43 protein-coding genes are annotated in these 43,884 nt (G+C 63.1%); 13 read left to right on the top strand and 30 right to left on the bottom strand.

Going from position 1 to position 43,884, the window contains the following annotated elements; genetic code table 11:
- On the bottom strand, positions 1-286 hold a 286-nt coding region (locus ABSG20_RS00710), incomplete at its 3' end, for a TauD/TfdA dioxygenase family protein (RefSeq protein WP_423862547.1).
- A 200-nt stretch (positions 287-486) separates the two neighbouring features.
- Here ABSG20_RS00710 and ABSG20_RS00705 point away from each other — a divergent pair.
- Positions 487-1,206 (top strand): DNA-3-methyladenine glycosylase I, encoded by a 720-nt coding sequence (locus ABSG20_RS00705; RefSeq protein ID WP_423862546.1) that lies wholly within the window; start codon positions 487-489, stop codon positions 1,204-1,206.
- A gap of 67 nt (positions 1,207-1,273) precedes the next feature.
- Here the strand turns inward: ABSG20_RS00705 and ABSG20_RS00700 are convergent, their stop codons facing one another.
- The 4 genes from ABSG20_RS00700 to ABSG20_RS00685 all read right to left on the bottom strand — a co-directional run bounded on the left by ABSG20_RS00700 (position 1,274) and on the right by ABSG20_RS00685 (position 9,066).
- Complete coding sequence (locus tag ABSG20_RS00700) at positions 1,274-4,951, bottom strand: ATP-binding protein (RefSeq protein WP_423862545.1); 3,678 nt, start codon at positions 4,949-4,951, stop codon at positions 1,274-1,276.
- 8 nt (positions 4,952-4,959) lie between these two features.
- Entirely contained in the window at positions 4,960-6,555 is a 1,596-nt protein-coding gene (locus ABSG20_RS00695; RefSeq protein ID WP_423862544.1) for a toll/interleukin-1 receptor domain-containing protein, read from the bottom strand.
- Positions 6,556-6,812: 257 nt separating this feature from the next.
- Entirely contained in the window at positions 6,813-7,637 is an 825-nt protein-coding gene (gene map / locus ABSG20_RS00690; RefSeq protein WP_423862543.1) for a type I methionyl aminopeptidase, read from the bottom strand.
- Positions 7,638-7,752: 115 nt separating this feature from the next.
- Positions 7,753-9,066 carry a mechanosensitive ion channel family protein gene (locus tag ABSG20_RS00685; protein ID WP_423862542.1) on the bottom strand — a complete coding sequence of 438 codons (1,314 nt, stop codon included), beginning with the start codon at positions 9,064-9,066 and terminating at the stop codon, positions 7,753-7,755.
- A gap of 206 nt (positions 9,067-9,272) precedes the next feature.
- Between ABSG20_RS00685 and ABSG20_RS00680 the strand changes: the two genes are divergently transcribed.
- Together ABSG20_RS00680 and ABSG20_RS00675 are read left to right on the top strand one after the other, a co-directional pair.
- Complete coding sequence (locus tag ABSG20_RS00680) at positions 9,273-11,066, top strand: potassium/proton antiporter (RefSeq protein ID WP_423862541.1); 1,794 nt, start codon at positions 9,273-9,275, stop codon at positions 11,064-11,066.
- Between the two features lie 107 nt (positions 11,067-11,173).
- Positions 11,174-12,103: a glycine reductase gene (locus tag ABSG20_RS00675; RefSeq protein WP_423862540.1), complete on the top strand. Its 930-nt coding sequence runs from the start codon at positions 11,174-11,176 to the stop codon at positions 12,101-12,103.
- 141 nt (positions 12,104-12,244) lie between these two features.
- Here ABSG20_RS00675 and modC read toward each other — a convergent pair whose 3' ends face one another.
- The 5 genes from modC to mepA form a co-directional block, all read right to left on the bottom strand.
- Entirely contained in the window at positions 12,245-12,913 is a 669-nt protein-coding gene (modC, locus tag ABSG20_RS00670) for a molybdenum ABC transporter ATP-binding protein (RefSeq protein ID WP_423862539.1), read from the bottom strand.
- A 2-nt stretch (positions 12,914-12,915) separates the two neighbouring features.
- On the bottom strand, positions 12,916-13,611 hold the full coding sequence (gene modB, locus ABSG20_RS00665) for a molybdate ABC transporter permease subunit (RefSeq protein ID WP_423862538.1): 696 nt from the start codon (positions 13,609-13,611) through the stop codon (positions 12,916-12,918).
- Positions 13,612-13,614: 3 nt separating this feature from the next.
- Positions 13,615-14,400, bottom strand: coding sequence for a molybdate ABC transporter substrate-binding protein (gene modA, locus ABSG20_RS00660; RefSeq protein ID WP_423862537.1), 786 nt, complete (start codon positions 14,398-14,400; stop codon positions 13,615-13,617).
- A gap of 219 nt (positions 14,401-14,619) precedes the next feature.
- Positions 14,620-14,829 (bottom strand): TOBE domain-containing protein, encoded by a 210-nt coding sequence (locus tag ABSG20_RS00655; RefSeq protein ID WP_423862536.1) that lies wholly within the window; start codon positions 14,827-14,829, stop codon positions 14,620-14,622.
- A 167-nt stretch (positions 14,830-14,996) separates the two neighbouring features.
- Positions 14,997-15,941, bottom strand: a complete 945-nt coding sequence (gene mepA, locus ABSG20_RS00650; protein WP_423862535.1) for a penicillin-insensitive murein endopeptidase — start codon at positions 15,939-15,941, stop codon at positions 14,997-14,999.
- Between the two features lie 163 nt (positions 15,942-16,104).
- Between mepA and ABSG20_RS00645 the strand changes: the two genes are divergently transcribed.
- Positions 16,105-16,296 (top strand): hypothetical protein, encoded by a 192-nt coding sequence (locus ABSG20_RS00645; protein ID WP_423862534.1) that lies wholly within the window; start codon positions 16,105-16,107, stop codon positions 16,294-16,296.
- Between the two features lie 73 nt (positions 16,297-16,369).
- On the opposite strand, the gene ABSG20_RS00640 is transcribed toward ABSG20_RS00645, so the two are convergent.
- From ABSG20_RS00640 to ABSG20_RS00620, 5 genes are all read right to left on the bottom strand, one after another.
- Positions 16,370-16,720, bottom strand: a complete 351-nt coding sequence (locus ABSG20_RS00640; protein ID WP_423862533.1) for a plasmid stabilization protein — start codon at positions 16,718-16,720, stop codon at positions 16,370-16,372.
- 93 nt (positions 16,721-16,813) lie between these two features.
- On the bottom strand, positions 16,814-18,781 hold the full coding sequence (locus ABSG20_RS00635) for a methyl-accepting chemotaxis protein (RefSeq protein WP_423862532.1): 1,968 nt from the start codon (positions 18,779-18,781) through the stop codon (positions 16,814-16,816).
- 81 nt (positions 18,782-18,862) lie between these two features.
- Complete coding sequence (locus ABSG20_RS00630) at positions 18,863-20,050, bottom strand: acyl-CoA dehydrogenase family protein (RefSeq protein ID WP_423862531.1); 1,188 nt, start codon at positions 20,048-20,050, stop codon at positions 18,863-18,865.
- Between the two features lie 119 nt (positions 20,051-20,169).
- A complete protein-coding gene (locus ABSG20_RS00625; protein WP_423862530.1) occupies positions 20,170-20,505 on the bottom strand; it encodes a type II toxin-antitoxin system PemK/MazF family toxin in 336 nt (111 codons plus the stop codon).
- The gene (locus ABSG20_RS00620; protein WP_423862529.1) at positions 20,496-20,684 is read right to left on the bottom strand and encodes an antitoxin MazE family protein; all 189 of its coding nucleotides are present in this window, start codon (positions 20,682-20,684) and stop codon (positions 20,496-20,498) included. The genes ABSG20_RS00625 and ABSG20_RS00620 overlap by 10 nt, the downstream gene beginning before the upstream one ends.
- Positions 20,685-20,949: 265 nt before the next feature.
- Between ABSG20_RS00620 and ABSG20_RS00615 the strand changes: the two genes are divergently transcribed.
- Positions 20,950-21,567: a hypothetical protein gene (locus ABSG20_RS00615; protein WP_423862528.1), complete on the top strand. Its 618-nt coding sequence runs from the start codon at positions 20,950-20,952 to the stop codon at positions 21,565-21,567.
- A 70-nt stretch (positions 21,568-21,637) separates the two neighbouring features.
- On the opposite strand, the gene lepA is transcribed toward ABSG20_RS00615, so the two are convergent.
- Positions 21,638-23,443: a translation elongation factor 4 gene (lepA, locus tag ABSG20_RS00610; protein WP_423862527.1), complete on the bottom strand. Its 1,806-nt coding sequence runs from the start codon at positions 23,441-23,443 to the stop codon at positions 21,638-21,640.
- 113 nt (positions 23,444-23,556) lie between these two features.
- Here lepA and ABSG20_RS00605 point away from each other — a divergent pair, with 113 nt between their 5' ends.
- Entirely contained in the window at positions 23,557-25,212 is a 1,656-nt protein-coding gene (locus ABSG20_RS00605) for a glycosyltransferase family 39 protein (protein WP_423862526.1), read from the top strand.
- Between the two features lie 121 nt (positions 25,213-25,333).
- Here the strand turns inward: ABSG20_RS00605 and ABSG20_RS00600 are convergent, their stop codons facing one another.
- The 5 genes from ABSG20_RS00600 to ABSG20_RS00580 form a co-directional block, all read right to left on the bottom strand.
- Positions 25,334-25,663 carry an HPr family phosphocarrier protein gene (locus ABSG20_RS00600; protein WP_423862525.1) on the bottom strand — a complete coding sequence of 110 codons (330 nt, stop codon included), beginning with the start codon at positions 25,661-25,663 and terminating at the stop codon, positions 25,334-25,336.
- Positions 25,660-26,061: a PTS sugar transporter subunit IIA gene (locus ABSG20_RS00595; RefSeq protein WP_024509305.1), complete on the bottom strand. Its 402-nt coding sequence runs from the start codon at positions 26,059-26,061 to the stop codon at positions 25,660-25,662. Before ABSG20_RS00595 ends, ABSG20_RS00600 begins: the two co-directional genes overlap by 4 nt.
- 131 nt (positions 26,062-26,192) lie before the next feature.
- Positions 26,193-26,720 carry an HPr kinase/phosphorylase gene (locus tag ABSG20_RS00590; protein ID WP_423862524.1) on the bottom strand — a complete coding sequence of 176 codons (528 nt, stop codon included), beginning with the start codon at positions 26,718-26,720 and terminating at the stop codon, positions 26,193-26,195.
- Complete coding sequence (locus ABSG20_RS00585) at positions 26,717-28,534, bottom strand: stimulus-sensing domain-containing protein (protein WP_423862523.1); 1,818 nt, start codon at positions 28,532-28,534, stop codon at positions 26,717-26,719. The genes ABSG20_RS00590 and ABSG20_RS00585 overlap by 4 nt, the downstream gene beginning before the upstream one ends.
- A 114-nt stretch (positions 28,535-28,648) precedes the next feature.
- Positions 28,649-29,350: a response regulator transcription factor gene (locus tag ABSG20_RS00580; RefSeq protein WP_029587720.1), complete on the bottom strand. Its 702-nt coding sequence runs from the start codon at positions 29,348-29,350 to the stop codon at positions 28,649-28,651.
- A 214-nt stretch (positions 29,351-29,564) separates the two neighbouring features.
- On the opposite strand from ABSG20_RS00580, the gene ABSG20_RS00575 reads away from it, so the two are divergent.
- Entirely contained in the window at positions 29,565-30,317 is a 753-nt protein-coding gene (locus ABSG20_RS00575) for a HugZ family pyridoxamine 5'-phosphate oxidase (protein WP_423862522.1), read from the top strand.
- A 207-nt stretch (positions 30,318-30,524) separates the two neighbouring features.
- The gene (locus ABSG20_RS00570; protein WP_423862550.1) at positions 30,525-32,141 is read left to right on the top strand and encodes a phosphoenolpyruvate carboxykinase; all 1,617 of its coding nucleotides are present in this window, start codon (positions 30,525-30,527) and stop codon (positions 32,139-32,141) included.
- A gap of 72 nt (positions 32,142-32,213) precedes the next feature.
- Here the strand turns inward: ABSG20_RS00570 and ABSG20_RS00565 are convergent, their stop codons facing one another.
- Positions 32,214-34,751, bottom strand: a complete 2,538-nt coding sequence (locus ABSG20_RS00565) for a glycogen/starch/alpha-glucan phosphorylase (RefSeq protein WP_423862521.1) — start codon at positions 34,749-34,751, stop codon at positions 32,214-32,216.
- A gap of 198 nt (positions 34,752-34,949) precedes the next feature.
- On the opposite strand from ABSG20_RS00565, the gene ABSG20_RS00560 reads away from it, so the two are divergent.
- Both ABSG20_RS00560 and ABSG20_RS00555 read left to right on the top strand, forming a co-directional pair.
- A complete protein-coding gene (locus ABSG20_RS00560) occupies positions 34,950-35,177 on the top strand; it encodes a hypothetical protein (protein ID WP_423862520.1) in 228 nt (75 codons plus the stop codon).
- 238 nt (positions 35,178-35,415) lie between these two features.
- A complete protein-coding gene (locus tag ABSG20_RS00555; RefSeq protein WP_423862519.1) occupies positions 35,416-35,847 on the top strand; it encodes a hypothetical protein in 432 nt (143 codons plus the stop codon).
- Between the two features lie 105 nt (positions 35,848-35,952).
- Here the strand turns inward: ABSG20_RS00555 and ABSG20_RS00550 are convergent, their stop codons facing one another.
- Positions 35,953-36,780, bottom strand: coding sequence for a DUF2865 domain-containing protein (locus tag ABSG20_RS00550; protein ID WP_423862518.1), 828 nt, complete (start codon positions 36,778-36,780; stop codon positions 35,953-35,955).
- Positions 36,781-37,056: 276 nt separating this feature from the next.
- Here ABSG20_RS00550 and ABSG20_RS00545 point away from each other — a divergent pair, with 276 nt between their 5' ends.
- The gene (locus ABSG20_RS00545) at positions 37,057-37,956 is read left to right on the top strand and encodes an EamA family transporter (protein ID WP_423862517.1); all 900 of its coding nucleotides are present in this window, start codon (positions 37,057-37,059) and stop codon (positions 37,954-37,956) included.
- A gap of 47 nt (positions 37,957-38,003) precedes the next feature.
- On the opposite strand, the gene ABSG20_RS00540 is transcribed toward ABSG20_RS00545, so the two are convergent.
- From ABSG20_RS00540 to ABSG20_RS00515, 6 genes are all read right to left on the bottom strand, one after another.
- Positions 38,004-38,474, bottom strand: a complete 471-nt coding sequence (locus ABSG20_RS00540) for a DUF1178 family protein (RefSeq protein ID WP_423862516.1) — start codon at positions 38,472-38,474, stop codon at positions 38,004-38,006.
- Positions 38,471-39,349, bottom strand: coding sequence for a carbon-nitrogen hydrolase family protein (locus ABSG20_RS00535; RefSeq protein ID WP_423862515.1), 879 nt, complete (start codon positions 39,347-39,349; stop codon positions 38,471-38,473). The genes ABSG20_RS00540 and ABSG20_RS00535 overlap by 4 nt, the downstream gene beginning before the upstream one ends.
- Positions 39,346-39,621, bottom strand: a complete 276-nt coding sequence (gene grxC, locus ABSG20_RS00530; protein WP_423862514.1) for a glutaredoxin 3 — start codon at positions 39,619-39,621, stop codon at positions 39,346-39,348. The genes ABSG20_RS00535 and grxC overlap by 4 nt, the downstream gene beginning before the upstream one ends.
- A gap of 36 nt (positions 39,622-39,657) precedes the next feature.
- Positions 39,658-40,467 (bottom strand): ComF family protein, encoded by an 810-nt coding sequence (locus tag ABSG20_RS00525; protein WP_423862549.1) that lies wholly within the window; start codon positions 40,465-40,467, stop codon positions 39,658-39,660.
- A gap of 53 nt (positions 40,468-40,520) precedes the next feature.
- Complete coding sequence (locus ABSG20_RS00520; protein ID WP_423862548.1) at positions 40,521-41,003, bottom strand: GcrA family cell cycle regulator; 483 nt, start codon at positions 41,001-41,003, stop codon at positions 40,521-40,523.
- A gap of 76 nt (positions 41,004-41,079) precedes the next feature.
- Positions 41,080-41,280, bottom strand: a complete 201-nt coding sequence (locus ABSG20_RS00515) for a hypothetical protein (protein ID WP_079539850.1) — start codon at positions 41,278-41,280, stop codon at positions 41,080-41,082.
- A gap of 154 nt (positions 41,281-41,434) precedes the next feature.
- On the opposite strand from ABSG20_RS00515, the gene ABSG20_RS00510 reads away from it, so the two are divergent.
- On the top strand, positions 41,435-42,289 hold the full coding sequence (locus ABSG20_RS00510) for a methyltransferase domain-containing protein (protein WP_423862513.1): 855 nt from the start codon (positions 41,435-41,437) through the stop codon (positions 42,287-42,289).
- Positions 42,290-42,427: 138 nt separating this feature from the next.
- Here the strand turns inward: ABSG20_RS00510 and ABSG20_RS00505 are convergent, their stop codons facing one another.
- Positions 42,428-42,853, bottom strand: coding sequence for a (deoxy)nucleoside triphosphate pyrophosphohydrolase (locus ABSG20_RS00505; RefSeq protein WP_423862512.1), 426 nt, complete (start codon positions 42,851-42,853; stop codon positions 42,428-42,430).
- Positions 42,854-43,015: 162 nt separating this feature from the next.
- Between ABSG20_RS00505 and ABSG20_RS00500 the strand changes: the two genes are divergently transcribed.
- Positions 43,016-43,884: TadE/TadG family type IV pilus assembly protein (locus ABSG20_RS00500; protein ID WP_423862511.1), on the top strand; the 869-nt coding region annotated here is incomplete at its 3' end.

Below are 43,884 nucleotides of genomic sequence, written 5' to 3'. Positions count from 1 at the left end.
GGTGAATGTGCAACTCGCCGAACTTGCGGCCGAAGGCGAGGTGCTGCTGCGGGGTGAGCGGCTGGCCGCGGAAGAAGATCACGAGGTTCTCGGCGAGCGCGCGGTGGATCTCGTCGATCTGGCGGTTCGAGCGCGCTCGCTCCGAGAGCAGACTGGATAGATAGACGCCCGTGATCTCGGCGCCGATGATCGGCGTCAGTTTCTCGACGCCGATGGTCTCATAGGGCCCGGTGGCGTCGGCGCTGTGCCGGTAACGCGGGCCTTGCTTGCTGGCGAGCGAGTTCATGGTTGCTCCGGCGACGGTTTTGATTGGCTGCCATGGTAGCCGTGCCGGAGCGAAGCGCAATACGGGATCGATTTCGGCCGGCCGGCTGGCACGCCGACGCCAACCTTCGAACTCGGCCCAGATTGTCATCGCAGCCACCTCGGCGCTAAGATCAAGGCAGGCGGCCGGTTTCTGCCAAAGCAAAGAAAGGTCTTCGCCGCGTGACTTCGTTCAAGGACATCCGTGCCCGCGCCGAGAAACGCAAGGGAGGGGCGAGCGCGCTGAAAAAGCTTCTGCCACCTGTTCCGGACGCGAATTCCCTGATCGGAATTGGTGATGACCGCGTCCTCGCCGAGATGGCGAGGCGCGTGTTCTGCGCGGGCTTTGCCTGGAGCGTGATCGAGGCGAAATGGCCCGGCTTTGAGCAGGCTTTCCTCGGCTTCGAGCCGGCCGCGCTGGCATTCAAGCCGGACGAATTCTGGGAAGCGCTGGCAAGCGATACGCGCATCGTGCGCAATGGCGCAAAAATCATGTCGGTGCGCGACAACGCCCGCTTCGTGCAGGAGATCGCTCGAGAACACGGCAGCTTCGGCCGGTTCCTGGCGAAATGGCCGTCCTCTGACGAGATCGGATTATTGGACCTGCTTGCCAAACGCGGCAGCCGGCTCGGTGGCAATACCGGCCAGATGCTGTTGCGCTTCCTTGGCTGGGATGGTTTTGTCACGTCGAAGGATGTCGTCGCCTGCTTGCGCGATTCCGGCCTCGACATCGCCGAGGAGGTCAAGTCGAGGACCGACCTCGCCAAGGTGCAGGCGCAATTCAATGCTTGGGCCAACCAGACCGATCTTCCCTACCAACACCTCTCGCGCATCTGTGCCATGTCGATCGGCGAGAACTACGACGCGCGCCAACTCGCCCGTCGTGCAACGGGCGCGGATTGATTCAGCGACGCCTGGTCCGCGGGAGCCGCGGTACTGGGTCCCCCGCTTTCGCGGGGGATGACGACCTTTAATGTCCCTCGCAGGGCTGGCGCCCGCTGCCATACGCACGCTCTTCGTCGCTGGTAAATTTCGCGTCGCCCGCTTCCCACCGGGCTACCCGACACGCTTGCTCGACCAATTCCTTCCGCGTCAAGGGCAGCAGCACTTGCAATCGATCGGGATCCAAATTCCAACTTCTGACATTGGCCAGAAAACCGCTTCCCCAACTTTGTTGCACGGCCATTAACGTCCTCCCACCATCGCTGAACTGCAATCTCACTGCGTTCTCAAGCCCGGTGAGCAGGGGCAGCTTCGAAGTCCAGGCATCCTGAACTGCCGAACCAGACCCAACCACTGCAATGCCGCCGGGGATAAGCCAGGCAAAGCGCGTTTGGTTCTGTTCCATGCGAGCGGCCGCCAGCAGCGGCCTGTTACGCGGGAAAAGCGGAAAAACGATGCCCTTGGCGAAATCGATGCCCTCGGAGGTCAAATTGGTCGAAGGTAGCATCTGTCCGAAATGCATGCCGCTATCGTCACGTTGGATCGGAATCGAGGCAACGACTCCGGGAGCGGTTCGAACGGCTATGCCTCCGCAATCGGAGGAGAAACCGATAGCTTGAATGAAATTGTTTCCCGGAACCTCGTCTCGAACCAGTGGCGTACCGAGATCAATTCTGGCGGGTTCGTCATTTGTCCCCAATGCACCGGCTACAAGCTTTTGGGTCGGCTGTACCGGGGAACTCTCCAGATAGGCGTACAGGCCACAACCCGCCGCAATTGTCGGAGCGAAACGAAGTCCAGAATGAACAAGCGAATTCTGCGTGATGGGTTTAAACTGAAGATCCTCCCCCTCGCTCGCGATACCGAGTTCGAATACGCGCGTCTCAAATCGAGGTGGGCCGCCATCAAAGCGTGGAGTATTGATCGTAAAACGCACTGAACCTGTCAGTTCAACGAGACGAAAAGTGGCAGATCCGAACTCCGGTGGGAGCAATTTCCGCAAATTGAACTCGCGCCCCTTTCCATCGATCGCAATCTGCACGATTCCGTCGTGGTAAACCGCCGGAATTTCCCCGAATTCGGGGTGTCGAATAAAGCCGGCAACGTCAGGTTCAAAGAATGATGAAACATATCCGCCACCTGAACTCGAGCTGTCGCGATTGGACCAGGCGATGCCTATCGTAATGTCGGCCTGCTTGCCCGACAGATCGTGTACGGTCAGCCTGTCTTTATCGAGCAACGCCAAAGTGCCGCCATCGGATTTCAGTCCGACAGCTTTGTACATCCCGCCGAAGCTGGGCGACCGGGCCAACGTCTCACGCAACGCGTCTTCTGCACGACTTGGTTGTATGAATATCCCCTCGATCCCTTCGGACTGTCGTAGCGCCTCAAGCAGGAGTAGAATGCGTAATCGAAAACCAGGGCTCGGATCGCGCTGGGCAAATGTGATCAGCTGGTTGACAGCGGCTCGTTTGGTAGCAGCATAATCCTGGATAAAGTAAATGCCGGTGGCGACAAGGATTCCAAATATGGCGACGCCTATCCCGCCAAGGGCCCATGCTTTCAATTTTCGCTGCTGCGATTGAATTCGATGCCGCTTCTCGTCGGCGCGGATCAGCACATTCGCGGACCGATCGACGAACTTGCGAATCTGCTGAAGAATAGCCTTGCCGAATTGCCTATCATCGTCGGAGCCAGCCCGGGAAAATGACGGCTTGACGTAGCTCCACCGCATGACAATCGTGGGGCGCTTGAGCAGAGGCACAATCTGATCCAGCGCCCATTCTTCCGGAAGGGTCGGAGATTTCAGGACCGCAGACAGCCTTTCGCGGACCGTAGCGGGAAAGTTGAATACCAATTGCTGCTCGACCTCCTCGGACTCACCCTCAAGCAGCGCGGGGTCCAAATCGGTCACGGTCCTGGCCAGGGTTTGAGACACCTCGTGGGGCTGGCGCAGCCAATCCTGGTATTGTTTCCAGTTACGGATCAGCGCTTCGTGGCTGATATCGTACTGACCTTCCTTTACGCAGAGATAGCCCCGGCTCACAAAGACGTTCAGGGCCGCACTGAGAGCCTCGTGCATAGCTGTCGGCGGGACCGCATTCGTCAGCGGATCTGCAAGCGTAAAGGCCGTGATTTGGTGAATGTCCGCAATACGGCGCGCCCAGTTGCCGCGATCGTCGTGTTGTGCAAGTGACCGAAAGGCCGCGCGGATCGCGGCAACGCCGCGAGAGCCGGTTATTTCTGAGCCAGCTTCCGCCTTCTTGCTGCTGCTGCTGCTGCTGCTGCTGCTGCTGCTGCTGCTGCTGCCGGATTGACCGGCCAGTGCACTTTCCAATCGCGCCGCGGCCTTGCTCGCCGTCAGATCTGCCTGGCGATCAAGAACCGCAGCCAGATCAGGTGCGTCCTCTGCAATGCCCAATTCCGCCGTCGGTCGGCCGGGAAGATTGCCGCGGCGGATCACGAAATTCTGGTTCTCCCCGCTCTGCATCCAATCATTGAGGGCGTTGTGCCAGATCGTTTGCAGCGCGTGCTGAAGCAGGGGCAGCTCGTCCGGCCGATGTTCCAGCTCCAGCGTCAGCCGCTGCGCTCCCTCGAGCAGCCAATCTGGAACTCCCTCGGCAAAAGGGGAGTCCGGGTTGTCCGGCTGCAACGGCAATCCCCAATCGGCGAAGATTTGGCGGGCTGGCCGAATGATTGCTTCGCGTAAATCCTGTCGATCCTGCTCAGGATCGAGCAGGTCAAGCAGGTATGCGCTGCTGTTCACCATATCCGCCAGGCTTCGGCGCGCCGTATCATCTCCGAAGGTGGTCCGCAGCGATGGATATTCGGTGCAGCGGTGAAGTTCTTCACTCCGCATCGTGATGACGATGAAGAGGCCGCTTCGGGCGTCGGCCTTCAACTCCCGCTCCTTCTCGAGGCGCCCGAAGGCTGAAAGCAAGAGGTCGAGGAACTCGCCACCACCGGAGGCGGGATCTCTCATGACCTCCGGCCGAAACACCTCTTCGAATTGATCGACCACCAGGAGTAAATTCGGGCGGCCGGCGCGGAGGCCTCGCGTGGCATTCCGATCCAACCGATCGAGCTCCGAATCCACAAAGCTGAAAAGAGCCTGGCAGAGAGCGCCGGCGCGGGTTTCACGCTGATGCTCCTGCGAAGCCGGCTGCAGCCCCGGGTCTGCTGCGTACGCCGCGTGCAGCGCCTGCAGGGCGGATGTCGGGTCGGGCGGGCCAGAGAGGGAGGGTTCCGAACCATACCGCGAGAATTCCACGGATACCAGATCGGCCAGTGCGCCAATCATTTGCCGCATCGGCTGCAGTCGAGGACGAAATTCTGCCGCGTACCAATTTCCGGGGCGACCTCGAATCCCCTTGGTGCTGTTTAGCCGCGGCATCAACCCCGCGCGAACCACCGATGATTTCCCGGAGCCGGAAGCGCCGAGCACGACGGCAACATGCATCTTGGCAAGACGATCGCGTATATCATTGACGCTTCGCTCGCGCCCGAAAAAAACTCCGCCCTCCTTGGGGCTGAAGCTGCGCAAACCAGGATATGGAATGGTGGGACCGCGGTAGGCATCCTCATCCTCCGGCGAGCCCGCCGTCCGCCCGCTCCGCGACGGCAATGATTGGCCCTGCTGGTAGGCTTCCAACATGGCTTGGAACCGCTGCCGCGGCGTCGGCCTCATCGCGGTCTCATAGTCCATGGTCTAGCTCATGCGTTTATCTCGTTGACCCAATCGCGCAAATAGGTCCGGAAAATCTTCAAGGGTCCCTGCTTGGGAGAAACAATGTCTGCGCCGCTTTCGGTCGCAGGCGAATTCGTATATGGCAATAGGCACCAATTTTCGAATTGGCTTGGAGCTGGATATTTGACCCAGGGGAGTTGTTCGGCTTTTTGCACCAACAGCGCGGTCCAGAATAGCTTCAGGTCCTTCCGCCCGGCGGCCCGCACGGCGCGGTCCACTTCGCTCGAAATCGTGCCGAGCTTTTGCTCCAGTTGATTTCGCGCCTCGCGCTGACCGCGCGCAACACCGGTATTGAGGTCGTGCACCGCAACGATAGCGTGGTCTGCTTCCATTTGTTCAATTTGTCGGACCAGCAAGTCGCAATCAAACGTCCAAAGTTCGGGTGCCGGCTGGACCAGCTCTCCTACGATCTTATGGAAGCTCGAATGTAGTGCCTCGCGCAACTTTCCTGCATCGTTAACATCGACCTCTTCCAGGGTGAGAACCGGCACGTTCTGTGGAGCATTGCCGATACGCTTTCCGCGAATCCAATTCGCAAGGGCCAGCGGACTATCGGACCGCAGGACGAGATTTGTGTCTTCAGGGGCAGCTTTCATGATCTTTTCGAAGGTTTCATCGCTCAGGCCTTCCGGAAGCCAAAGTACCTGCTGCTGTCCCAACAGGTTCAGGGCGCTTTCCGTGGACCTGGAGCGCAAGCAGCGCTGCAGCCACTGACTTAGTCGCGAGCGTTCTTCCGCCAAGTCGCCGGCGTCGCCCGGGCCGGCGGGCTGGATAAACAAGTACGGCTGCTGAGTGCGCGAAGGGCCGCTGCAGCGCCTGGCTCGCCACTGGTCACCCCACTGGACAAAGGGAACATCGTTCGCCGCCAGCGCGCTCGCCAGCTCCCTCGTCTTCGCCGTCAATTCCGCGCTTGGATTGGCGCTGGGATGCCCGAGAACAATCACGGGACATGACCCGGCAGACAACTGGCCGTCGGCTTCCGCCGCCGGCGCCTCTTTCGGTTCCGCCGGAGTGGAGGTCAAATCCGTGTGGGCCGTTGCAGCGGACCGGTCGGTCAATTCATCGATATGCTCGCGTATCAATCGCGCCAGTTCGCCTATTCGACGGGTGATCGCATCAACCGCAAGCCCGATTTCCGTTACGATCAGCGCAGGCCGTCCGTTCCCATCCGTGAAATCGCTGTAGGCGTAGTCGTCCCCAAGGTCACGCAGGGAGCCCCCTTCTTTCAATTGCCTCCACCAGGATTTGGCAGACCCGTCAAGCATCAAGGGAACGAAGATGAAGCGCTGCCGGCTCGTTTCCGACAATGCCGCCCACCATTCCTTGATGGGATAGTTCTTATCGATGTAGTCTTTCGAGACGAATGCTATGAACACCGTCGCCTCGCGGACCCGGTTGCTGAGCCACTCGTCGATCGGACCAAATGGAAGTTCCTCTCCCATTTTATAGTCGACAAACTCAACAGGACCGAGGAGATCTCCGAACCATTCCTTGAACGCGAAATTTCGTTTCCACGATGCATCCTCCGCTGCGTAGCTCAAGAAAATATGCGGAACGCCCATGGCGCAATTTCCTATGGCCAATATCGTGGGAATTACTTCGACATTTGCAATCCATTTTGGTCGGGTCGGCTTCCTGCAGACCGCGCATGGAACAAACCCAGACTAATCACCCACCGTGCGCCGGGCGTGTGAACTGGTTCACATACGAAAAATTTATCTGGACAGGCTGGGCCGCGCGCCCGGTTCGGACGGCGAGCGTGCCGGATTGCGGGCCGGGCGCAACCGGGCATCTGCTGCGGGATCCGGCACCACAGCAGTCAGGCCACGCCCGGCGGCTTCTCGGCGTGGCGCTGCGACAGCGTGAAGATTTCGACGCCTGAGGCAGTGACGCCGACCGAATGCTCGAATTGCGCCGACAGCGAGCGGTCGCGGGTCACCGCGGTCCAGCCGTCGGACAGGATCTTCACATGCGGCTTGCCGAGATTGATCATCGGCTCGATGGTGAAGAACATGCCGGGCTTCAGCACCACGCCCTCGCCGGGACGGCCGACATGAATGATGTTGGGCTCGTCGTGGAACATGCGGCCGAGGCCGTGCCCGCAGAAGTCGCGCACCACGCTCATGCCCTGCGGCTCGACAAAACTCTGGATGGCATGCCCGATGTCGCCGGTGGTGGCGCCGGGCTTCACCGCGGCGATGCCACGCATCATGGCTTCATAGGTCACCTCGATCAGCCGCTCGGCCTTGCGGGCAATCGGACCGATCGCATACATCCGGCTGGAATCGCCGTACCAGCCCTCGACGATGAAGGTGACGTCGATATTGACGATGTCGCCTTCCTTCAGGCCCCGATCGCCGGGCATGCCGTGGCAGACCACGTGGTTGATCGAGGTGCAGGTCGAATAGCGATAGCCGCGATACATCAGGGTCGCGGGGTAGGCGCCATGGCTGAAGGCGAATTCGCGGACAAAGTCGTCGATCCGCGAAGTCGGCACGCCCGGCTTGACGATATCGGTCAGTTCATCGAGGCACTTGGCTACCAGCGCGCCGGCCTTGCGCATGCCGGCGAAGCCGCTCGGACCGTGCAGCTTGATCTGCCCGGTTTTGCGCAAGGAGGTATCTGTTGCTTCGATATAGCTCATGGGCCGATCGCGTCTTTCGGGAAGAAGGGTGACTGACGCCCTAATTTAACGATCGCGGCTGTTAGCGCAAGCTGGGGGGCGCCAGTAACAACCCGGCGCCGGGCCGCGCGCCGGTTCATCCGTTCGATACTTCCCCTGCCGTCTCGACCGGTAGCGCGCCGCCGCGGACCCGGATTTCGCGCACCGGATAAGGCATGCGGATCCCCTCGCGCTTGAAGGCTTCCCACAGCGACAGCATCACTTCGCTCTTGACATTGTCCATGCCGTCGGGATCGGCGAGCCAGAAGGTCAGCGAAAACTTCATGCCGGCGTCGGTGAATTCCACCAGGATGCAGTTCGGCGGCTTGTTCTTGATGGCGCGGGGTGCCGCGGACGCCACGTCGGCCGCCAGCTTGCAGACCAGCCGCGGATCGCTGTCGTAACTGGTGCCGAAATTGATCTTTACCAGCGTGTTGGTGTCGCTATAGGTCCAGTTGATGACCTTCTGCGTCACCAGATCCTCGTTCGGGATCAGGAATTCGCGGCCGTCGCCGGCGGCGACGGAAATATAGCGGGTCTTCATCGCGCTGATCCGCCCCGAGCTGTCGCCGACGGTGACGAGGTCGCCCGGCTTCACCGATTTATCCGCCAGCAGGATGATGCCGCTGATGAAATTGGCGACGATTTTCTGCAGGCCGAAGCCGATGCCGACGCCGGCCGCGCCCGAGAAGATCGCCAGCGCCGAGAGATCGATGCCGACCGCGCTCATGGCGGCCGCGACGGCTACGATCATCAGGCCGGTCCGTATCATCTTGACCAGCAGCACCTGGATCGAGGGGGTCAGATCGCTTGATCGTGTGATCCGGCTTTCCGCGAAATTGGAGGCGATATTGGTCAGCCACAGCGCCAGGATCAGCAGCGCGCCGAACTTGATCAGCAATAGCGGCGTCAGCCGCAATCCCCCGAGCACGATCGAGACCGAGTCGAGCGCCTCGATCGCCGGATCAAGCTGGCCCAGAATGCTCAACGCCGCCACCAGCCACGCCGACAGCGCCACCACGCGGACGATGAACGTGTTGCGAATGACCGAGGTAACGAGCCCGACGATCAGCCAGGCGACGGCGAGCTTGAGGGCTACCGCCAAGAGATAGCTGCGGCTGGGCCAGGTCGACGCCACCATCGCGGCGCGGACCAGCATCATCAGTACCGCGAACACCGCTGTCGCGACGCTGCCGACCAAAACGCGCATCAACAGCCGGAGCGGGGCCGGCCAGCCCATGGCGACCGAGGTGAGGTCGATCCGCGAACGAACCGCCGCGCCGATGCCGAATGCGATCCCGCCCCCGGCCAGGATCAGCCCCAGCTGCAGATAGAACCAGGGTGAGGCGACCCCGGCGCCGACCGAACGCTCTGCGGTCTGCAGGAAATCGATGATGTCGTTCAGATCCATCTTCAATATCTCATTTCGAGGCAAATCGGCGCTTTCGCAAACCTTTTTCAAATATTCCTTAAATTCCGATAACGGCAGCGTCCGCACCACCGTTCGAGGCCGATAAATCGGGGCACATTGCCGCTCGCGGCAGAAATGGGTTGGCGTCGAACTGTGGCGACGATAAGGATGCAACCGCACGTTCTGGCATTGATTTGCGAAGGTTCATGGCTTCCCTCGACCAGGTCAGCATAGCCATTCTTCTCGGCGCGGTTCTGGTGATGGCCGGCATTCTGTCGAGCCTTTTGGCGCTGCGCTTTGGCGCGCCGTTGCTGCTGGTATTTCTCCTGATCGGCATGTTAGCCGGCGATTCCGGCCCGGGCCGGCTGCGGTTCGATGACGTACGTACCACCTATCTGGTGGGATCGGTGGCGCTGGCGCTGATCCTGTTCGACGGCGGCCTGCGTACGCGCTTTCAGAGCATCCGCGCCGTGCTGGCGCCCTCGATGGCGCTGGCGACCATCGGCGTGCTGCTGACGGCGCTGATCACCGCGCCGGTCGCCAAATATGTGCTCGACCTGAACTGGACCGAGGCGCTTCTGATCGGCGCGGTGGTGGCGTCGACCGACGCCGCGGCGGTGTTCCTTCTGGTGCATGCGCAAGGCCTGCGCCTGCGTCCGCGCGTCGGCGCCACGCTGGAGGTCGAATCCGGCACCAATGATCCGTTCGCAGTGTTTCTGACGCTGATGCTGGTGGAACTGATCTCGGCCGGCCAAAGCTCGGCCTTCCATGTGGCGATGGAGTTCCTCCGTGAGGCCGTGCTCGGCGCCATCATCGGCGTGGTTGGCGGGCGCCTGGTGGTGCTGGCGCTCAACCGCGTGGCGCTGCCGCAGGGCCTGCACGCGCCATTCGTCACCACCGCCGCGCTGGTGATTTTCGGCGCGGCGCAGATCGCGCACGCCTCTGGCTTTCTCGCGGTCTATCTCGCCGGCATCATCGTCGGCAACCGGCCGACGCGTGCGCATAATTCGGTGGTGACCTTTCTCGACGCCGCGACCTGGCTGGCGCAGATCGTGATGTTCGTGCTGCTCGGTCTGCTGGTATCGCCGCTGCGGCTTTCCAGCAGCATGGTTCCGGCCGTGATCGTGGCGCTGGTGCTGATGCTGGTGGCGCGGCCGGTCGCGGTGTTCCTCTGCCTGGCGCCGTTCCGGTTCAGCTGGCGGGAAAAGGTCTTCATGGCCTGGACCGGCCTGCGCGGCGCGGTGGCGATCTTTCTGGCCTCGATCCCTATGCTGGTCGGGCTATCCAAGGCCTATCTCTATTTCGATGTCGCCTTCGTCGTCGTCATCATTTCGCTGTTGCTGCAGGGCTGGACCCTGGCCGCGGCGGCGCGGCGGCTGCACGTGGCGCTGCCGCGGACCGATCGCGGGCCACGCCGGGTCGAACTCGATCTGCCCGGCCAGCTCGAACTGCAACTGGTCGGCTATCCGGTTCGCCCGAAGAGCCTGTATTTCCGGCGCGGTCTCGTTCCATCCTGGTCGAAGCCGACGCTGGTGATACGCGACCAGCGCATCCTTTCGCCGGCGGAAGCCGATCCGATCGCCCCCGGCGACTACATCTATCTGCTGGCGCCGCCGGAAAAGGCCGAAGCGCTGGACCGCTTCTTTGTCGACATGCCGCCGAGCTCGGCGCCCGACCCGCATCTGCTCGGTGATTTCGTGGTCTCCGGCGAACATACGCTTGGCGAACTTGCCGAGATCTACGGCGTGGCGGTGGGTGAAGAGCAGGCAAAACTGACCCTGGCCGATTATTTCGACGTCCATCTCGATCATGCGCCCAAGGAAGGCGCTACGCTCGAACTCGACTCCATCGTGCTGGTGGCGCGCAGCATATCCGGCGGCCGGGTCAATGTGGTCGGCCTCCGCCTGCCCGAAGAGGAGGAAGCGAAAACCCCGCCAACGCGGATGGCGGCGTTCAGGCGCAAGCTGTCGGAGCTGTGGTCGCAGGTGGCGGGGATCTAGCGCTGATCCAGCGCGGCATGTCCACTGTTGAGGATTGAACGGACTATGGTTAGTCTGGCCGAAGGTCGATTGATGACGCGCGGTGGAAACGCAGGAGAGACAGCATCATGCCGGGCTCGCTTGATGACCAACTTGGCTTTGCGCCTGACTGCGATTCCCCGGTCCCCTATATGCAGCGGACCCGCGACTACTACACCGCGATCGGCTACACCACGCCCTATCGCTGGGCGCACTATGTCGAGGCGCCGTTCCAGCCGCTGAAAAAGCCCCTCGCGCAATCGCGCGCGACGATCATCACCACCGCCGCCCCTTATGATCCGGCGAAAGGCGATCAAGGGCCCGGTGCCGCGTATAACGGGGGTGCCAAGTTCTACAAGGTCTATGACGGCGGCACGTCCGAGCCGCACGATTTGCGCATCTCGCATATCGGCTACGACCGCAAGCATACCACCGCGACCGACAGCGGCACCTGGTTTCCCCTGCCTCAGCTCCTGAAGGCTGCAGCGAAGGGGCGGATCGGCGAGGTCGCGCCGCGCTTTTTCGGCGCGCCGACCAATCGCAGCCACCGCGTAACTATCGACTTCGACGCCCCGGAAATCCTTGCCCGCTGCCTCGCCGACCAGGTCGATGTCGCCGTGCTGGTACCGAACTGCCCGGTTTGCCACCAGACTGCCGCCCTGGTTGCCCGCCACCTCGAAGCCCGGGGCATTTCCACAGTGGTGATGGGATGCGCCAAGGACATTGTTGAGCACGCGGCCGTGCCGCGCTTCCTGTTCAGCGACTTCCCGTTGGGTAATTCTGCCGGCAAGCCGCATGATATCCCGTCGCAGGCGCTGACACTCGAACTGGCGCTGGGCTTGCTGGAGCATGCCTCCGGCGCGCGCACCACGATGCAGTCGCCGCTGCGCTGGAGTGAGGATGCCTCCTGGAAGCTCGACTACAACAACATATCCCAGATCAGCCCGGAAGAACTGGCGCGGCGCCGAAGCGAATTCGACAAGCAAAAAGAGATCGCGCGCGGCAACAGAGCCGCCTGACGGCGCCGGATCGGTACGCCTTCTCGGAATGGCACTGCGTCGCGCGCGCAAATCAGCGCTCGCAGGCCGGATCGTGATCCGTCGTCATGAATCGCCGCGATGGCGCGTGACGGCTTCGGCTCCAATGCGCCCTGCGGGCTATCAGGCCGGCGCCAACACCTCCGCTCCTCCGAACGCGATCACGCGACCGCGCCGCAGCACGGCCACCTGGGTCGCCAATTGGCGCATTTCACCGGCGTCGTGGCTGACATAGACCATGGGGATCAAGGCTTCGTCGCGCAGCCGCTTCAGATAGGGCAGGATTTCCACCTTGCGTTCTTCGTCCAGCGATCCCAAGGGCTCATCCAGCAACAGCAATCTCGGTTGCGCCAGAAGCGCGCGTCCGAGCGCCACGCGCTGGCGTTCGCCGCCGGAGAGCCGGCCCGGACGGCGATCCAGCAAATGGCCGATATCTAGCAGATCGGTGACCCGCGCGCGCTGCGCGGGATCGTCGGCGAGGCGGTTCATGCGCCGCCCATAGTCGAGGTTTTGCCGCACATCGAGATGGGGAAACAGCCGCATATCCTGGAACACATAGCCGATCCGGCGCCGATGCGCCGGAACGTGCACGCGCGCCACCGTATCGTCGAGCACCTCGTCGCCGATGGCGATGATGCCGCGATCCGGCCGCAGCAATCCCGCGATCATATTGATCAAGGACGTCTTGCCGGCGCCGGAGGCGCCGAACAGGCCGGTGACCCGGCCTGCGCTGGCGAAGGCGGCTTCGATTCCGAGTTCGCCGAGCTGTTTTGCGACGTCGACACGCAGCATGATCAATGGCCGTGCAGACGCTTGGCGGCGCGCCGCGCGAACCATTCGGAGCCCACCAGCGCCGCCATGGCCATGACAATGGAGACAACCACCAGCCGCAACGCCGCGGTGTCGCCGTCCGGCGTCTGGATCAGCGAATAGATCGCCGAGGAAATGGTCTGGGTCTCGCCCGGGATATTCGACACGAAGGTAATGGTGGCGCCGAATTCGCCGATCGCCTTGGCGAAGCCGAGCACCATCCCGGCCAGCACGCCGGGCATCGCCAGCGGCAGGGTGATGGTCGTAAACACGCGCCAGGGCTCGGCGCCCAGCGTTTCCGCCGCCTGTTCCAGCCTGCGGTCCACCGCCTCGAGCGATAACCGGATCGGACGCACCAGAAGCGGAAACGACATCACGCCGCAGGCCAGCGCCGCCCCGGTCCAGCGGAAGGCGAACACGACGCCGAGATGGTCCGCGAGCCAGGCACCGACCAGGCCGCGCCGGCCGAACGTCAGCAGCAGCAGATAGCCGGTAACAACCGGCGGCAGCACCAGCGGCAGGTGAATGACCGCATCCAGCACCGATTTGCCCCAGAAATCGCGCCGCGCCAAAAGCCAAGCGACGGCGATCCCGATCGGCGTTCCCACCAGCGTCGCAACCGTGGCGACCCGCAGCGAAAGCTCGATCGCTGTCCATTCCGTCGGGGAAATGTCGAACACGCTTTAAGTCGTCGGGCTGACTAGAAACTTGAAACCATATTTCTCGAAGATGGTCTTGGCGGCTGACGTTCGCAGGAACGCGAGATAATCGGCAGTCGCCGGCTTCGCCGTCGCCGTCGCCGCGACGGGATAGATGATCGGCGGATGCGAATCGGACGGAAAGGTACCGACGATCTTGACGCCGGCTTCGACCTTGGCGTCGGTCGAGTAGACGATGCCGAGCACGGCTTCGTTGCGCGCCACCAGCGCCAGCGCGGCGCGCACGCTTTCCGCCATCGCGAATTTCGGCTCCGCCGCCTGCCAGGCGCCTAGTTTCTCCAGCGCCGCCTTGGCGTATTTGCCGACCGGAACCGCTTTGACGTCGCCGGTGGCAATCTTGCCGTCGCCGGCGAGTTTTGCGAGGTCGAATCCCCCGGCGATCGCGACATCGTCGATCAGGGAGTCCTTGGGCGCGATCAGGACGATGCTGTTGCCAAGCAGATTGACCCGGGTCGGCGGGTCGATGTTCTTTTTGGCTGTGGCATAGTCCATCCAGTCGGTGTCGGCGGACAGGAAAATATCCGCCGGTGCGCCCTGTTCGATCTGCTTTGCCAAAGTCGAACTTGCGGCATAGCTGGCCACGACCTTGACCCCGGTTTTGGCGGAATAGGCGGCGTCGACGTCGTCGAGCGCGTTCTTCATCGACGCCGCGGCGAACACAACCAGGCTGTCGTCTGCGGCTGCGGCAGGCGAAAAGGACAGGCCGCAGAGGACGGCGAAAACGGCGAAAACCCGGGCCAGACGGACCATAGCGGCGCTCCCTTGCGTGCTCGCGGAGGCGCATTCCGCGCGCGCGAATCAGGCGTTGGTGAAAAGTGCGATGCGACAGGCGGAAGCGCCGTTCCGTTGATCCCGGCCGACTTGCGGTCGATCAGGATATCGCAACGAAAACAATAGCAGGCTGATCGCCGGGGTAAAAGTGTCCCTTTGTCGATCATATCAACGCGATGAGCAGAGGCGCGCGCATGCTCAATCCACCGCGATCATGACGTCGGAGGCCTTTATCACCACGGTGACGGCGCCGTGGGCCTTGATGCCGAGATCATCGACCGCCTCGTTGGTGATCGCGGAGGTCATGATCTGGCCGTTACCGATATCGACGCGGACATGCGAGGTGGTCGCGCCCTTCTTGACCTCGACGACGGTGCCCCTGATCTGGTTGCGTGCACTGATGCGCATGAGGGTCCTTGCAAAATTGAGCCGCGCGCGGCATCGCCACGCACGCGCAGGTTGGTTTGTTTTGATGAGCTGGACCGCCGTCCCGGAATGCAGCGCGCTTACGGCGCGCAGCATGTCCGACACTAGCGCATTTTCATTTCGAGTTGCAACCGGACCTCGCGGCGCGGCTATGGCTTGGCGTCCGGCGCGGCCAGGACCTGGCGGCAGGCGGCCGGCAATTGCGCCAGCGTCATCGGCGGCCGAGGTTTCGGCGGCGTGGTCGGCGGTGGCGGATGAAGCACCGAATCCTTGAACCAGTACGCCAGATCGGCGGCGCTGCAACCTTCTCCACCCGTCTGCGGCGGCTGGCCCTGGCATTCGCTGTTGCCGGGCGGGCATGCCATGCGGATGTGAAAGTGATAGTCGTGGCCGTACCACGGGCGAATCTTGGCAAGCCAGCTGCGGTCGCCCTTGGCTTCTCGGCACAGCGCCTTCTTGATCGCGGGGTTGACGAAGATGCGCTGTACGCTCGGCTCTTGCGCGGCGTCCCGCAGAACCAAGACATGACCCGGCGTAAAAACCTTCGGATCGACGTCGAGGCGGTCGGGGCGCACCATCATGACCGCGGACATTTCTTCGCGCTCCTCGCGCGACAAGCGATGATCGGGCATCGGCGTCAGCCAGACATCGGCATCGAGGCCGATTTGATGGCTGGCGTGGCCGCTGAGAGCGGGGCCGCCGCGCGGCTGCCCCATGTCGCCGACCAGTATCCCCGGCCAGTCCGCGTCCTTGTGCGCCTTGATCGACAACCGCTTCAAGAGCGCGACCAGGTCCGGATGTCCCCAATTGCGATTGCGCGACAGCCGCATCACCTGCCAGGTGTCGCCATTGATCGGCATCGGCGCCGCGCCGGCGATGCAGCCTTTGATATAAGAGCCGATCACCCGCGTCGGCATTGCCGCCGGCAACAGCTTGCGGGCGAACAACTCCTTGGCGCCCAGCTTGGGATCGTTGGGATTGGCCAGCGGCGGCAGCGGCTTGGGATCGACGCTGCCCTTGTCCTGCGCCAGCGCGCCGGTGGCACTGACGATCACGGCTGACAGCAGCAGGAAGACAATCGGGCGGAGGTGCATCGGTTCACTCGAGAATGCGGTCAACCTAGCACGGAATCAGGCCTGCGAATAAGCCCGCCAGTCGCAATCGCTTGATATCGCGCCACTCCGTTGAAGGATCATCGCCCGCCAAACGCGGAACGCGTTTGCGCGGAGATCATGCTCCATCAGAGAGATGCGGACCATGATCCAGTTCGATCGGATCATGGTCTGCAATGGACGCGGTCTTAAGCGTTCGCTAACCCTGCCGATCATTGTTGAAAATTCGTGCGGAAGTAAAAAGTCGCGCATTCCCTGTGCAAGCTCGGCGCCCGTCACGGCGTTTAACAGGATTGTGGCGACGGCGTTGACCCGCGTTACCGATCAGTCGATGTGACAAAGGCCCTGAAATATCAGGTGCAAATCGCGAGCCCCGCGAATGCCGGACCGGCGGAAGGGGATTTCAAGAGCTATTTCTTGCGCGCGGCTTTGCGCGCTCCCGTGCTTGCCGTCGCCTTTCGCTTGCGCGTTGCGGCGGTCTTCTTCGCGGAGCGCGATCGCGCCGCGGCCGGACGGTTGGCGGATGCCTGGCCGCCACGCGGCCCGCCAATCCTGCCGCCGCGCTCGGAGGATGTATGGGTATCGGGGACGCCGCGTCCGGAGCCGCTTTTATTGCCGCCGCCGGTTTCCTTGTTCACCGTCGCCCAGGCGCGCCGCTCGGCTTCCTTGCCGGCGACCCCGCGTTGCTCGTAGCCTTGCTCGATATGTTCGGCCTGGCGTTTCTGCTTGTCGCTGTAGCTCGATTTATCGCCGCGCGGCATGATCGTCTCCCTCGCTTGCTGCGGTCGTCAGACCTCGCAACGCGCGGCGGCGCGCCGGAGTTCCGTGACCTCGCGCGGGCCGCTAGGGTTGGGTTAGGCCGCGTTGCGCAGGCCAGCAAGGAAGCTATCGACGCTTTGGAACAGGGCAGTGGCGTGCTGGCTGAGTTCGCCGGCCGCGCCCAACACGTTGGCAGCCAGTGCGCGGGATCTCTCGGCGGCCTGGCTCGCGCCCGCGATGTTGGCCGAGACATCACTGGTGCCGGCAGCGGCCTGCTGAACGCTTCGCGCAATCTCGCGGGTTGCCGTATCCTGCTGTTCGACGGCGGCCGCGATCGCCGCGGCGATGCCGCTGATCTCCTTGATCGTGTCGCCGATACCTCCGATCGACTCCACACACATGCCGGTGGCGGATTGGATCGCGCTGACCTGTCCGGCGATCTCTTCGGTTGCCCGGGCGGTCTGACTGGCGAGTTGCTTGACTTCGGCGGCGACCACCGCAAAGCCCCTGCCGGCTTCGCCGGCCCGCGCCGCCTCGATCGTCGCATTCAGCGCCAACAGATTGGTCTGGCTGGCGATCGCACCGATCAGGCGCAGCACATCGCCGATTTTTTCACTGGCCGAGGCGAGCCCTGCGACCATTTCGGTGGTTTGTGCGGCCTTGACCACGGCCTGGCCGGCCACGCCGCTGGAATGGGTGACCTGGCGGCCGATTTCGGTAACGGAAGAGGCGAGTTCCTCGGTGGCGGCGGCAACCGTGCTGACGCTGGCCGAGGCCTCTTCGGAAGCGCTCGCGGCGGCCGCGGCCCGCTCCGACGTACCGCTGACGCTGGACGTGATCTCATTGGCCACCCGCTCCATGTCCTTGGTCGCCCGACCGACGGCACCAACGACGCCCTTGATGTCGGCTTCGAAGCGATCGGCCATCTGTCGCTGCAGCAGCTTTTTCTCGGTCTCGGCCTGCTGCTTGGCCGCCTCCTGGGCCTCGCGCAGCGAACCGGTCTCGATCATGTTGCGGCGGAATACGTCCACTGCCACCGCCATGGTACCGAGCTCGTCCTTGCGGTCGCCGCCGGGGATCGTCACGCCGGTATCGCCGCTGGAGAGGCGGTTCATCACCGCCGTGATCGCCAGCAGCGGACGCGACATGCCGCGGCCGAGCAGGAACGCCAGCAGCGCGGCGCCGGCGAGAATGGCCAGCGTGGCCAGGATAAGATTGTGCTGCGACGCCGCCGCCGCCGCTTCGTATTCCCTGGTGTCCTTGATGATTTCGATCACGGCGACCGGCTGGCCTTCGTAATTCCTGATCGGCCCGACATAGAGCGCCGCGGGATGGCCCTCGAACGTGGCGTCACGGTGCAGCGGCGCGCCATCGAGCACGCTCTTGAGTTCGTCCTGGGTGGCGACCATGGCGTCGCCGAAGGTGGACGAAAGCTTCCTGAAGGCCTTGCCATCGAACCAATGCACGGCAAGTTCGATGCCGTAACGCTGTTTGACGCGATCGACGAATTCCTTGCCGAATTCCGCCCCGATATCGACGACGGCGAGGCTCTTGCCGTCGCGCATGATCGGCGTCATGGCGAAGATGCCGAGCGATTCACGCCCGGGCTCGACGCCGACGATCGGCTTGCCGGTCGCGTTCGATTTCACCACGGTGGCGCGGCGCGCGGAGATGTCTTCGCCGAATACTTTCGGCGCGTGCACCCGGAAGAAGGCGACCGCCGGCGGGGTGTGGAAGCTGATCAGCGGGATGCCTTGCGCCTTCAATGCATCCAGCGGTTGCTGCAGCAGCGCCAGAAGCTTGCTTCGATCGCCCGCGGCGACGGCATCGGCGACCGGAGGCAGCGTGGCGATCACGGCGCTGACCGCGAGCGCGGTGCGCCCCTCGTAATCCAGCGCGGCGATGACGCTGTCATATTGCAGTCTCATCTGCTGATCGAGCGCAAGGCGCGTCAACGTGCGCTGCTGCAGGATCGAGAAGGTCCCGAGCACACCGCAGGCCACCACGACGGTGAGCGAGGTGGCGAGGATCAAGCGCGCCGCGATCGATCGCAGTTTGAACATGGGGATTCCGAGCTTCCGCGAGTGGGGGCTTTCGAAGTCTCCCATGAAATGCTTAACGACTGCGGTATGTGCGTGCGGCCGCTACGCCTGTCCGTCAGGCACACCTGGGCGGTGCACCGGGGGCGTGTTCGCAAGGATCGCCCGGCCGACATCCTCATAGTGGGTGTCGCGGGCCTGGATCTGCTGGGCGATGGCGTGCATGTCGCGGAAGCGGCGTTCGAAGTTGTTGGCGCTGAACACGGCGGTGGCACCCGCCATATGATAAGCGGTATCGACCACCGACGCCGCCTGGTGGATGGTCCAGGTCGCGGCCAGCCGGAGCGCGGTGCGATGGTCGTCGCCGAGGTTTCCGGTGCGCGTCACGTCGCTCCATGCTTCGGCGGTCGCGCCATAGAGATAGGCCCGCGCCGCGCGCCAATTTCCTTCGGTGCGACCGATCAATCCCTGGACGGCATGATTCTCGCGCATCGCCTTGAGACCGGCGGTAGCCTTGCCACGCGAAAGCTCGATGGCGGCATCCAGCGTGGCGCGCGCGACGCCGAGCGCGATCGCGGCAAAGCCCAGTCCGAACATGGTGAAGGTGGTGAACCGGTAGAGCAGACCTGTTTCACGCAACGCGGACGGGTCGTCGCGCAGCGCCGTAAATTTCTCCGGGATGAACAGATTGTCGACCGAATAAGAGTCGGTGCCGGTGCCCTTGAGGCCGATCACGTCCCAGACGTCGTACATCGTGGCGCTCTCGACCGGAAACAGGATGGTACGCACTTCCGGCGAACCGTCGCGCTTGCGCCGCGGGGCGCCGTCGGGTTCGATGATCCGAACATGCGCGCCGAGCCAGCTCGCATGGCGCGAGCCGCTGGCGAAGTCCCAGCGAGCGCTGGCGCGGTAGCCGCCGGGAACGGCCTGCACTTCATGGGCGATCGCGCCCCAGGCCAGGATGCCGGGCGGGGTATTGAAAATCTCGGCCGCCGCATCGGGCTCGAGGTAGGCAGCCGTCATGGCGCAGACCGAACATTGGCCAAGGCACCACGCTGTCGAGGCGTCGGACTTTGCCACTTCCTCCAGCATCTGCATGAACACTTGCGGTGGCGCCTCGGCGCCGCCCAGACTTCGCGGCAGCAGCGCGCGATAGAGCCCGTTCTCGATCAGGGCGGAAACCACGGGCCCGGTCAGCCGACGGGTCCGCTCGATCGCGTCGGCCTCGCGAGCGATCAAGGGCGCAAGCGCCCGCGCGCGCTCGATCAGTCCGATGCTTGGCAGCCTGTTCATGCGTTTCCTCGCCGTGTTTGGGGTTCTGCTTGGCGACAGCGCAATGGTGGTCCATCCGCGGCGGCGGATCAAGGTGGGGGAGGACGATGAGGAGCCGCAGATGGCATGCCGCGGCACCGTCACCGCACTAGGCCGAGTACCAGCAGCAGCGCGCGGTCCAGTTGTTCGGATGTTTCACCGTCGATGCGACCAATCACCCGCCGGATGCGGTCACGGCGCAGCGCGACCAGTTTATCTGTCATGATTTGCGAGCGAAGGCGAAGCCCATTCTCCGGCGCAACTTCGATCAGCGGCCGAAGCGAAAGGCCCTCCTGCAGGTCCGACGAGACCGGACAGACGAAGATAGTCGAAAGACCCTGGTTGAATATGTCGCCTTGGACAACGATGCCCGGCCGCGGCCTCCCGAGATCTCTCGGTACGACCATCAGCACGACATCACCACGGGCTATTTCCACGATTCCCAATCATAGGCCTGCTCGATCCAGTCATCGATCGCGTCATTTTCCGGATGCTGCGCCATCAGCTCTACCTCGCGCCGGATCTCCGCGAGCACCTTGGGATCGCGCAAATCCGGCACCCAATGCTGCACCGGCCGCAGCCCCAGCGCGCGCAACCGCTCGCGGCGCGAAGCCATGCGCTGCTTCGGAGTGCGGGGTTTTGCCTTTTTCGGGGTGGTGACCATGCGGGAGCGTAACATGTTACGACGGGACATTCAACGGAGCCGCAAAGCCGACACCGGCGACAGGTAGGAATGGCGTGTTGCCGGAAATCCCCTGCTCGGTGCGATTTACGAAAGAAATTCAGTTTGGAATTGAAGCTTCGATCGAGAGCCGCTAGTCGACCAGCCTGTGGGCAAAGCGCGAGCTCCGCCGCTGCGCCCCCGGGCTGGGGGGTAGATCATGTTTCACCGAATTCAGGCGGCGCTGCCGCCGACCTTGCCGCGCACCCCTGCGGGCTTCGCCAAATCCACGAGCAGAAGCTCAGTGAGCGGTCTGGCACTGGCCTGCCTGCTGCTGGCCGGCTGCGCCGGCGCGGGTGGAAGCGCGCCGCTGGCGAGCGACGGGAGCTCGCCGCCGAAAGCCGGTCCCGCCGCGTCGCAGACTACTGCCGGCGGATCGACGACCTCCTCGGCGAGCACGCTCGACGCAAGTCCCGTTTTACTCCAGCGTCGAAGGCAAGCCATCGCTGAAATGCTCGAAGCACAACCCGCGTATCGGAATATTTTTTGGGCGCAGCTTATCGATGCAAAGTTAGCCGGACCAATGGAGCACACTTATACATCCATTTTTACGACATCGAGCCGGACATTAACAATCTATTGCGCTTCGGCCCGATACAGCATCCTGGGGTTGCCGATACCCGCGGTGATACGAGTTACCCGATTGAGCAATGGATACGAGCATCTTGAGGCAAGAAGTCCGGGCATCTTTGAATGTGACGATCCGAGCTACGGGCCGTTTCCCGAACTAGAGCAAGCCCGCGCGCAACGACGAAAGCTCATGGGCAAATCCGACTAAGGCGGAGATTCGCTGAGAACCGGGCGGCCTTCCGTCAAGTTTTCGCTAAGCCCCCTAGCTTTCCCCTAGCTCAGCTATCCACCTTCAGCGCGGCGATAAACGCCTCCTGCGGGATGTCGACCTTGCCGAACTGCCGCATCTTCTTCTTGCCTTCCTTCTGCTTCTCCAGAAGCTTGCGTTTGCGCGTGATGTCGCCGCCGTAGCACTTTGCCGTCACGTCCTTGCGCAGCGCGCGCACGGTTTCGCGGGCGATCACCTTGCCGCCGATCGCGGCCTGGATCGGGATCTGGAACATGTGCGGCGGGATCAGTTCCTTCATCTTCTCGACCATGGCGCGGCCGCGGCCTTCGGCGCGCTGGCGATGCACCAGCATGCTGAGCGCATCGACCGGCTCGTTATTGACCAGGATCTGCATCTTGACCAGATCAGCCGGCTTGTAGTCGGTGAGGTGGTAGTCGAACGAGGCGTAGCCCTTGGAGACCGATTTCAGCCGGTCGTAGAAATCGAACACCACTTCATTGAGCGGCAGCTCGTATTTCACCATGGCGCGGTTGCCGACGTAGGTCAGTTCCTTCTGCGAGCCGCGGCGGTCCTGGCAGAGCTTCAGGACGCTGCCGAGATATTCGTCCGGGGTCAGGATCGTGGCCTCGAGCCAAGGCTCCTCGATCTCGGCGATTTTTACAACATCGGGCATGTCGATCGGGTTGTGGATCTCGATCACCTGGCCGTCGGTCAGGCGCATCTTGTAGATCACCGACGGCGCGGTCGCGATCAGGTTGAGATCGAACTCGCGTTGCAGCCGCTCCTGAATGATTTCCAGATGCAACAGCCCGAGGAAGCCGCAGCGGAAGCCGAAGCCGAGCGCGGCCGAGGTTTCCATCTCGAACGAGAAGCTGGCGTCGTTGAGGCGCAATTTGCCCATCGCCGCCCGCAAAGTCTCAAAATCGTCGGCGTCCACCGGAAACAGCCCGCAGAACACCACCGGGATGGCCGGCTTGAAACCCGGCAGCATCTCGGTGACCGGCTTCTTGTCATCGGTGATGGTGTCGCCTACCCTGGTGTCGGCCACTTCCTTGATCGCGGCCGTGATAAAGCCGATTTCGCCGGGGCCGAGTTCTTCGATCTGCTGCATCTTCGGCGTAAAGAAGCCGGCGCTCTCGACCTCATAGGCGGCGTTGGTACCCATCATGCGGATGCGCTGGCCCTTTTTCAGCACGCCGTCGACGATCCGAACCAGCACCACGACGCCGAGATAGACGTCGTACCAGCTGTCGACCAGAAGCGCCTTCAGCGAGGCGTCGCGGTCGCCGGTCGGCGGCGGCAGCCGGTGCACGATGGCTTCCAGCACCTCGTCGATGCCAAGACCGGTTTTTGCCGAGATCATGACCGCGTCGGAAGCGTCGATGCCGATCACGTCCTCGATCTGCTGCTTGACCTGGTCCGGTTCCGCCGCCGGCAGGTCGATCTTGTTGAGGACGGGGACGATCTCGTGACCGGCATCGAGCGCATGGTAGACGTTGGCCAGCGTCTGCGCCTCGACGCCCTGGCTGGCATCGACCACCAGAAGCGAACCCTCGCAGGCCGCCAGCGAGCGCGATACCTCGTAGGCGAAGTCGACGTGGCCCGGGGTGTCGATCAGGTTGAGAATGTAGGTCTTGCCGTCCCTCGCCGGATAGGTCAACCGTACCGTCTGCGCCTTGATGGTGATGCCGCGCTCGCGCTCGATATCCATGGAATCGAGCACCTGTTCCTTCATCTCGCGCGCGGCAAGGCCGCCGGTGGTCTGGATCAGGCGGTCGGCCAGCGTCGATTTGCCATGGTCGATATGCGCAACAATGGCAAAGTTGCGGATATTGGAAATAGGGCCGGATGTCATCGGCGCGGGATAGCATTGGCGCCCCGGTGCGGCAACCACATTGCGGCATTTACCGCCACGACTTCACGCCAAGCTGATTCCACTTCTGGCCAAAACGCGCTACGCCGTCGGCCATGACTGCAGTTCAGGTCCTGCCCGCAACAGCGCGCGCGCGCACCTCTGCGATAGTCCGGCGAATCGCGGCGTGGCTCGCGGCGGCGGCGTCCGATCGCAAGGCTGGTCTGTGGCTGGTGATCGGCTTTGCCCTAGCCCATGCCGTGCTCTGGACCTTCATCCTGATCAATCTCAAGGCGGCCCAGGACGTCCATATGGACGTCGCGGAAGGCTTCGCCTGGGGCCAGAAATTCCAGCTCGGCTATGGCAAGCATCCGCCGCTTTCGGGCTGGATCGCAGGTCTCTGGTTTCGGATATTTCCGGTCGCCGACTGGGCCACCTATGCGCTGGCGATGGCAACACTCGGCTGTGGCCTCGTGATCGCATGGCTGATCAGCCTGCGCGTGGTCGATCGCCGCCGTGCCTTCTTCGTCGTGGTGATGCTCGCGCTCTACCCGATCTTCAATTTCAAGGGCTATAAATATAATCCCGATCTGCTGCAGCTCGTGACCCTGCCGCTCTTGGTGCTGGCCTATCTGCATGCGTTCGAAAAACGCAGCGCGCGCGCCGGCCTGTGGCTCGGGCTCGCCGGCGCGCTGGCGCTGATGACGAAGTATTGGGTGTTGACCATGATCGGCGCCATCGGGATCGCGGCGCTGCTTCATCCGGACCGGTTATTGTTCCTGCGCTCGCCGGCACCTTGGGTCGCCATCGTCACGCTGGTCGTGGCCATGATGCCGCATCTCTTGTGGTTGAAGGATACAGACTTCGTCGCAGTGACCTATGCCGGCGACGTCTATGGCCTGTCGAGCCGGACCCAGAGCCTGCAACTCGTGCTCGGCTATATCGGCCACAATCTGGCGCTGCTGGCCGTGCCCGTCGTGCTGGCGGCGGTGGCGCTGGCATGGGCACCGCTGTCGCGGGTAAGCTTGGCGCGGCGACCGCTGGCGCTGTCTGCACGGACAGGGCCGGCTGGCGCGGATCGATCGGTGAATCGTTCGCAGGCGCTCAATATCTGGATCATCCAGATCGTGGTCGCGATCGGGCCTCCGCTCGGCGGCTTGATTTTCTCGGTCTACATGAAGACTGATTGGGGTATCTCGCTGTTCTTCCTGACGCCGTTGGCGCTGGTCGCGCTTCCCCGGCTGCGCATGCAACGCATTGCGCTGTTCCACATCACAGCGATCTGGCTTGTCGTCACGCTCGCGGCCCTGGCCGCCTCGCCCACCATCGCCGTCCGCGAGATGGCCGACAATCCCAATGGCGCGTCAAGCTACGGCGCGCGCTCCCAGCTTGCCCGCGAGCTGACCCAAGCCTGGCACGCGCGTTTCCAAACCAGATGGGGTGTGGTCGCCGGCACCACGGAAATTGGCGAGCCGATGACGTTCTACAGTCCGGATCATCCTGCGCCGTATACGCCGGGTGAGCTCTGGTCGTCGGGGCTGACCTCGCTCGAGGAGGCGAAGCGGCTCGGGTTCATCGGCATCTGCGATACCTCCGATGGCCGGCTGCCGGTGTGTGAGGCCTGGATGGCGGCGAACGCCGTCAATGCCGAGCCTCTCACCATCACCACGCAGCGCTTCTTCCACGGCCATCCCGGTCCTGCGATCAGCTGGAAGGTCTACATCACGCCGCCAGGCAAGTTCCGACCCGGTATTCCAGAGACGCCGCCGTGATGCACAGTGCTCGATACGAACAGGCAGTGTGGCCTCGTCAACTTCATCATTGACCCCAGCGTATAGGGGTCGCCCGATCAAGTCGGGCGATGATGGGTGTGGCGCGGGGCTGATGCCGCGATCACATGCTTTCTTCGTTGAACTTGCTGGCAACGAGATCGGTGATCGCGGTGATGGCGGCTTCGGCATCGGGGCCGATCGCGGATACGGTGATGGTCGTACCCGGACCCGCCGACAGCATCATGAGCCCCATGATGGAAGTACCGCCAACAGTCTCGCCGCCTTTCGTGACCCAGACTTCGGCCTTGAAGCGCTCGACCATCTGGACGAATTTCGCCGACGCGCGCGCATGCAGGCCGCGTTTGTTGATGATCGGAAGTTCGCGGGACACCGCACCTGGGGGCACGCTTGCCCCGACTTCTTTTTCAGGCGACGGGGCGTCGTCGCTCATTTGCCGGCGAGGACCCGACTGGCAATGGTGACGTATTTGCGGCCGGCTTCCTGCGCCATGGCGATGGCGTCGGGAAGCGACCGCTCTTCGCGCACCTTCGCAAGTTTGACCAGCATGGGAAGATTGATGCCGGCGAGCACTTCCACTTTCGGACGGCTCATGCAGGAGATCGCGAGATTGGAAGGCGTGCCGCCAAACATATCGGTCAGGATTGCCACGCCATCGCCGCTGTCGACCCGGTTGACGGCTTCAATGATGTCACTTCGACACAAATCGGAATCGTCTTCGGCTCCGATCGTGACGGCTTCAATTTGTTTTTGCGGACCCATTACATGCTCAAGCGCCGCCTTGAACTCGTCGGCAAGACGCCCATGGGTCACAAGTACTAGACCAATCATTGAAAACTCCTCGCGGGTGCTTTTGGTGCACCGCACGAACGCGCCACTTTGACCATCCAGAGCCCCCGCGCAAGAGGGGATCGTCGCGTTTCTCCCGGAAATTAGATCTAGAGAGGAGAGCCTGCGCCGGTCTATTCGGTCGCGATAGTGCGGCTCATATGGTTACCAATTCCCTTCAAACAATCGGCGGAAGAACGCGGGCAAACTACACCATCGGTTGTCGTAAGCGCGGCAACAACTAATGGGAGTGGATGCATTCCCGGACCCACGGGAATGCGCGGTATCAAAACACCGTAAGCGGCGGTCAGGAGTGCTTCCGGCGGCGGCAACCGCTCCGCGTCCGGAGCGGAGAGATCGACGACCATGCCGACGACGGCTTCCTCGGCGAAGTCGCAGCGGCGAATACCGAGCCCGCGAATTTCGATCAGGCCGGCCAATTCGCGCGCCGGGCGCACCACCAGCTGCCCCTCGTACACCTGAAGCAAGACGCGGTCATCGCCGACCAGCACGGCGTGCGGAATTTGCCCCGACCGCCCGGCAAGGATGAGTTCGAACGCCAACCGCGATTTGCCGACACCCGAAGGCCCGCGGATCAATACGGCACGATTTCCCACCTTAACCGCGGAAGCGTGGACGCTGGCGCCTGCGCGGGAGGTCATGGCGCCGGCAGCCTGACCACAAAGCGCGCCCCGGCGACCGTCGGTTCGCCATCGTCTCCGATCGGACCGGTGCGATTCTCCGCCCAGATGCGTCCGCCATGGGCTTCGATGATCTGTTTGGAGATCGACAGCCCCAATCCCGAATTCTGTCCGAAGCCCTGATGCGGACGGTCGGTGTAGAAGCGCTCGAAGATTTTCTCCAGCGCGTCCTCACGAATTCCCGGCCCATCATCATCGATCAGGATTTCGATTTCCGACCGCACGCGGCGGCAGACGATACGCACCTTGCCGCCGGGATTGGAAAAGGATTGGGCGTTGACCAGGAGGTTGGAGATCACCTGTCCGAGCCGCGAATCATGACCCGGTACCGAGAAGGTGTCGGTCGCGCCGCGGCCTTCGAAGCGGGCTTCGACGGCGACGTCATGGCCGAGCCGGGTTTCGTTGGCGACCGATGTCAGGGTCGTGAGGAGGCGGCGAACATCGACCGGCGTCGCATCCTGCCGCTGCAGTTCGGCATCGAGCCGGCTGGCATCGGAAATATCGGAAATCAGCCGATCGAGCCGTTTGACATCGTGCTCGATCACCGCCAGCAGCCGCGCGCGGCTGCTCTCGCTTCGCGCCAAGGGTAGCGTTTCGACCGCGGAACGCAGCGACGTCAGCGGGTTCTTCAATTCATGGGAGACGTCGGCGGCGAACATCTCGATCGCTTCGATGCGATTATAAAGCGCATCCGTCATGTCGCGCAGCGCGCCGGAGAGATGTCCGATCTCGTCGCGACGGCGGGTGAAATCAGGGATCTCGATGCGGGTCCGGATGCGGTGGCGGACCCGCTCGGCACTGTCGGCGAGCCGGCGCACCGGGCCTGCGATGGTGCTCGCCAGCAGCAACGACAGCATGATCATGACCGCCGAAGCGACGCCGCCGACCTTCAGAATGGCCAGCCGCTCGGCGGTCACCATCTGATCGATGTCATCGCCCTGGGTCGAGAGCATCAGCGCGCCGTGGATCGTGCGAAAATGCTGCACCGGCACCGCCACCGAGACGATCACCTCGCCGCGGTCGTTGACCCGCACCACGCTGCTCTTCTGGCCCTTCAGCGATTGCGCGACCTCCTGATAGCCGTTGCCGTTCTCCGGCCCGAGTTCGCGATAGAGCGGAAGGTCGCCGCGATTGAGCCAGGTGCGGACCGCGATCATGGTGCGCTCGGCAATGCCCGGCTTCTCCACCGCCGGCGGCGGCAGTTCGAAGCGCAGCACATCGCCGCGGCCGTAGAGATTGCGGCTGTCGAGAATGAGGTCGCCATCGCGGTCGTAAATCCGGGCCCGGGTCTTGGTCGGCGAAATCAGCTGGCGCAAGACCGGCGCGACGCGTTCCGGGTTGATCGGGAAATCCAGTCCGGCATATTCGTCCGGGGCGCCGTAGGTTTCGCCGGGCTTGAGATCCTGCAGCCGGTCCGGATCGATGGTGATGGTGTTGGTCTCGACGGTAGCGGACGCCGCAATCGCGCCGGCAATGATTTCGGCCTGCACCAGGAGGCTCTGCGCCCGCGCGTCGATCAGGCCGGCGCGGAATTGCGAGAGGTAAAGGATGCTCGCCACCAGCGCCACCAGGCCCGCCAGATTCAAGGAAACGATGCGGCGGGTCAGGCTGGAGAAGCTGAGCGCGAAAAAGAACTGCCCGGCGCGGCGCAGCCAGCCGAGCGGCCGCTGCCAGCCTCGCGCGCGCGGATTTTCGACGGCCGCGGTGTCGAGAGCGAGCGACGGTGAGGCGTCCTCGGCGTTCAGGCTTGCAGCAGGTTGCGTTCGATCAAGCAATGGCCAGACTGCCGGTTGTTTACGAGTGCGTCTTGAAGAAGCGCGTCGCGGTCTCAATACTACCCCAGCCGCGTCGCGGCGTCAGTTAACAAACTCCGCATCAGCCCCCGCAGATCAGGTTTCCTTGAAACGGTAGCCGACGCCGTACAGGGTTTCGATCATCTCGAAATCGTCGTCCACCACCTTGAACTTCTTGCGCAGCCGCTTGATGTGACTGTCGATGGTGCGATCGTCGACATAGACCTGATCGTCATAGGCTGCGTCCATCAGGGCGTTGCGGCTTTTGACGACGCCTGGCCGTGTGGCCAGCGCCTGCAGGATCAGAAATTCCGTCACCGTCAGCGTCACCGGCTCGTTCTTCCAGGTGCAGGTGTGTCGCTCCGGGTCCATGCGCAGCAGACCGCGGTCGAGCGCCTTGGCATCGGTTTCCTTGGGCACGGCGGTGGGATCCTTTGGAGCCGCGCGGCGCAGCACCGCTTTCACGCGTTCCACCAGCAGGCGCTGCGAAAAGGGCTTGCGGATGAAGTCGTCGGCGCCCATTTTGAGGCCGAATAACTCGTCGATTTCCTCATCCTTGGAGGTGAGAAAGATCACCGGCAGATCGGACTTCTGCCGCAGCCGCCGCAGCGTCTCCATGCCGTCCATGCGCGGCATCTTGATGTCGAGGATCGCAAGATCCGGAGGGCTGGTGCGGAAACCGTCTAGCGCAGATGCACCGTCGGTGTATGTCATGATGCGATAGCCCTCGGCTTCGAGCGCGATCGAGACGGAGGTAAGAATATTGCGGTCGTCGTCGACCAGGGCGATGGTGGGCATGAGCCTGCTTTCGGAACGGAGTGGCTTACACGGCGAGCGATCCAGCTATGCAGCGGATAGATGGGTTCGGACCAGTTCAACGAGCAATGCAAGCTGGGCTGAAGTGTGACCGAGTTCCGCAAAAGGCCCGAGCGAGACCATGCTTCAAGCCTATATAGACTCTCATTTGGCCAGGAAAAGGCCGTTTTTGCAATGAGATATACGGAAATTAACGATGCAGTTAACCCAGGATTTCGACGCCGGCAAGGTAGCCCGGTCCCTGCTGCGCCGCAGCCGACAGGGGGCCTTGGCGACCCTGATGGCCGGCAGCGGCGACCCCTATTGTTCACTGGTTAACGTGGCCAGCGATGCCGACGGCACGCCGATTCTTTTGATTTCGCGGCTGGCGCTGCACACGCGGAACATCCTCGGGGATGCCAGGGTCTCGTTGATGCTGGACGAACGGGCGGGGGGAGATCCGCTGGAGGGGGCGCGGATCATGTTGTCGGGCCACGCCGAGGAGGTGGCCCTCGATCAAACCACGATGTTGCGCCTGCGCTACCTCAGCGCCCATCCGTCCGCGCAAGCCTTCGTCGATTTCAGGGATTTTTCCTTTTTCAGGATCCGGCCAACGACCATGCACCTGGTGGCCGGTTTCGGGCGCATCGTGGACCTCAAGCCGGAGCAGTTTCTGACCGACATTTCCGATGCCGCCGCGCTGCTTGAGGCCGAGCCGAGTGCGATCGAGCACATGAATACCGATCATCGCGACGCCATTAACCTTTACGCCACCGGGCTGCTCGGCGCCGGTGCCGCCGACTGGCGCTGCACCGGTTGCGATCCCGACGGGCTCGACCTGCAGGCCGGCCCGACCACGCTGCGGCTGGAATTTCCGGAGCGGGTGACCGGGCCGGGAGAGTTAAGGAAGATGCTGGTCAGGCTGGCAAACGAGGCACGGGCCGGTCATGGACCGATCGCCGAGCGCTGATTCCGCATTGCGGTAAGCCTTTGAGCGGTATTGACCGCCTTGGAATAAACCAAGTAACGCGGGATCTGCTTGGCAAGCCCGGCGTTCGTCAGTAATAGGTCGCCGGACCGAAGCCGCAAGGCTATATCGAAGTTTACGGTCACCGCGACGAAGGCGCTTCCAGTGGCATTCGCGCTGGAGCAACGCGGGTTCGAGGAGGATCTTTCTGTGCAAGAGATGGGCGTGCATAACGGTGCCTTCGGTGCCGACAAATTCGGCTTCAAAAATCTCAAGGGCTTGAAATGGAATTTTGGCGCGCCGCAGCTCTACGAGCACTCCCTGGCTACCGGCGAAGCCGTGTTGTCCGCCGACGGCGCCTTGTGCGCTGACACCGGCGTGTTCACAGGCCGCAGTCCCAACGACAAATTTACCGTTCGCGACGCCTTAACCGACAAGAACATGTGGTGGGCCGGCAACCAGTCGATCACCTCGGCGCAATTCGAGGCGCTCTATGCCGACTTCCTCAAGCACAGCGAAGGCATGACGCTGTTCGCGCAGGATCTCTATGGCGGTGCCGATCCGGCGTTACGGATCAAGACCCGCGTCTACACCGAACTGGCCTGGCATTCGCTGTTCATCCGCACCTTGCTGATCCGCCCGGAGACATCGGAGCTGGTAGGCTTCGTGCCCGAACTGACCATCATCGATCTGCCGAGCTTCAGGGCCGATCCCAAACGCCACGGTGTGCGCTCGGAGAACGTGGTCGCGATCGATTTCGCCCGCAAGATCGTCCTTATCGGCGGGTCTTATTATGCCGGCGAGATGAAGAAGTCGGTGTTCACCATGCTGAACTATTATCTGCCCGAGAAGGGCGTGATGCCGATGCATTGCTCGGCCAATGTCGGCCCCGACGGCGACACCGCGATCTTCTTCGGCCTGTCCGGCACTGGCAAGACCACGCTGTCGGCTGATCCGAAACGCACGCTGATCGGCGACGACGAGCACGGCTGGGGCGCCGATGGCGTGTTCAATTTCGAAGGCGGCTGCTACGCCAAATGCATCAAGCTGTCGAAAGAGGCGGAGCCCGAGATTTATGCCGCCAGCAAGCGCTTTGGCGCGGTGCTGGAAAATGTGGCGCTCGATCCCTTTACCCGCGAGCCCGATTTCGACGACGGCGCGAAAACCGAAAACACCCGCTCCGCCTATCCGCTGGCATTCATCCCCAACGCCTCGCGCAGCGGCCGCGCGCCGCATCCGAAGAATTTGGTGATGCTGGCCGCCGACGCCTTCGGCGTGATGCCGCCCATTGCAAAATTGACGCCGGCGCAGGCGATGTACCACTTCCTGTCCGGCTACACCGCCAAGGTCGCGGGCACCGAGCGCGGCTTGGGCTCCGAGCCGCAGCCCGAATTCTCGACCTGTTTCGGCTCGCCGTTCCTGCCGCGCGATCCCTCAGTCTACGGTAATCTGCTGCGCGATCTGATCGCCAAACACGATGTCGATTGCTGGCTGGTCAACACCGGCTGGACCGGCGGCAAATACGGCACCGGCCGCCGCATGCCGATCAAGGTGACGCGGACGCTGTTATCCGCGGCGCTGAACGGATCGCTGCGCCATGCCGATTTCCGCACCGACAGATATTTCGGCTTCGCGGTGCCGACCTCGCTGCCCGGCGTCGAGCCGCATATTCTCGATCCGGTCAAGACCTGGGCCGACAAGGCCGAATTCGACAAGACCGCGCGCGCGCTGGTTGTCATGTTCCAAAAGAATTTTGCCAAGTTCGAAGCTGGCGTCGATGCCGAGGTCCGCGCCGCCGCGCCGGAAGTGAAACTCGCGGCGGAGTGAGATTAGCACTGGAATAGTGAGATTGTTGAAGCAAAAGGGCGGCGGGCAAGCCGCCCTTTCAGGAGCTAATGTTCAGCGCGTCGCTCCGCGCTGGACGCCCGGCGCCGGCAAGGCCTGCGGCGCGTTCGCGCGCACCGGCACGTTCCAGATCTCCTGGGCATATTCGCGGATGGTGCGGTCGGAGGAAAACCACGCCATCCGCGCGACGTTGAGGATCGAAGCCCGGGTCCATGCCGGCACCACCTGCCAGCGCGCGTCGATGCCGCGCTGGGCCTCGTAATAGGAATCGAAATCGGCGCTGACCATGTAGTGATCGAGGTGGCGCAGCGCGTGCGCGACCGATTCGAACCGGCTGGGGTCGCCGGGCGAAAACTCGCCGCCGCCGATCGCGTTGATGGCGCGCGACAGTTTTGGCGAACGCCGGATCACGTCGCTCGCATCCAGCCCCTGCTTGCGCCGCACCACCACGTCCATCGCCTCCATGCCGAAGATCGCGATGTTTTCCGCCCCGACATGATCGCGGATTTCGATATTGGCGCCGTCGAGCGTGCCGATGGTCAGCGCGCCGTTCAGCGCGAGCTTCATGTTGCCGGTGCCGGAGGCTTCCATGCCGGCGGTCGAGATCTGCTCGGAGAGGTCCGCGGCGGGTATGATCACTTCCGCCAGGCTGACATTGTAGTCGGGCAAAAACGCGATCTTCAGCCGTCCGCCGATCGCCGGATCGTTGTTGACGATGTCGGCGACGTCGTTGATCAGCTTGATGATCAGCTTGGCATAGCGGTAGCTCGCCGCCGCCTTGCCGGCGAAGATTTTTACCCGCGGCACCCAGTCTCGCGTCGGCTCGTCCTTGATCGCGTGATAGAGCGCGACGGCTTCGAGGATGTTGAGCAGCTGCCGCTTGTATTCGTGGATACGCTTGATCTGGACGTCGAACAGCGCCGCCGCATCGACCTTGATGTTGAGGCGCTCGCCGATCAGCCGCGCCAGCGCGATCTTGTTGTGGTGCTTGACGGCGCGGAACCGGTCCTGGAACGCGTTGTCGCTGGCATGGGCTTCGAGATGCTCAAGCTGGGTCGGATCGTCGAGCACGGCTTCGCCGCAGGCCTCGCGCAACAGATCGGTCAGTTTCGGATTGGCCAGCATCAGCCAGCGGCGGAAGGTGATGCCGTTGGTCTTGTTGGTGATACGGCCGGGATAAAGATGATTGAGATCGTGAAACACGGTCTCCTTCATCAGGTCCGAATGCATCGCCGAGACGCCGTTGATGCGGTGCGATCCGATGAAAGCCAGTTGCCCCATCCGTACCCTGCGGCCGGACCTTTCGTCGATCAGGGAGACCGAGGCGCGAAAATCGATGTCGCCGGGAGCGCGTACCTCCGCCAGCGCCAGATGCGCGACATTGATGCGGTAGATGATCTCGAGATGGCGCGGCAGCAGGCGCTCGAACAGTTCGACCGGCCAGGTCTCGAGCGCTTCCGGCAATAGCGTGTGGTTGGTGTAGGACAGCGTATCCACCGTGATCTTCCACGCGTCATCCCAGCGGATGTTGTGCAGATCGACAAGGATGCGCATCAGTTCGGTGACGGCGAGGCTCGGATGGGTGTCGTTGAGCTGCACCGCGGCCTTCGAGGCTAGGCCGCGCAGCTGCCCGTCGGCGGCAAGGTGGCGTTTGACCAGGTCCTGCAACGAGGCGGAGACGAAGAAATATTCCTGGCGCAGCCGCAATTCGCGGCCCGCCGGGCTCTCGTCATTCGGATAGAGGAACTTGCAGATCGACTCCGCGCGCGCCTCCTCGGCGCTGGCGCCGAGATAGTCGCCGGTGTTGAAGACGTCGAGCCGGAGCGGGTCGGGCGAGCGCGCCGACCACAGCCTGAGCGCGTTGACGTGCTGGCCCCGCCAGCCGACGATCGGGGTGTCGTAGGCGACAGCCTGGACGGTTTCCCCGGGATGCCAGATCGCGATGTCGCGGCCCCGGGCTTCGCGGTGTTCGACGCCGCCGCCGAAATGCACGTGGTAGACCACTTCGGGCCGCTGGAATTCCCAGGGGTTGCCGAAGCTCAGCCACTCGTCGGGATATTCCTGCTGCCAACCCTGCGCAATAATCTGGCGGAACAGGCCGAAATCGTAGCGGATGCCATAGCCGATCGCGGGAATGGCAAGCGTCGCCATGCTCTCCATGAAGCAGGCGGCCAGCCTGCCAAGACCGCCATTGCCGAGCGCCGCATCCGGCTCGCATTTGCGCAACTCCGAAAGACCGACGCCGAGATCGCCGAGCGCCACCTCGAACACCGGCAAAAGCCCCATATTGTTCAGGGCGTCGGTGAACAGGCGGCCGATCAGAAATTCCAGGCTGAGGTAATAGACCCGCTTGGCGCCGGCATCGTAGCTGCGCTTTTCGGCGGTCAGCCAGCGGTGCACGATGCGGTCGCGCAGCGCCAGCGCCGCAGCCTTGTACCAATCGTGCTTGGTTGCCATGCCGGCATCCTTACCGATCGCAAGCCGAAGTTTGCCGAGGATCGCGCTCTTGATCTCTGTCAGTGCCAGTTCGTCAACGGGCTGGCCGGGCGCTGCAAAATTCACTGGGAATGATGGATCGGACAACTTCGGCATCCCCCTCGACTGAGTTCTTGGCAATGATACGCGCCTTGAGCCGGGATCGAAACCCGCTCGTTGGCTTCGATTGTGCACGCGTGCATGCTTTTTATGCAAGGACCGGGCCGATTTTTTGTCATTCAGCGCACGCGCCCGTTGTGTGATAGAATGAGTTTCGGGAAATCCGATGTCGTAAATTCTGCAGAGGATTTGGCTATGAGACGGACCATCGAGATTGCCGCCGCCGCGCTGCTGCTGTTCTGCATCACCGCCGCCAGCGCAGCCGCCGCCGGCAGGATAGGCCACAGCGCGGACGGCCTGAGCTGCGCGTATGGCGTCCCAGCCAACGCCTCGCCGGCGGCGCGCTGTGCCGCAATCCGTCGCCAGTGCGGCGGAAAATTTGCCGCCAATTATTGCGGCGGCAAGCTGCTGTCGGCGATGTGAGCCGGGCCGAAAGAGGCCACCGATGGCGGCGGACCCGAAAGGAGCCGGCCATGCCAAATTGGGTAGGACCTCTTTTCGTCTTTTGCGCCTCGTTGGGTTTATCGGCTTTGCATTTCGTCAAAGGCAACAAGGTCACAAGAACGAATTAAGAACAACTTAGCAACCTTTTGATATATCATAGTGATTCGGTGCGCCACCTGCACAACATCTAGCGTCCAACCGAGCATTCGAGGACTACATGTCCACCACCGCCTTCGATTCCTTCGCGCTCACGCGCATCGCCGACTTCGCCCGCTCGCTGTCGCGGCTGCATCAGGCCTCGCGCCGCCAGCCCATTGACGACGACACGATCGACCGTGAGTTCAATGCCGTCTGCCGGTCGGTCTGGGGCTACGCCACGGAGGATTTCTCGGACGATTTGTTTTCCGATCAGGATCACGCCTTTCTCGATTCGCTAGACGAGGCGAAGGCGCGCATCTTCGCCGCTGGCCAGGGCTACGACCTTGTCGACGACGATGGCATGCTGACGGACTGGTGGGGCTATTGCTGGATGATCCTGGCCGAAAAACGCGGCCTGCTGACGTCGGAAAACCGGGCGGCGGCGCGCGCACAGATCGAGGAAAAATATCTGACGGCGCCGAACGTGATCGGCGTCATCGTCGGACGGTGAGCCTTATAACTTTTCGAGCCGCCCCGAACTAACCTCGTCCGGGGCAGATACCGGTTCGGGGGAAAAAAACTTGTCAATAATAAAGAATGCAGCCTTGGTCCGGATTCAATCAGGACCGGAAAGGCTCTGGTCCGCTTCCGCCCGCTTGTCGCGCGACGCGGCCGCCTTCGGCACCGCGGTCGCGGGCAATGTCGCGTCGCGGCCGGCCCCGGGCGGCGGCGTGTCACGCGCGAGCGTATCCGCAGCTACCGGCGCCACCTTGATCTCGCCGAGCCGCGCGCGCACCTCAGTGGTCAGGCCTGGATAGGAAGCTACCGGGGTGAATTCGGCGCTGTCGCTGGTACCAGCCTTGACCCCGGAATAGGCCACCAGCCCGCTGGTGGTGGCAATCACGTCCCCGGGACGCAAGGAGGGGTCGAGCGTCAGGTCGACCGGTGCGAGCCCCGCGGGGTCGCGGCCGTTGCAGGTGCAGTCCGCGCGCAGCGCCTTGCGATAGGCATAGGCGTTTTCGCTGTCGGCATAGCGTTCGCCGCTGCCCGACGACGCGCCATCGATAGAGCCGCCGAAGAAGACCTTGGTCGGGCTCGCCGGGCAAAAGGCCTGGCACATCTGCGCCGGCGTCGCACCGCCCCGCGCCGTCAGCGGGAAATATCGGCCATCGCAGTTGCGCACGCAAAAGGCCGGTCCGGTGCCCGCCGATGCCAGCGCGCGCGGCGGCGCCCCGGGCGGCTGGTTGAGGCCTGTGGGATCGGCGAAGGGATTCGACTGCGGAGGGGTTTTTGGCGGCTGCCTCTGGAAGGCGCCAAAGAAAAAATCGAGCAGGCTTTCGGCAGCCGCGATGCGCGGCTCAACCAGAACTGCGAGAGCCAGCGCGAAGGCTGCCACCGGCATCATGCGGCGGCGAATGCGCGAATCGGTCAACCATGTACGCAACGCCTACTCCACCCGACACGATCGACCCACGGGCGAGGGTTGCCTCAGCCCGGATCGAGGTTAGTGCGGGATGGTAAACGAGCGGTGAGCAGGCGATGGGTGGCCGAAAAGAAATGCTTCTCTCTTGACCTCTGTGCGCCTGCGGGATGCACTCGCTGCGGCTATAGATGAGTTGTTCCGCAATGCTGTCATGATGCGGTTCCGGTTGACCGCACGCGCGGCAGTCTTGACGGTGGGGACGATTCGTAAGCCCTCCCGCCAAGCTCTAGCCTCCTCATGATCAGTATCGACACGCTCTGGATTCCCTTTACCGTCACCGCGGCGCTCGGCCAGGTGGCGCGTAACGCAATGCAGCGGCAATTGACCGGGCCGCTGGGCACCTGGGGCGCCACCAATATCCGCTTCCTGTTCGGCTTTCCGTTCTCGATCGGGTTTTTCGCAGTCGTGCTGGCGGCGACCGGCGACCCTGTTCCATGGCCGACGACGGCGTTCTGGCCATGGCTTTTGCTCGGCGCACTCAGCCAGATCATAGCCACCGGACTGATGCTGCTTGCCATGAACGAGCGCTCGTTCGTGGTGACGACGGCCTATCTGAAGACCGAGGCGATCCAGACCGCGATCTTCGGTTTTGTCTTCCTCGGCGATCATCTCAGCGTTTCGAAGGTGATCGCGATCCTGATTGCGACAGCAGGCGTCGTCATCACCGCGCTGCGGCTTGGCGGTGAAAAGAATTTTGCGGAATTGAAGCCGACGATAACCGGCTTGGTCGCGGCGGCGGCCTTCGCGCTGTCGGCGATCGGTTTTCGCGGCGCCATCATCACGGTGCCAGGCGTGTCGTTCGTGACCGCGGCGTCCTATACGCTGGTGTTGGGGCTATTCTTGCAGACCCTGGTGCTGTCGATCTATCTGCTGGCGCGTGCGCCCGAGGTGCTCAGGAAAATTCTCGGGCTGTGGCAACCCTCAGTTTTCGCTGGCTTCATGGGCGCGTTCGCCTCGCAGTTCTGGTTCTTGGCGTTTGCGCTGACGGCGGCCGCCAACGTGCGCACGCTGGCGCTCGTCGAGGTCTTGTTCGCGCAGGGCGTCGCCTACTATTCCTTCAAGCAGCCGCTGGCGGCGCGTGAACTCACAGGCATCGCGCTGATCGTGATCGGGGTCGCGCTATTGGTCGCGGCTTAGCGCCTGATGCCGATGAGGACGGCTGAGATGGGGCAGCGGGCCGAAGCCTAATTCCTGTCGTCCGGCAGCACCGGCAGCGGCGACACCTCGACGCCTTCCTCGATCAAGGCGCGCGCTTCATCCGGCGAAGCCTCGCCGTAGATCGGGCGATGCTCGATATCGCCATAATGCATCTTGCGGGCTTCATTGGGAAAACGCTCTCCGACATTGTCGGCGTTCTTGACAATGTGCTCGCGCAATTCCCGGAGTTTGGCGCGCAACTCCCGTTCCTGGGCCAGCAACAGCGGCGTGGACGCGGGCGCGGTGACTTCCGCCGCCGGAGCAGGCGCCGGGACCGCGCCATCGCGCCGCCTCTTGCTGACGATCTGCGGGGCCATGATGGCCTTTTCCACCCTGACCGAACCGCAGGCCGGACAGCTCACCAGCTGGCGCTTGACCTGCGCATCATAGGCGGAAGAGCTTTGAAACCAGCTTTCGAAGGCATGGCCACGCGCGCAGTGCAGCGAGTAAAGGATCATGCCGATCCCCGCACCAAATGCAAATGTTCGGGGCCAGCCTTGGCATCGGCTATACTGAATCGCCTTCCATGCTGCAGTGAGGGCACCGCCTTGCGCGCGCTCTCGACGGTGGCGGGATCAATCTTCGCCATGAACACACCGGGCTCGACGCCGCCTTCGGCCAGCACCACGCCCCAGGGATCGACGATCAACGAATGGCCAAAGGTCTCGCGCTTGTTCTCGTGCGTGCCGGCTTGCGCCGCGGCGAACACGAAGCAGCCGTTCTCGATGGCGCGGGCGCGCAACAGCGTATGCCAATGCGCCTCGCCGGTCTTGCGGGTGAAAGCGGAAGGCACGGTGAGGAACGAAGCGCCGCTTTCGGCGAGCGCCCGGTACAGCGCCGGAAACCGGACGTCATAGCAGATCGTCAGGCCGATGCGGCCCCAGGGCAGGTCGGATATCACGGCGGTTTCGCCGGGCTGATAATTGGCGGATTCGCGATAGCTTTCGCCGTCAGGCAGATCGATGTCGAACATATGGATCTTGTCATAGCTTGCGATGACAAGGCCATCCGGCCCGATCAGGAAGGAGCGGTTGACGGCTCTTTCCGGCGAAGCGCGCAGCGCCAGCGAGCCAACATGGAGATGAATTTTCAGTTCGCTCGCCAGCGCGCGATAGGCCTTCAACGAAACATCGTCTTCCTCGGCGGCGAGATGTTCGAACAGCGCCTTGCGATTGAGCTGCATCATGTTGCTGACCTCGGGGGTGAGCACATAGTCGGCGCCCTGGGCCGCCGCCTCGCGGATCAGCTTTGTTCCCTGCTCGAGGCTGGGCTCCGGCAACAACCCCGTGCGCATCTGCACCATGGCGGCGGTAAAGCTGAGATCCGTGCTCATGAATTGGCCTTCTCGCCCGCCAGCAACGCATCGAGCTTGCCCGCGCGATCGAGCGCGTAGAGTTCGTCGCAGCCGCCGACATGGGTTTTGCCGATGAAAATCTGCGGATAGGTCGAACCGGCGCCGGCGCGCTCCCACATTTGTTGCCGCAGCGTCGGATCGGTGGCGACATCGTGCTCGGTGAAGGCGGCTTTTTTTCGCGTCAAGAGTGACTTGGCCGCGCTGCAATAGCCGCAGCCCGGGCGGGTGTAGATTTCGATGGCGGCAGTCATCTCGTGCTTCGGCTTTCGGGTAGTATGGTTGTCGGATTATATGGGAGCTTTGTTGGTATCCACAACCCGGGCGAACACCAACACGTCGACTTGAGCCGCCTTGGCTCGGAGTAACGCCCGCGCGCACGCGTCCACGGTGGCGCCGGAGGTAAGAACGTCGTCGACGAGTACCACCCGCCGGCCCTGAATGAGCGATTGCCGGTCCGCGGCGACCTTGAAGGCGCCCTGCACGTTGCTGGCGCGCTGCAATCGGTTCAGGCCGATCTGCTGCTGGGTCGGGCGCACCCGCCGCAGCGCTTCGGATTGCAACTTGACGCCGGACTGCCGTTCAATCACGCGTGCGAGCGCGCCCGACTGATTATAGCGGCGGCTCCAGCCGCGCCGCCAGTGCAGCGGAACCGGGACCAGCATATCGGCCTCATCGAGCAGTTCGCGCCCGGCGCGCGCCATCCAGCGCCCCATCGCCGGCGCCAGATCGGTGCGGTCCTGGTATTTCAGCGCATGCACCAGCGTCTTGGCGACGTCGTCGTAACGCACCGCGGCGCGGGCGCGCGCATAGGCTGGCGGATCGGATATCGCTTCCATCGAAAGCATGTCAGGCCCGGGATCGTAGACGAAGGGAATGCCGAGCCGCGGGCAAAACGGCGGCGCGATAAACGCCAGTTTTGCCCAGCATTTGGCGCAGACGCCTTCGCCATCGACAGGTTCGCGGCAGGCCACGCACAGCGTCGGCAGCGCGATGTCGAGCGCCAGTTTTGCGGCATGCGACCACGCCCCGCGGCAGATATTCAGCGCGCCGCGCAAATGACGCGCGATGGCGCGCGATGGAGATGGCCTGATGTCCATGCGCAGGACGCTACCGCCGGCTGGCGTGGCGCTCAAGGGCACCTGATCCAAGCTCACTGCCGCACGAGGCGCTGGCGAAAGCCCGGCCGATAGGCGAGCCGGGTGTGACCCGCGCAGTAGGGCAGGCCTTCGACGGGCGGATTGCCGCAGAAAGAAAAATCCGGAGCGCCCGGGGTGCTGATCGGCCAGCGGCATCTCGCCTCGCTCAACTCAAGCAACGAGCAGCAATGTTCGCGGTGGATCGGCTCGTCGTCGGCCGCGGGCAGCGGTTCGGCCTGCAACGCGCGGAGCATGAGGTACCTCAGTTTCGGCGGCCGTCCCGGGCCGCGTCCCTTCGGCGCATCCTTTCGCGCCTGACGCCGTGCATCACCGGCTTTTTTTCCGCGCGTCAGATTGAGGCGGGAAAGTTTGCCGATGACGGCGTTGCGGCTTACCCCGATGTCGTTGGCAATTTGGCGGCAGGACAGCCCGGCTGCAAAGCAGGCTTTCAGGAGTGCGACCCGTTCGTCAGTCCAGGTGGGTTCGTTGGCGATCATGTTGATGGTCCCGAGCTTAAGAGTGATCACGCCTAATCCTGGCCTCGCTGTCGCCCGACCGGCCCGCGCCCTGACATCATGGCGCCTTGCCATTGTCGCGGATCGAAAGCAGCCCGTCCTTGATGGCGAGCCGAATGCCTTCCTCGATCAAGGTCCTGGCGACGCCGGGAACGCTGGTGCCGTGGGTGCCCTGCCTCACCAGCTTTTCGAGATAGCCGATGGTCGAGAGCGCCAACGTAATCGGAACACGGTCGGTTTCGGCTTTTTCTGTGGCCATGCCAAAAACTAGCCGTTAAAGGGTGTACTGAAAAGTATCTTTTTAGAGTCTATTTGGCTTCCTTGCGGTTGAAGGCGGGAGTTCGGTAACGGCCGCAAACGGCGCCACGGGCGCCGAATTGCCAGCTCATAGGAGATCGGCGTACCAACCTCGGATGGCCCCGAACCCAACCACCCCGCCCGTCCTGTTCGACCGCGGCTTGCTGCGCACGCGACAGGATCGTGCGCGGCGCCTTGGGACAGCGAGCTTCCTTCTCGATCGCGTGGCAGAGGACATGGTGGAGCGGCTTGACGCAGTGCTGCGGCAATTCAAGCACGCGGCCGATATTGGCACCGCGGCAGATCAGGTGCGCCTCGCGCTGGCGGGACGCGTGGAACAGCTTGAGCCCATCGATCTAACGGCGCTTAAGACCGAGACGCTGCCGCTGCAGCCGCAATCGCTCGACCTTGCGGTGTCTGCGCTCGCCTTGCAGTTCGTCAACGATCTGCCAGGCGTGCTGGCGCAGATCCGCCGCGCCTTGAAACCCGACGGGCTATTGCTGGCCGCGATGATCGGCGGCGATACGCTGAGCGAGCTCAGGCAATCTTTTGCCGCGGCGGAAACCGAATGCGAAAGCGGAGTCTCGCCCCGGGTCGCGCCGTTTGCCGATCTGCGCGACGTCGGCAGCCTGCTGCAGCGCGCAGGCCTGGCGCTGCCGGTCACCGATGTCGATCGCGTCGTGGTGCGCTACGACCATGCGTTCGCGTTGATGGCCGACCTCAGGCGCATGGGCGCGACCAACATCCTGGTCGAGCGGCGGCGGAAACCGACCCGCCGCGCCACGCTGTCGCGAATGGCGCAGATTTACGGCGAGCGCTTTGCCGATGCCGACGGCCGTATCCGCGCCACCTTCGACGTGATCTGGCTGTCGGGCTGGGCACCGCATCAAAGCCAGCAGCAGCCGCTGCAGCCCGGTTCGGCGAAGGCCAGTCTGGCGGCGGCGGTAAAGGGGCCGGTGAATCGCGGCTGATCGCATCCCGGACGCGGTGCCGCGGCTTCACGCCGCTCCGCAGAGCCGCGCCCCATGATGATGTAGCCTGCGGCGCAGACCCGGATCAGCAGCGCACCACGCCGCGAACGCGGCGCGGCTCGCGGCATCCGGGGGCCCTCACATCAACAGATCGATCAGATGCGGGATCAGCGGGATGTCCGCAGCGGGCATCGGGTAGTCGCGCAGTTTGTTGGCGCGGACCCAGGCCAGCTGCTGTGCCTCGCGCGCAATCACCTCGCCGTCCCAGCGCCGGCAAATGTAGAGCGGCATCAAGAGATGAAAATCGTCGTAAGCGTGGCTCGCAAACGTCAGCGGCGCAAGGCAGGCTTCCTTGACCCCGATGCCGATTTCCTCGTGCAGTTCGCGGATCAGGGTCTGTTCCGGCCGCTCGCCGGGCTCGACCTTGCCGCCGGGAAATTCCCATAGGCCGGCGAGCGTCTTTCCCTGCGGTCGCTGCGCGATCAGCACGCGCTTGTCGGCATCAACCAGCGCACAGGCGACGACGAGGACGACGTTGATGCGAGCGACGTTGATTTGAGCCATGCGCTGATGCGTTGGGGACCGGTCTCGGCGAAACCTCGAACGGTTCGGAAGGGGTTCATCAACCTTAACCGAACCGGGTCCGTACTTCTACGATCCGTATAAGTTCTGATTAAGCCGCGGGCGCTAGAAATCTACGCGATTTCAACCGGTAGAGGCATCACCATGTGCACCTTGTCCCGCATCGTCGGCCGTTTCTCAAGGGATCAGCAAGGCAACATCGCAATCATTTTCGCGATCGCCTGCGTCCCCTTGATATCAGCGATTGGATGCGCGATCGACTACTCCAAAGCTCTCCAGACCACCGCGAAGCTGCAGGCCGCCGCCGATGCCGCCAGCGTCGGATCAATCGCAAGGACATCGGCGGCCTTTGCTGAAGCAGGTTCGATGACGGTGGACGGCCCCATCCCCGATGGCGTGGGGGATGCGACCAAAATCTTTAGCGGCTATATCGCGGGCATACCCAACTACACCCTCAACGGCGTGACCGCACCGGTGGTAACGCCTGCAAACCCCAACTGCACCGCGATCTCGACCGTACAAGTCTGTCCAACGGTGGTAAAATCCAACGGCACCGTTAGCTCGACCGTAAAATTCTCTGCCAATGTGCCCAACACGTTTCTCGGGCTGATCGGCCAGAGCACGATGACGGTCACCGGCAGTTCGACCTCTACCGCCAATGTCCCGGTGTATGTCGACTTTTACCTGCTGCTGGACAACTCGCCGTCGATGGGCGTCGGGGCGACGCCGGCCGACGTGGCCACCATGGTAAGCGCGACGTCGGCGGCAAGCTTCGGTGGAAATCAGTACTGCGCCTTCGCCTGTCACGACACCGCCAAGGGCGCTACCGACGATTTCTATACCTTGGCCAAATCGCTCAACGTGACCATGCGAATTGACGTTTTGCGCGCGGCCACGCAGCAGCTGATGGACACCGCTGCCGCCCCGGGCATGCAGACCTATGCCAACCAGATCCGGATGGCGATCTATGATTTTGGCTTGTCTTCGGGTACCGCCGGCCTGACGAATGTCTT

Source organism: Bradyrhizobium sp. (genome assembly GCF_049512235.1).
Taxonomy (GTDB): domain Bacteria; phylum Pseudomonadota; class Alphaproteobacteria; order Rhizobiales; family Xanthobacteraceae; genus Bradyrhizobium.
The sequence above is the reverse complement of the archived record's forward strand: the minus strand, read 5'-3'. Positions and strand labels throughout refer to the sequence as shown.

What these genes read in the sequence shown, in the direction of transcription:
- ABSG20_RS00700 (WP_423862545.1), bottom strand. Translation starts at nt 4,951, where the DNA reads ATGGACTATGAGACCGCGATGAGGCCGACGCCGCGGCAGCGGTTCCAA.
- ABSG20_RS00695 (WP_423862544.1), bottom strand. Translation starts at nt 6,555, where the DNA reads ATGGGCGTTCCGCATATTTTCTTGAGCTACGCAGCGGAGGATGCATCG.
- map (WP_423862543.1), bottom strand. Translation starts at nt 7,637, where the DNA reads ATGAGCTATATCGAAGCAACAGATACCTCCTTGCGCAAAACCGGGCAG.
- ABSG20_RS00685 (WP_423862542.1), bottom strand. Translation starts at nt 9,066, where the DNA reads ATGGATCTGAACGACATCATCGATTTCCTGCAGACCGCAGAGCGTTCG.
- ABSG20_RS00680 (WP_423862541.1), top strand. Translation starts at nt 9,273, where the DNA reads ATGGCTTCCCTCGACCAGGTCAGCATAGCCATTCTTCTCGGCGCGGTT.
- ABSG20_RS00675 (WP_423862540.1), top strand. Translation starts at nt 11,174, where the DNA reads ATGCCGGGCTCGCTTGATGACCAACTTGGCTTTGCGCCTGACTGCGAT.
- modC (WP_423862539.1), bottom strand. Translation starts at nt 12,913, where the DNA reads ATGCTGCGTGTCGACGTCGCAAAACAGCTCGGCGAACTCGGAATCGAA.
- modA (WP_423862537.1), bottom strand. Translation starts at nt 14,400, where the DNA reads ATGGTCCGTCTGGCCCGGGTTTTCGCCGTTTTCGCCGTCCTCTGCGGC.
- ABSG20_RS00655 (WP_423862536.1), bottom strand. Translation starts at nt 14,829, where the DNA reads ATGCGCATCAGTGCACGCAACCAGATCAGGGGCACCGTCGTCGAGGTC.
- mepA (WP_423862535.1), bottom strand. Translation starts at nt 15,941, where the DNA reads ATGCACCTCCGCCCGATTGTCTTCCTGCTGCTGTCAGCCGTGATCGTC.
- ABSG20_RS00645 (WP_423862534.1), top strand. Translation starts at nt 16,105, where the DNA reads ATGATCCAGTTCGATCGGATCATGGTCTGCAATGGACGCGGTCTTAAG.
- ABSG20_RS00640 (WP_423862533.1), bottom strand. Translation starts at nt 16,720, where the DNA reads ATGCCGCGCGGCGATAAATCGAGCTACAGCGACAAGCAGAAACGCCAG.
- ABSG20_RS00635 (WP_423862532.1), bottom strand. Translation starts at nt 18,781, where the DNA reads ATGTTCAAACTGCGATCGATCGCGGCGCGCTTGATCCTCGCCACCTCG.
- ABSG20_RS00630 (WP_423862531.1), bottom strand. Translation starts at nt 20,050, where the DNA reads ATGAACAGGCTGCCAAGCATCGGACTGATCGAGCGCGCGCGGGCGCTT.
- ABSG20_RS00620 (WP_423862529.1), bottom strand. Translation starts at nt 20,684, where the DNA reads ATGGCTTCGCGCCGCGAGCGGTTGCGCGCGCTGGGGCTGCGGCCGGTG.
- ABSG20_RS00615 (WP_423862528.1), top strand. Translation starts at nt 20,950, where the DNA reads ATGTTTCACCGAATTCAGGCGGCGCTGCCGCCGACCTTGCCGCGCACC.
- lepA (WP_423862527.1), bottom strand. Translation starts at nt 23,443, where the DNA reads ATGACATCCGGCCCTATTTCCAATATCCGCAACTTTGCCATTGTTGCG.
- ABSG20_RS00605 (WP_423862526.1), top strand. Translation starts at nt 23,557, where the DNA reads ATGACTGCAGTTCAGGTCCTGCCCGCAACAGCGCGCGCGCGCACCTCT.
- ABSG20_RS00600 (WP_423862525.1), bottom strand. Translation starts at nt 25,663, where the DNA reads ATGAGCGACGACGCCCCGTCGCCTGAAAAAGAAGTCGGGGCAAGCGTG.
- ABSG20_RS00595 (WP_024509305.1), bottom strand. Translation starts at nt 26,061, where the DNA reads ATGATTGGTCTAGTACTTGTGACCCATGGGCGTCTTGCCGACGAGTTC.
- ABSG20_RS00590 (WP_423862524.1), bottom strand. Translation starts at nt 26,720, where the DNA reads ATGACCTCCCGCGCAGGCGCCAGCGTCCACGCTTCCGCGGTTAAGGTG.
- ABSG20_RS00580 (WP_029587720.1), bottom strand. Translation starts at nt 29,350, where the DNA reads ATGCCCACCATCGCCCTGGTCGACGACGACCGCAATATTCTTACCTCC.
- ABSG20_RS00575 (WP_423862522.1), top strand. Translation starts at nt 29,565, where the DNA reads ATGCAGTTAACCCAGGATTTCGACGCCGGCAAGGTAGCCCGGTCCCTG.
- ABSG20_RS00565 (WP_423862521.1), bottom strand. Translation starts at nt 34,751, where the DNA reads ATGCCGAAGTTGTCCGATCCATCATTCCCAGTGAATTTTGCAGCGCCC.
- ABSG20_RS00560 (WP_423862520.1), top strand. Translation starts at nt 34,950, where the DNA reads ATGAGACGGACCATCGAGATTGCCGCCGCCGCGCTGCTGCTGTTCTGC.
- ABSG20_RS00555 (WP_423862519.1), top strand. Translation starts at nt 35,416, where the DNA reads ATGTCCACCACCGCCTTCGATTCCTTCGCGCTCACGCGCATCGCCGAC.
- ABSG20_RS00545 (WP_423862517.1), top strand. Translation starts at nt 37,057, where the DNA reads ATGATCAGTATCGACACGCTCTGGATTCCCTTTACCGTCACCGCGGCG.
- ABSG20_RS00540 (WP_423862516.1), bottom strand. Translation starts at nt 38,474, where the DNA reads ATGATCCTTTACTCGCTGCACTGCGCGCGTGGCCATGCCTTCGAAAGC.
- ABSG20_RS00535 (WP_423862515.1), bottom strand. Translation starts at nt 39,349, where the DNA reads ATGAGCACGGATCTCAGCTTTACCGCCGCCATGGTGCAGATGCGCACG.
- grxC (WP_423862514.1), bottom strand. Translation starts at nt 39,621, where the DNA reads ATGACTGCCGCCATCGAAATCTACACCCGCCCGGGCTGCGGCTATTGC.
- ABSG20_RS00525 (WP_423862549.1), bottom strand. Translation starts at nt 40,467, where the DNA reads ATGGACATCAGGCCATCTCCATCGCGCGCCATCGCGCGTCATTTGCGC.
- ABSG20_RS00520 (WP_423862548.1), bottom strand. Translation starts at nt 41,003, where the DNA reads ATGATCGCCAACGAACCCACCTGGACTGACGAACGGGTCGCACTCCTG.
- ABSG20_RS00515 (WP_079539850.1), bottom strand. Translation starts at nt 41,280, where the DNA reads ATGGCCACAGAAAAAGCCGAAACCGACCGTGTTCCGATTACGTTGGCG.
- ABSG20_RS00510 (WP_423862513.1), top strand. Translation starts at nt 41,435, where the DNA reads ATGGCCCCGAACCCAACCACCCCGCCCGTCCTGTTCGACCGCGGCTTG.
- ABSG20_RS00505 (WP_423862512.1), bottom strand. Translation starts at nt 42,853, where the DNA reads ATGGCTCAAATCAACGTCGCTCGCATCAACGTCGTCCTCGTCGTCGCC.